General features: G+C 68.0%; 56 protein-coding genes and 1 pseudogene (1 of these 57 running past the window's edge). 30 read left to right on the forward strand and 27 right to left on the reverse strand.

Annotation, left to right across the window (positions count from 1 at the left end):
* The 6 genes from RHA1_RS08430 to RHA1_RS08455 all read left to right on the forward strand — a co-directional run.
* Window positions 1-92, forward strand: partial view of a DUF3592 domain-containing protein gene (locus RHA1_RS08430; protein WP_011594670.1) — the 3' end only. Its footprint begins 301 nt before the window's first position; the window shows 92 of its 393 coding nt (coding positions 302-393); the start codon falls outside the window, past its left edge; it ends in the stop codon at window positions 90-92.
* A gap of 43 nt (window positions 93-135) precedes the next feature.
* On the forward strand, window positions 136-1,062 hold the full coding sequence (locus tag RHA1_RS08435) for an LLM class flavin-dependent oxidoreductase (RefSeq protein WP_011594671.1): 927 nt from the start codon (window positions 136-138) through the stop codon (window positions 1,060-1,062).
* A 148-nt stretch (window positions 1,063-1,210) separates the two neighbouring features.
* Window positions 1,211-2,227 carry a methionine ABC transporter ATP-binding protein gene (locus RHA1_RS08440; protein WP_011594672.1) on the forward strand — a complete coding sequence of 339 codons (1,017 nt, stop codon included), beginning with the start codon at window positions 1,211-1,213 and terminating at the stop codon, window positions 2,225-2,227.
* Entirely contained in the window at window positions 2,224-2,916 is a 693-nt protein-coding gene (locus RHA1_RS08445) for a methionine ABC transporter permease (RefSeq protein WP_011594673.1), read from the forward strand. The genes RHA1_RS08440 and RHA1_RS08445 overlap by 4 nt, the downstream gene beginning before the upstream one ends.
* 39 nt (window positions 2,917-2,955) lie before the next feature.
* A complete protein-coding gene (locus tag RHA1_RS08450; RefSeq protein ID WP_011594674.1) occupies window positions 2,956-3,882 on the forward strand; it encodes a MetQ/NlpA family ABC transporter substrate-binding protein in 927 nt (308 codons plus the stop codon).
* Complete coding sequence (locus RHA1_RS08455; RefSeq protein ID WP_011594675.1) at window positions 3,882-5,156, forward strand: LLM class flavin-dependent oxidoreductase; 1,275 nt, start codon at window positions 3,882-3,884, stop codon at window positions 5,154-5,156. The genes RHA1_RS08450 and RHA1_RS08455 overlap by 1 nt, the downstream gene beginning before the upstream one ends.
* A gap of 10 nt (window positions 5,157-5,166) precedes the next feature.
* Here the strand turns inward: RHA1_RS08455 and RHA1_RS08460 are convergent, their stop codons facing one another.
* A complete protein-coding gene (locus tag RHA1_RS08460) occupies window positions 5,167-5,607 on the reverse strand; it encodes a winged helix-turn-helix transcriptional regulator (protein WP_009474439.1) in 441 nt (146 codons plus the stop codon).
* Window positions 5,608-5,720: 113 nt separating this feature from the next.
* Here RHA1_RS08460 and RHA1_RS08465 point away from each other — a divergent pair, with 113 nt between their 5' ends.
* Both RHA1_RS08465 and RHA1_RS08470 read left to right on the forward strand, forming a co-directional pair.
* Window positions 5,721-6,629 carry an NADP-dependent oxidoreductase gene (locus RHA1_RS08465; RefSeq protein WP_011594676.1) on the forward strand — a complete coding sequence of 303 codons (909 nt, stop codon included), beginning with the start codon at window positions 5,721-5,723 and terminating at the stop codon, window positions 6,627-6,629.
* 63 nt (window positions 6,630-6,692) lie between these two features.
* On the forward strand, window positions 6,693-7,319 hold the full coding sequence (locus tag RHA1_RS08470) for a class I SAM-dependent methyltransferase (RefSeq protein ID WP_193384928.1): 627 nt from the start codon (window positions 6,693-6,695) through the stop codon (window positions 7,317-7,319).
* 25 nt (window positions 7,320-7,344) lie between these two features.
* Here RHA1_RS08470 and RHA1_RS08475 read toward each other — a convergent pair whose 3' ends face one another.
* On the reverse strand, window positions 7,345-7,611 hold the full coding sequence (locus RHA1_RS08475; protein ID WP_009474442.1) for a helix-turn-helix domain-containing protein: 267 nt from the start codon (window positions 7,609-7,611) through the stop codon (window positions 7,345-7,347).
* Window positions 7,612-7,706: 95 nt separating this feature from the next.
* On the opposite strand from RHA1_RS08475, the gene map reads away from it, so the two are divergent.
* From map to RHA1_RS08485, 3 genes are all read left to right on the forward strand, one after another.
* Window positions 7,707-8,495 (forward strand): type I methionyl aminopeptidase, encoded by a 789-nt coding sequence (map, locus tag RHA1_RS08480; RefSeq protein ID WP_011594678.1) that lies wholly within the window; start codon window positions 7,707-7,709, stop codon window positions 8,493-8,495.
* Between the two features lie 116 nt (window positions 8,496-8,611).
* On the forward strand, window positions 8,612-9,022 hold the full coding sequence (locus RHA1_RS53525) for a DUF899 family protein (RefSeq protein WP_011594679.1): 411 nt from the start codon (window positions 8,612-8,614) through the stop codon (window positions 9,020-9,022).
* Window positions 8,938-9,159: a hypothetical protein gene (locus RHA1_RS08485; RefSeq protein ID WP_009474445.1), complete on the forward strand. Its 222-nt coding sequence runs from the start codon at window positions 8,938-8,940 to the stop codon at window positions 9,157-9,159. The genes RHA1_RS53525 and RHA1_RS08485 overlap by 85 nt, the downstream gene beginning before the upstream one ends.
* Before the next feature lie 41 nt (window positions 9,160-9,200).
* On the opposite strand, the pseudogene RHA1_RS08490 reads toward RHA1_RS08485, so the two are convergent.
* From RHA1_RS08490 to RHA1_RS08510, 5 genes and pseudogenes are all read right to left on the reverse strand, one after another.
* A pseudogene (locus RHA1_RS08490) lies at window positions 9,201-10,790 on the reverse strand (zinc ribbon domain-containing protein).
* Between the two features lie 3 nt (window positions 10,791-10,793).
* Window positions 10,794-11,225, reverse strand: coding sequence for a recombinase family protein (locus RHA1_RS51680; protein WP_237726864.1), 432 nt, complete (start codon window positions 11,223-11,225; stop codon window positions 10,794-10,796).
* A 370-nt stretch (window positions 11,226-11,595) separates the two neighbouring features.
* Window positions 11,596-12,306 (reverse strand): GNAT family N-acetyltransferase, encoded by a 711-nt coding sequence (locus RHA1_RS08500; RefSeq protein ID WP_011594685.1) that lies wholly within the window; start codon window positions 12,304-12,306, stop codon window positions 11,596-11,598.
* Between the two features lie 11 nt (window positions 12,307-12,317).
* Complete coding sequence (locus tag RHA1_RS08505) at window positions 12,318-12,818, reverse strand: flavin reductase family protein (RefSeq protein WP_011594686.1); 501 nt, start codon at window positions 12,816-12,818, stop codon at window positions 12,318-12,320.
* Window positions 12,815-13,324: an NADPH-dependent FMN reductase gene (locus RHA1_RS08510; protein WP_029539406.1), complete on the reverse strand. Its 510-nt coding sequence runs from the start codon at window positions 13,322-13,324 to the stop codon at window positions 12,815-12,817. Before RHA1_RS08510 ends, RHA1_RS08505 begins: the two co-directional genes overlap by 4 nt.
* Window positions 13,325-13,523: 199 nt before the next feature.
* Between RHA1_RS08510 and RHA1_RS08515 the strand changes: the two genes are divergently transcribed.
* Genes RHA1_RS08515 through RHA1_RS08525 form a run of 3 tightly spaced genes read left to right on the forward strand, consistent with a single transcriptional unit; the run spans window position 13,524 to window position 16,078 of the window.
* Entirely contained in the window at window positions 13,524-14,396 is an 873-nt protein-coding gene (locus tag RHA1_RS08515; protein WP_011594688.1) for a MetQ/NlpA family ABC transporter substrate-binding protein, read from the forward strand.
* Window positions 14,397-15,419 (forward strand): methionine ABC transporter ATP-binding protein, encoded by a 1,023-nt coding sequence (locus tag RHA1_RS08520; RefSeq protein ID WP_011594689.1) that lies wholly within the window; start codon window positions 14,397-14,399, stop codon window positions 15,417-15,419.
* The gene (locus tag RHA1_RS08525) at window positions 15,416-16,078 is read left to right on the forward strand and encodes a methionine ABC transporter permease (RefSeq protein ID WP_005252476.1); all 663 of its coding nucleotides are present in this window, start codon (window positions 15,416-15,418) and stop codon (window positions 16,076-16,078) included. Before RHA1_RS08520 ends, RHA1_RS08525 begins: the two co-directional genes overlap by 4 nt.
* 39 nt (window positions 16,079-16,117) lie before the next feature.
* Here the strand turns inward: RHA1_RS08525 and RHA1_RS08530 are convergent, their stop codons facing one another.
* From RHA1_RS08530 to RHA1_RS08565, 8 genes are all read right to left on the reverse strand, one after another.
* A complete protein-coding gene (locus RHA1_RS08530; protein WP_011594690.1) occupies window positions 16,118-16,945 on the reverse strand; it encodes an ABC transporter ATP-binding protein in 828 nt (275 codons plus the stop codon).
* Window positions 16,938-17,804 carry an ABC transporter ATP-binding protein gene (locus tag RHA1_RS08535; RefSeq protein WP_011594691.1) on the reverse strand — a complete coding sequence of 289 codons (867 nt, stop codon included), beginning with the start codon at window positions 17,802-17,804 and terminating at the stop codon, window positions 16,938-16,940. The genes RHA1_RS08530 and RHA1_RS08535 overlap by 8 nt, the downstream gene beginning before the upstream one ends.
* Entirely contained in the window at window positions 17,794-18,651 is an 858-nt protein-coding gene (locus RHA1_RS08540) for an ABC transporter permease (RefSeq protein WP_011594692.1), read from the reverse strand. Before RHA1_RS08540 ends, RHA1_RS08535 begins: the two co-directional genes overlap by 11 nt.
* A gap of 6 nt (window positions 18,652-18,657) precedes the next feature.
* On the reverse strand, window positions 18,658-19,683 hold the full coding sequence (locus RHA1_RS08545; protein ID WP_011594693.1) for an ABC transporter permease: 1,026 nt from the start codon (window positions 19,681-19,683) through the stop codon (window positions 18,658-18,660).
* Entirely contained in the window at window positions 19,680-21,203 is a 1,524-nt protein-coding gene (locus tag RHA1_RS08550) for an ABC transporter substrate-binding protein (RefSeq protein WP_011594694.1), read from the reverse strand. Before RHA1_RS08550 ends, RHA1_RS08545 begins: the two co-directional genes overlap by 4 nt.
* A gap of 34 nt (window positions 21,204-21,237) precedes the next feature.
* Complete coding sequence (locus tag RHA1_RS08555; protein ID WP_011594695.1) at window positions 21,238-22,629, reverse strand: LLM class flavin-dependent oxidoreductase; 1,392 nt, start codon at window positions 22,627-22,629, stop codon at window positions 21,238-21,240.
* 150 nt (window positions 22,630-22,779) lie between these two features.
* Complete coding sequence (locus tag RHA1_RS08560) at window positions 22,780-24,144, reverse strand: aminotransferase class I/II-fold pyridoxal phosphate-dependent enzyme (protein WP_011594696.1); 1,365 nt, start codon at window positions 24,142-24,144, stop codon at window positions 22,780-22,782.
* A 53-nt stretch (window positions 24,145-24,197) separates the two neighbouring features.
* On the reverse strand, window positions 24,198-24,896 hold the full coding sequence (locus RHA1_RS08565) for an alpha/beta hydrolase (RefSeq protein WP_011594697.1): 699 nt from the start codon (window positions 24,894-24,896) through the stop codon (window positions 24,198-24,200).
* A gap of 209 nt (window positions 24,897-25,105) precedes the next feature.
* On the opposite strand from RHA1_RS08565, the gene RHA1_RS08570 reads away from it, so the two are divergent.
* The 3 genes from RHA1_RS08570 to RHA1_RS08580 all read left to right on the forward strand — a co-directional run bounded on the left by RHA1_RS08570 (window position 25,106) and on the right by RHA1_RS08580 (window position 29,038).
* Entirely contained in the window at window positions 25,106-26,404 is a 1,299-nt protein-coding gene (locus tag RHA1_RS08570) for an O-acetylhomoserine aminocarboxypropyltransferase/cysteine synthase family protein (protein WP_011594698.1), read from the forward strand.
* Window position 26,405: 1 nt separating this feature from the next.
* On the forward strand, window positions 26,406-27,476 hold the full coding sequence (locus RHA1_RS08575) for an LLM class flavin-dependent oxidoreductase (protein ID WP_011594699.1): 1,071 nt from the start codon (window positions 26,406-26,408) through the stop codon (window positions 27,474-27,476).
* A 179-nt stretch (window positions 27,477-27,655) separates the two neighbouring features.
* Window positions 27,656-29,038 carry a flavin monoamine oxidase family protein gene (locus RHA1_RS08580; RefSeq protein ID WP_009474461.1) on the forward strand — a complete coding sequence of 461 codons (1,383 nt, stop codon included), beginning with the start codon at window positions 27,656-27,658 and terminating at the stop codon, window positions 29,036-29,038.
* Here the strand turns inward: RHA1_RS08580 and RHA1_RS08585 are convergent.
* Both RHA1_RS08585 and RHA1_RS08590 read right to left on the reverse strand, forming a co-directional pair.
* Window positions 29,032-29,829 carry an SDR family NAD(P)-dependent oxidoreductase gene (locus RHA1_RS08585; RefSeq protein ID WP_011594700.1) on the reverse strand — a complete coding sequence of 266 codons (798 nt, stop codon included), beginning with the start codon at window positions 29,827-29,829 and terminating at the stop codon, window positions 29,032-29,034. The genes RHA1_RS08580 and RHA1_RS08585 overlap by 7 nt on opposite strands.
* Window positions 29,830-29,990: 161 nt before the next feature.
* A complete protein-coding gene (locus RHA1_RS08590) occupies window positions 29,991-31,415 on the reverse strand; it encodes an aldehyde dehydrogenase family protein (RefSeq protein WP_011594701.1) in 1,425 nt (474 codons plus the stop codon).
* Between the two features lie 162 nt (window positions 31,416-31,577).
* Here RHA1_RS08590 and RHA1_RS08595 point away from each other — a divergent pair, with 162 nt between their 5' ends.
* Window positions 31,578-32,156, forward strand: a complete 579-nt coding sequence (locus RHA1_RS08595; RefSeq protein ID WP_011594702.1) for a DUF4232 domain-containing protein — start codon at window positions 31,578-31,580, stop codon at window positions 32,154-32,156.
* A 321-nt stretch (window positions 32,157-32,477) separates the two neighbouring features.
* Window positions 32,478-35,750 (forward strand): arabinosyltransferase domain-containing protein, encoded by a 3,273-nt coding sequence (locus RHA1_RS08600; RefSeq protein WP_041811262.1) that lies wholly within the window; start codon window positions 32,478-32,480, stop codon window positions 35,748-35,750.
* 42 nt (window positions 35,751-35,792) lie between these two features.
* Here the strand turns inward: RHA1_RS08600 and RHA1_RS08605 are convergent, their stop codons facing one another.
* Window positions 35,793-36,248, reverse strand: coding sequence for a tellurite resistance TerB family protein (locus tag RHA1_RS08605; RefSeq protein WP_005254018.1), 456 nt, complete (start codon window positions 36,246-36,248; stop codon window positions 35,793-35,795).
* Window positions 36,249-36,360: 112 nt separating this feature from the next.
* Window positions 36,361-37,104 carry a DUF429 domain-containing protein gene (locus RHA1_RS08610; protein WP_011594705.1) on the reverse strand — a complete coding sequence of 248 codons (744 nt, stop codon included), beginning with the start codon at window positions 37,102-37,104 and terminating at the stop codon, window positions 36,361-36,363.
* 145 nt (window positions 37,105-37,249) lie between these two features.
* Here RHA1_RS08610 and RHA1_RS08615 point away from each other — a divergent pair, with 145 nt between their 5' ends.
* Both RHA1_RS08615 and RHA1_RS08620 read left to right on the forward strand, forming a co-directional pair.
* A complete protein-coding gene (locus tag RHA1_RS08615; RefSeq protein WP_011594706.1) occupies window positions 37,250-37,606 on the forward strand; it encodes a cytosine permease in 357 nt (118 codons plus the stop codon).
* Between the two features lie 165 nt (window positions 37,607-37,771).
* Window positions 37,772-38,179, forward strand: coding sequence for a VOC family protein (locus RHA1_RS08620; RefSeq protein WP_009474469.1), 408 nt, complete (start codon window positions 37,772-37,774; stop codon window positions 38,177-38,179).
* Here RHA1_RS08620 and RHA1_RS08625 read toward each other — a convergent pair.
* The 5 genes from RHA1_RS08625 to RHA1_RS08645 are packed head-to-tail and all read right to left on the reverse strand — an operon-like array spanning window position 38,176 to window position 42,482.
* Entirely contained in the window at window positions 38,176-39,330 is a 1,155-nt protein-coding gene (locus tag RHA1_RS08625; protein WP_011594707.1) for a M20 family metallopeptidase, read from the reverse strand. The genes RHA1_RS08620 and RHA1_RS08625 overlap by 4 nt on opposite strands.
* The gene (locus RHA1_RS08630; protein WP_011594708.1) at window positions 39,327-39,998 is read right to left on the reverse strand and encodes a DUF1028 domain-containing protein; all 672 of its coding nucleotides are present in this window, start codon (window positions 39,996-39,998) and stop codon (window positions 39,327-39,329) included. The genes RHA1_RS08625 and RHA1_RS08630 overlap by 4 nt, the downstream gene beginning before the upstream one ends.
* Window positions 39,995-40,408: a RidA family protein gene (locus RHA1_RS08635; protein WP_009474472.1), complete on the reverse strand. Its 414-nt coding sequence runs from the start codon at window positions 40,406-40,408 to the stop codon at window positions 39,995-39,997. Before RHA1_RS08635 ends, RHA1_RS08630 begins: the two co-directional genes overlap by 4 nt.
* Window positions 40,405-41,865: a 4-hydroxyphenylacetate 3-hydroxylase family protein gene (locus tag RHA1_RS08640; RefSeq protein ID WP_011594709.1), complete on the reverse strand. Its 1,461-nt coding sequence runs from the start codon at window positions 41,863-41,865 to the stop codon at window positions 40,405-40,407. Before RHA1_RS08640 ends, RHA1_RS08635 begins: the two co-directional genes overlap by 4 nt.
* Window positions 41,862-42,482 (reverse strand): flavin reductase family protein, encoded by a 621-nt coding sequence (locus tag RHA1_RS08645; RefSeq protein ID WP_009474474.1) that lies wholly within the window; start codon window positions 42,480-42,482, stop codon window positions 41,862-41,864. The genes RHA1_RS08640 and RHA1_RS08645 overlap by 4 nt, the downstream gene beginning before the upstream one ends.
* Before the next feature lie 193 nt (window positions 42,483-42,675).
* On the opposite strand from RHA1_RS08645, the gene RHA1_RS08650 reads away from it, so the two are divergent.
* A complete protein-coding gene (locus RHA1_RS08650) occupies window positions 42,676-43,581 on the forward strand; it encodes a dienelactone hydrolase family protein (RefSeq protein ID WP_029539397.1) in 906 nt (301 codons plus the stop codon).
* Here RHA1_RS08650 and RHA1_RS08655 read toward each other — a convergent pair.
* Window positions 43,539-44,216, reverse strand: coding sequence for a YrhK family protein (locus RHA1_RS08655; RefSeq protein ID WP_011594711.1), 678 nt, complete (start codon window positions 44,214-44,216; stop codon window positions 43,539-43,541). The two genes, RHA1_RS08650 and RHA1_RS08655, sit on opposite strands and share 43 nt — an antisense overlap.
* Window positions 44,217-44,335: 119 nt before the next feature.
* Between RHA1_RS08655 and RHA1_RS08660 the strand changes: the two genes are divergently transcribed.
* Complete coding sequence (locus RHA1_RS08660) at window positions 44,336-45,544, forward strand: enhanced intracellular survival protein Eis (RefSeq protein ID WP_011594712.1); 1,209 nt, start codon at window positions 44,336-44,338, stop codon at window positions 45,542-45,544.
* Here RHA1_RS08660 and RHA1_RS08665 read toward each other — a convergent pair.
* Both RHA1_RS08665 and RHA1_RS08670 read right to left on the reverse strand, forming a co-directional pair.
* Window positions 45,541-46,467 (reverse strand): LysR family transcriptional regulator, encoded by a 927-nt coding sequence (locus RHA1_RS08665; protein ID WP_011594713.1) that lies wholly within the window; start codon window positions 46,465-46,467, stop codon window positions 45,541-45,543. The genes RHA1_RS08660 and RHA1_RS08665 overlap by 4 nt on opposite strands.
* Window positions 46,468-46,553: 86 nt before the next feature.
* Complete coding sequence (locus tag RHA1_RS08670; RefSeq protein ID WP_011594714.1) at window positions 46,554-48,095, reverse strand: APC family permease; 1,542 nt, start codon at window positions 48,093-48,095, stop codon at window positions 46,554-46,556.
* Between the two features lie 230 nt (window positions 48,096-48,325).
* Between RHA1_RS08670 and RHA1_RS08675 the strand changes: the two genes are divergently transcribed.
* The 7 genes from RHA1_RS08675 (at window position 48,326) to RHA1_RS08705 (ending at window position 55,775) form a co-directional block, all read left to right on the forward strand.
* On the forward strand, window positions 48,326-50,443 hold the full coding sequence (locus RHA1_RS08675) for an oxidoreductase (protein ID WP_011594715.1): 2,118 nt from the start codon (window positions 48,326-48,328) through the stop codon (window positions 50,441-50,443).
* An 11-nt stretch (window positions 50,444-50,454) separates the two neighbouring features.
* The gene (locus RHA1_RS08680; RefSeq protein WP_011594716.1) at window positions 50,455-50,820 is read left to right on the forward strand and encodes a cupin domain-containing protein; all 366 of its coding nucleotides are present in this window, start codon (window positions 50,455-50,457) and stop codon (window positions 50,818-50,820) included.
* Window positions 50,821-50,855: 35 nt separating this feature from the next.
* Window positions 50,856-52,352, forward strand: a complete 1,497-nt coding sequence (locus RHA1_RS08685) for an aldehyde dehydrogenase (RefSeq protein WP_011594717.1) — start codon at window positions 50,856-50,858, stop codon at window positions 52,350-52,352.
* A 137-nt stretch (window positions 52,353-52,489) separates the two neighbouring features.
* Window positions 52,490-52,747: a GNAT family N-acetyltransferase gene (locus RHA1_RS08690; RefSeq protein ID WP_050787269.1), complete on the forward strand. Its 258-nt coding sequence runs from the start codon at window positions 52,490-52,492 to the stop codon at window positions 52,745-52,747.
* A 31-nt stretch (window positions 52,748-52,778) separates the two neighbouring features.
* Window positions 52,779-53,765, forward strand: coding sequence for an isopenicillin N synthase family dioxygenase (locus tag RHA1_RS08695; protein ID WP_011594719.1), 987 nt, complete (start codon window positions 52,779-52,781; stop codon window positions 53,763-53,765).
* A 190-nt stretch (window positions 53,766-53,955) separates the two neighbouring features.
* Window positions 53,956-55,335, forward strand: coding sequence for a dicarboxylate/amino acid:cation symporter (locus tag RHA1_RS08700; protein ID WP_011594720.1), 1,380 nt, complete (start codon window positions 53,956-53,958; stop codon window positions 55,333-55,335).
* 44 nt (window positions 55,336-55,379) lie between these two features.
* Window positions 55,380-55,775, forward strand: a complete 396-nt coding sequence (locus RHA1_RS08705; RefSeq protein WP_009474488.1) for a nitroreductase/quinone reductase family protein — start codon at window positions 55,380-55,382, stop codon at window positions 55,773-55,775.
* Window positions 55,776-55,879 lie beyond the last annotated feature (104 nt).

Genomic DNA, 55,879 nt, shown 5'->3' on the forward strand with positions numbered 1-55,879 from the left:
GCAGTGCGTCCGTATCGATGTTGCTGGTGATCCTGGGACTGACGTCCCTGACCCTCGCGGCATCCACCCTCTTCTCAGGAGATACCCCTTGACATCACGACAGCAGACCCACGAATCGACAACGGGAGACCTCCGATGAGTGTGATCCAGCGCAGCAGGACCTTCCATGGGCTCGCACTCGGTGAGCGTCTGCTCGTCGACGCCATTCGCCGCGGCCGGATCGACGAACTCGGCGCATTCATCACCCGCACGGGCGCGGACTTCGTCCTGCTCGGCGTCGAGCGGGTGTCGCGGACCGCTCCCCGGCCCACCGCCGCCCTGTCGCCCAGCGTGTCCGCCGCAGCACTGATCGCCGCCACCGACGACGTCGGTGTGTTCGTCACCGCGGTTCCCCACCTCGACCACCCGTACAACCTGGCTCGCCGGCTCGCATCGCTCGATCACACCAGCCGCGGCCGGGTCGGCTGGCTCACCGGTGTGGAGGACCGATCGGCGCCGGGAAACCTGGCTTCGGCGGGGGTGTGGATCGATGCCGGACCGAGTCCCGCAGCCACGACCGATGCGATCCACGCCTCCCGCACGCTGTGGGAGAGCTGGCCGGCCGACACGATCCGTGGACGCCCGCACGACGTGCGTTTCGCGGATTCCGACCGGATCGTCTACGCCGACCACCGCGGGGTCTTCGACATCGCCGGCCCCCTCAACGTCCCCACCCCGCCGCAGCAGAAGATTCCCGTCGCGTGGTGGGCGCAGGACGGCGATGACATCGTCTCCGCCGCCGAGGTTTCCGACATGGTCGTGCTGGACGGCAGCCAGGTCGACCGTCACGGGCGGGCTGTGCGCGAACGCGCCTTGCTGTTCGTCGTCGACGATCCCGACGCCACCGAGGTGGACGGTCACATCGCGACCGTCACCGACCTCGACGCCGGGTTCGCCGCGTGGCCGAGGCCGGCGCGGCCCCGCGGGTACCGGCAGCGGTCGCTCCGGGCGACGCTGCGGCTGCCCGATCCGGCGCCGGCGCCGGCCCACCGCCGTCCCGTCTATCCGGGCGCGCAGAACTAGCCGCCCTTCCGATCAAGTCGATTCTTAGGCATGACTTTCCGTTTACTCACGCCTATCGTTTCGGGAATCCACCGGCCCGTCCGCGGGCCGGGATTTTCCGTCCCGACGGCCGACCCGAGGTGCCGTCATCCGACACAGGTGGTTCAGCATGATCGAAGTCCGTTCCGTCACGAAACGATTCGGGAAGGGATCCCGTTCCGTCGAAGTGCTCCACGACATCGACTTCTCCGTCGGCACCGGCCAGATCGCGGCGGTGATCGGCCAGAGCGGTGCGGGCAAGACCACGCTGTCGCGCATCATCAGCCTCCTGGAGCGCCCGTCCGAGGGTCGCATTCTGCTCGACGGCACCGACGTCTCGGGACTGTCCGAACGCCGGCTCCGGGATCAGCGTCGCGCGATCGGCACGATCTTCCAGGCGTCGAGCCTCCTCGCCCGTCGCACGGCGGCCGAGAATGTGGCCCTGCCTCTCGAATTCGCCGGTGTGGGCCGCTCCGAGCGGCGGGCACGGGTGGCGGAACTGCTCGGGCGGGTGGGATTGTCCGACAAGGCCGACCTCTACCCCCGGCAGCTGTCCGGCGGGCAGCGGCAACGGGTGGGGATTGCCCGCTCGCTGGCACTCGCTCCGAAGGTCCTGGTGTCGGACGAGGCGACGTCGGGGCTCGATCCCAATACCACGCGATCCATCCTCGCGTTGCTACGCGAACTGCGCGACGACCTCGGGCTGACGATCGTGCTGATCACCCACGAGATGGATGTCGTCCGGCAGGTCGCGGACGTCGTCACCGTCCTCGACGCGGGGCGGGTGGTGGAATCGGGCCCGGTGATCGAACTCCTCCGCGATCCGCACTCCGAACTCGGCGTCGGGCTCCTCCCCGATCGTTCCCACATCACCGCGGAGGACCGGGACGTGCTCTGGCACGTCACCTACGGCTCCGACACCGTCCCCACCAACTGGATCGAGCTTCTCGGCAAGGCCACAGGCCGGTCGATCGGCGTGCTGTCCGGGACCGTGGAATCGGTCGGCGGGCGACCGGCGGGGCGGGTCACCATCTCGGTGGCCGGTGAGCATCCGTCCGTCGGCGACCTGCTGTCGTCGTGGGGCCTGCACGGAACCCGGGTCGACGACGACGCATCCGCGCGCACCACCGAGGAGGCCGCGGCATGAGCGCCCCGGGCAGTGTCGTTCTCGCCATCTCGACTCCGGTCGAGGAACTTCCCGAGCTGTTCCTCCCCGCCCTGCAGCAGACCGTGCAGATGGTCGGGATCACGGTGATCCTGGCGATCCTGCTGGGCACTCCGCTGGCGGTCATCCTGCACAACACCGCTCCCAGCGGGCTCTTCCCCAACCCGGCGGTCAACGCGGTGGCGGGCTGGGTGGTCAACCTCGGTCGATCATTACCCTTCCTGGTGCTGATGGCCGCCATCATTCCGTTCACCCGGTTCGTCGTCGGCACCTCGCTCGGGGTGCAGGCGGCGGCGGTTCCGATGACGCTGGCCGCGACACCGTACGTCGCGCGGTTGATCGAGAATTCGCTGCGGGACGTTCCCCCCGAAGTGGTGGAAGTGGGCCGGGCCTCGGCCGGGTCGAATTTTCAGATCATCCGCAAAGTGCAACTCCACGAGGCGGTTCCGACCATCATCGGCGCTCTGACCATCGCGCTGATCGGCATCCTCGACATGTCGGCGATCGCGGGAGCAGTGGGCGCAGGCGGCATCGGCAACCTCGCCATCGCCTACGGCTACAACCGATTCGACAACACCGTGATGATCACGACGGTCATCGCTCTCGTGGTACTGGTCCAGGTCATCCAGCTCGTCGGCGATCTGGCCGCCCGCCTCACCAACCGGCGCTGAGCCTTCCTTCACATTCACTAAGATCAGAGGACAACACTCATGACGACTCGACCCCGCTCGGTGACGCGCGCCCGTGCTGTGGCGGCAGGCGGACTGACGGCCACCCTGCTTCTCCTCCTCACCGCGTGCGGCGCGGCCGGGGGCAACGACCGAACCGAGGGTGACGGCCCGCAGACCACGTTCAAGATCGGATACACCGCCGGATCGATCCTGGACGAGAAGCTCGCCAAGGAAGTCGCGAAACTCGCCCCCGACCACGGCATCACCGTCGAACCCGTGCAGATCGAGGATTCGAAGCTCAAGAATCTCGCGGTCTCCCAGGGCGACATCGACGCCAACCACAGCCAGCATCAGGAGTGGATGCGCGTGCAGAACGAGGACGGCAACCTCGGACTGTATGCGGCCGGAGACTGGTACGTCCTCAAGTTCTCGGGATATTCCGAGAAGTACGGCAAGCTCGAGGATCTCCCGAAGGGCGCGAAGGTCGCCATCCCCGACGACCCGTCGAATCAGGCGCAGGCACTGCAGACCCTGCAGGACCTCGGCCAGCTGACCCTGAAGGACGGTGTCGACCCGTCGCGCGTGACCATCCGCGACGTGAAGGACAACCCGAAGTCGTTCGAGTTCACCGAGGCCGCGCTTGCGCAGTTGCCGCGCACGCTGCCCGACGTCGACCTGGCACTGGGCTGGCGGTCCAACTTCGACCTCGCCGACGTCCCCGACGACAAGATCGTCTTCAACGCCCCCGCGTACGAGTTGTACTGGATCGAGGTCGTCATCAACGAGAAGAACAAGGACAACCCCGACTTCGCGCCGCTGCTCGACACCTACCACGACCCGCGGATCGGCCAGCTCATCGACAGCGACCCGTTCTTCTCCCGGGTGGCGCAGAGCATCGAATCGGCGCGAGCCACCGACCGCAGCCAGACCAACGTCGACGGCGCGGCCGCGAAGCCGGCCGGCTGATGCCCGCGCAACGAGAGGTCATCCTCAACGTCAACGTGCTGGACGTGGGTTTCCACCCGTCCGCGTGGCGGGCTCCAGACCTGCACCCGACGTCGTTCATCGACCCGGACTACTACACCGAGGTCGCGAAAATCGCCGAGCGCGGCACCCTCGACGCGCTGTTCCTCGCGGACGGTCCTGCGCTCCGCGAGGATCCCGCCGTCAAGCCGACGCGGGCCCTCGAACCCACCACCGTGCTCGGGGTGGTGGCGAGCGCGACGGAACACCTCGGGCTGATCGGCACGGCGTCGACGACGTTCAACGATCCGTTCGATCTGGCGGACCGATTCCTCTCCCTCGACGTCGTGTCCGGCGGACGGGTGGCGTGGAATGTGGTGACCACGTTCCACGCCGCGACCGCCCACAACTTCGGTCTCTCCCGGATTCCCGACCGCGAGTCGCGGTATCGCCGGGCCACGGAGTTCGTGGACGTCGTCACCGCGCTGTGGGAATCGGCGACGACCCGGGTCCCGGTGCACCACGACGGGGAGTACTTCCACGTTCACGGCGCACTGCCCGTGCCGCCGTCGCCGCAGGGCCACCCCCTGCTCGTGCAGGCCGGCGGCTCCCCGCAGGGCCGCGCGCTGGCAGGACGCAGCGCCGACGCGGTGTTCTCGGCGGAGCTCACGCTCGACTCCGGGCGTCAGCACTACCGGGACGTGAAGGATGTCGCCCGCGCAGCCGGTCGGGATCCCCAGGCGGTGAAGATCCTTCCCGGGCTCGTCACGGTGGTGGGTAGCACCGAGACCGAGGCGATCGCCCGGTACGAGGACTGGGAATCCAAGGCCGCCGACGGTTTCTCCGCTGAACGGCTCGGCGGCATGCTCGGCGTCGACCTGAGCTCGCTCGACCCGGACCGGCCGATCCCGGAGGAGTTGCTTCTCGCCCCGGTCGATCCGTCGTTCTCCGGCTCGCTCGGGTTCCGGGAGGCCGTCGTGCGGCTGGCACTCGAGAGCCGGTACTCGGTGACCGAACTGCTTCGCAAGGCGGGCGGCTTCGGCCACCGGCTGGTCGTCGGCTCACCCGAACAGATCGCCGACACCATCGAGGAATGGTTCCTGGCGCGCGCGGCGGACGGATTCAACCTGATGCCGGACGGATTTCCCTCCGGGCTCACCGATTTCGTCGATCACGTCGTGCCGATCCTCCGCGCGAAGGGGATCTTCCGGTACGAGTACGCCGAATCCACCCTCCGCGAACGCTTCGAGGGTGCTCCGCTCCCCGTGAGCGGTTAGGTTCAGCGCGCTAGCCGACGCGGGTGTCGTACGTGTTTCTGTTGGCGAGCACCTCGTCCATATGCGCCTCCGCCCACGCCTTGATCCCGCGGATGACGGAGTGGAGCGAGAGCCCGAGGTCGGTCAGCTCGTAGGTGACCGTGACAGGCACGGTCGGCGTCACCGTGCGGGTGAGCAGGCCGTCGCGTTCGAGGGAGCGCAGCGTCTGGGTGAGCATCTTCTGGCTGACTCCGGCCAGCCGGCGGGACAGCTCCGAGTAGCGCATCCGCCGCGGCTCGCCGGCGCAGTCTTCGCCCGGGTGTGGGCCGTCGCTGCCCAGCGCGGCCAGGACCAGCGTCACCCACTTGTCGGAAATCCGGTCGAGGAGCTGGCGGCTGGGACAGGTCGCCAGGAACGCCTCGTACTCCACCTTCGCGTGCGCCCGCTCCTGGGCCGCCGTCGTTGTCGGCATCGACCGCTCCTTCCCGTGCGGTGACATACGCACTCTGAAGTGCGTACTTCCCATTGGAGAGTAACCCCTCCATCGTGGAGATGCAGCACCAATCCGGGTCCACAGGAGGCAACATGTCCACCACCTTCCGCACCGCCATCGTCCGCACCCCCGGCGGTCCCGACTCCATCGAGATCATCGACGTACCCGTCGTCGAGCCCGGGCCGGGCCAGGTCCGGGTCGAGATCGCGGGGGCCGCGGTCAACCCCGTCGACCTGGCGCTGACCGCCGGGGTGTTCCACCGGCTCGGGCTGATCGACCAACCCGACCACACCGGCCTGGGCTGGGACTTCGCCGGAACCGTCACCGCGGCTGGTCCGGACGTGGACATCCCGGTCGGCGGCCGCGTCGCGGGGCTGGTCGCCGGGTTCGACCGCGACTTCGGCACGTACGCCGAGCAGCTGATCGTCGCGGCGAGCGACACCGCTCCCGTGCCGGACGGCCTCGACCTGGGCACCGCCGCAACGGTTCCGCTCAACGGCCTCGCTGCAGACCAGCTGGTCGATCTGCTCGGTGACGGTGGCGGCCGGAGCCTGCTGGTGACCGGGGCCGCGGGAGCGGTCGGGGCGTACGTCGTGACGCTCGCCCAGGACCGCGACTGGCGGGTCACCGGACTCGCCCGCGCCGAAGACGAGAAATTCGTGCGCGGCCTCGGTGCCGACTTCACCACGCAGACAGCGCGCGCCTGGGACGCGGTAGCCGACTGCGCCGCACTCCAGGAACAGGGCCTCACACTGGTTCGCGACGGCGGCCTCTTCGTCGGCGTGCAGCCGGGCGCGGCGCCGGCCGAGGAACGCGGCGTCACCGTCCGGGTGCTGGTGGCGCAGCCCGACGGTGCCCGGCTCGCCCAGCTCCTCGACTCCACCGCGAGCGGCCACCTGCCGGCGCGGGTGCACGCCGTCGTACCGCTCGATCGGGTGGCCGACGCCCACCACGCGGTCGCGCGGGGCGGCGTACGCGGGAAGTACGTCCTTCAGCCCTGATCGTCGCCATCCCGGCCGCAACGTTCCAGGGATGGCGCTCGACTTTCCGCAATGATTGACGGCATGGAGAACACGAGCGCCGCACCATGCGGCACCGTCCGCGAGTCCTACTCGGCCAGAGCCCAGGAGTACACGGACCTCTTCGGCTCCATGACTTCGACACACCCCTCCGATCGGGCCCTGGCGAGCAGCTGGGCCGCCACCCTGACAGGTCCCGTCCTCGACGCCGGGTGTGGTCCGGGGCAGTGGACGGACTTCTTGGCCGAGTGCGGACTGGCGGCGAGCGGGATCGATCTGGTTCCCGAGTTCGTCGAACGAGCTCGCCTGCAGTATCCCGACCTCTCCTTCGACATCGGCGGCTTCGAGACAGTGGACGCCGCGGACGAATCACTCGGTGGTGTGCTGTCGTGGTACTCGCTCATTCACCACAGTCCGCAGGACATCCGGACTCCGCTCGCCGAGTTCGCGCGCGTGATTCGGCCGGGCGGCGGGCTGTTGGTGGGCTTCTTCGAAGGAGTAACCGTAGAGGCTTTCGACCACGCCGTGACCACTGCCTATCGGTGGCCGGTGGCGGAACTCGGCCAGGAGTTGGTCACGGCCGGCTTCGAGGTGATCGAGACCCATACACGAACGGGGAGCGGCCACAGGCCGCACGGCGCAATCACCGCACTCCGGCAGCACACCCTGTGAGACCCCTTCTCGGACTGGAGAATTGCTACCCGGTTTGCCGGAGGCCGGTACGGGCAAGGCAGATGTCGGCAAGCTCGTCGAGCGACAGGGGAAGCACCCGGGCGAGGGCCGCGACGGTCGTGAATGCGGGTGTCGCCATCCGCCCGGTCTCGATCTTGCGCAGAGTCTCCGGGGAGATCCCCGCCTCCTGCGCAACCTCGGCGAGGGTGCGATCACCGCGCGCCTGCCGTAGCTGAAGACCGAGGCGCTTACCTGCGGCCAGCTGTTCCGGAGTCAGAGGAAGACGCACCATGCGAGCAGTCTAACTCCGCAGCGGTATGAAAATACCTACACACCGTCTAGAGTGGTATTTTAATACCGATTTTGGCCTATCAGGAGGAGTAGTTGGTGCTGGAACTGAAAACACCACGGGAGATCGCTGCGATGGACGTCACCGGCACGTTCATCGCCGAGTTGCTCGACGATCTCGAACACCGCGCGGTCCCGGGAGTGAATCTGCTCGAGCTCGAAGAACGCGCCCGCCAGTTGATCGCCCAGCGCGGCGCGACGTCGTGCTACTGGGACTACGCGCCGTCGTTCGGGCGCGGACCGTTCCGCAACGTCATCTGCCTGTCGGTCAACGACGCTGTACTCCACGGCCTGCCGCACGATTACGTGCTGCAGAACGGGGACCTGCTGAGCATGGATATCGCCGTGTCCATCGACGGGTGGGTCGCCGATTGTGCCCGCAGCATCATCGTCGGTGATCCACGACCCGAGGACGAACGCCTCATCGCAGCCACCGAGAAGGCCCTGACAGCCGGCATCGCCGCCGCGGTACCCGGCAACCGGTTGGGCGATATCTCTGCCGCGATCGGCGCGGTCGCCGCCGAGTACGGGTACCCGGTCAACACCGAGTTCGGTGGTCACGGGCTCGGGCGAACCATGCACGAGGATCCGCACGTGTCGAACACCGGACGGGCGGGCCGGGGACTCACACTGCGCCCGGGGCTGACGCTCGCCCTCGAACCGTGGTTCGCCGCCGGCACGGACAAGATCGTCTACGACCCCGACGGGTGGACCATCCGCTCGGCGGATGGATCGCGCACCTCGCACAGCGAACACACCATCGCGATCACCGACGGCCCGGCGCTCGTGCTGACGCGCCGCGAACACGTCGCGGCATCTGCACTGTGATCAGTGGCGTCAGCGCCCGGTGGCGCCGAGGTCGTCGGAGCGTCCGGATTCCAGCGGGACCATTGCGCTGTGGGCCGTCCGTCGGTGCGCATGATTTCCCTCGTGCCGGGCTCCCAATGCTGGGGCCAACCGCTCGGCGAGTCCTCCCACGTTTCCTGACGGCCGTACGCGGTCATGTCGAGCAACCCGTACGTCGGAGCCATCGGTTCCAGACCGACGCGGCGAGCACGGACTGGCCGCAGATCGCGATCCTGGACCCCGCCACCGGTCTGGTCGGCCCGCACGGGCCGGTCCCGCTGCTGGACGTGTTCGAGGGCCGCAGCCAGTTGATCGCGTACTTCCACGTGTGGCACGCCGGCCACCACGCGGCCGAACAATGTGAGGGCTGCACATTCTTCAACGGAACCCCTGAACCTGGGGATATCTGCGACAGGACAACAGGGTGTTCGAGACGTTCTGCAAGGAGAACGTGGACGATGACCGATCTGATGGAGTTGTTCCGGCACTGGCATGCCGGCCGGTCCTAGCTGCAGATCTCGACGGCCCTGGGAATCGACCGCAAGACCATCCGGAATACCTGGCACCCGCGTTGGCGGCCGGACTGACGCCCGGCAAGGGCGGCAAGTTCGACGAGGCGCTCTGGCGGGAGCTGATCGCCGGGTAATTCCCGGAGGTCGGCGACCGGCAGATCCTCCCACCAAGCGTCTACATAGATCTCATACTTCCTACCACTGACGTGGCTGGCGTGGGAGATGTATGTACTTCACGGCTACCCGTAACTCGCTGCGGTGTTGCGGGTTCTACCGTGTCCCACACCGACGCTTGTGGCGCAGGAACAATCTTTATCTGGTTCACCCCCACCGGCGGTGTCGCGGCGGGAGCACTACGACGGACACGGCGATGCCGCGGCCGGCTCGGAGTGGGACTCTTCTTGTCGCGGCATCGGCGCACCGGCGCATGCTCGATCACCCGGATCTGCGGATTCGCCCCGCGCTTCCGAATGACTTGTCCGCGCCCCAGCAATGCCCGTTTGGCCAGGTTCACGGCCGCCACATGGTCACGATTTCCGCCGACTGTGCACCGCACACACCAGGCCCGGTGGTAACCACCCGGCCGCGTGAGCGGTTCGTCGCAGCCCGGACACAACGCCGAGGATCCGCGTGCGGGCACGGACACCACCGTCACACCGACACCGGCGACGGTGTGGGTGAGAGCGTCGACGGCTTTGCGGCGGGCTGATTGCGCTGCCCGATTGTTGTTCACGCGCCCGTGCCCGCGGGTTTCGAGGGTGGTGAGGTCTTCCACCGCGATCACCGTCGCCCCCGCCGCGGCGGCGTAGTCGGTGACCTGGCGGCCGAAGTGAAACGCCAGTTCCCGGTTGATCTTTCCCCGTTTGACGCCGACAGCGGTTCGGTGCCCGTCGAGGACGGCGATCTTCGCGTCGAGTTGTGCTTGGACCTCGGGGGGGTGCGGTCGCGGCCAGCTGGGTCAAGCGAGCAGCTTTGCGGTGCAGCAGTTGACCTTCGGTCTGTAGGCGGGCCAGCTTGATCCCGAGGCCTCGGTCGTCGTAGGTCCAGCCCCGGTAATTCGACGACAACCCGGCCGGGTCCTCTGCCACGATGGCAGCGGCACCGAGTGTGGACGGGGACCAGTCCACGCCCACCGCCGTCGTTCCCGATCTCATATCCGCGGCGGGGACCGTGTCGGTGACGGTGAGGTGTGCGAGTTGTCGATCCGCTGCGGAAAGCCGAGCCATCGCCGAGGTCTGGGGTGGCGCTTGCACGTCGGTGATCCGCAGGCGCTCCTCTGCCGGGCCGGCGGTGCGGTGTGAGCGCGCGGTGAGCTGCCGCACCACACCTCGAGCGGATCCGGGCGGGACGTACTCCGCGGCCGTCGTGGGTGCGGCGATGCGGCCGGTGGCCGGGTCGAACCGGGCCGACAGTGCCGTGATCGCGGTGTCTCGGTATGACAGAGCCCGCAAAGTGCCTACCGCCTGCGCGGTCACCACCCGCGTGACATGCGGGTCCAGCCCAGACGCGCAGCAGCGACATGACCGTGCATCGGCAGTTTCCGGCCGTGGCTGTCACATCCGGCGGCGAGGACATCGAAGGTGGCCGGGTGCCACAGCCGCGACAGCAGGTGCGCTTCGGCGCCCCAGATCAGGCCGAGCATCCACCCGACACGAACGTCGACGTCGTCGAGCCCGATCGGCGCACCGGTCGCGTCATCGACAGCCAGGTAGGGGCGGGTGGTGAACGAGAACTGCCGCAGCGCAGTGAATCCGGCATCGGCCATCAGCTAGCACCTCTCCCACCGTGCCGGCGCATCGCCGAAGAAGCCGACGTTGACTCCGCTTCGACCACAATCGGTGAAGCGGCCGGAAAACGACGCGAGCACTGCCATGAAGTCATCCAACAGCTCCTCTACCAGCGACGTGTCCCCAAGTTCACGCCGGGCCTCGACCTTAACGCCGACCACCGACAGGTAACGCTCGATCCACGCCACCGGCAAACCGCGCCAACCGATCCCGCCACACCACTCGCAGCACCGTGAAATGACCCTGGCTGCGTCGTCGAGCATCCGATTCAGTCCCGGCCGGGTCTCCCGCAGACCTGAACCGCGATCGGTGTAGACCCGGTACACGGTGCCGGTGGCACTCTCACGCAGCATCTTCTCCTGATTGGCGAGCGAGGATTTTTGACCGGTCGAGCCGGACTCCCGGCAGTACAACGCTTCCGCCTGTCGGCCCGAACACTCTCCGGTGAAGGTCGACCCAGGTAGACGTCGAGATCCTCCCGATCGAAGACTCGCTGACCGAACCTGTACGCCGAGAAAGTAACCTGCCCTCCGACGCGGCCTTCCGGACCCCCACCACCGACATGTTCAGGTATGCCGCCGCCTCGCCGATGCGCACGATCCGATGGCAACAGGACGAATGAGGAAGTATGAGATATTCCGTCAACAGTTGGGAGCCTGATGCACCGGATCCGCCTCGAGCTCCTCGTTCGTCGGCGATACCGACTCGTCGTCGCAGATCAGTAGCACGTACTTCATACCTGCGATTTTGCCCGACCGGTGTCACGGCGGGCGCCGGATCGGCCTACGCCGGCGTCCGGACGACGGTGAGCGCGGACTGCCGGCGCAGGGTGAAGCCGAGGCTTTCGTACAGGCGGATCGCCGTCGTGTTCGCCTGCGCGGCGTGCAGGAACGGTCTTTCCCCGCGGGCGCGGATCCCTGCTCCGACGGCGCGCACCAGCCGGGCACCGAATCCGCGTCCCCGGAAACGCTCGTCGGTGCAGACCGCGCTGATCTCCGTCCACCCGGGTGGATGCAACCGCTCGCCCGCCATGGCCACCAGTTGGCCGTCGACACGAAAACCGAGATACGTCCCCATCTCGATGGTCCGCGGAAGATACGGTCCGGGCCGGGTGCGGCCGATCAGGTCCAGGATCTCGGGGACATCCGACGCGCCGAGAACGTCGGCATCCGGGTCCGGTGCGACGTCCAGTGCGGTGCCGTCCATCTGCACCAGGCCGAACGAGTCCACGACCTCCCAGCCCTGAGGCGGGGTGTGCCCGAATCCGCGTAGCGCGGCCGTCGCCGACGGCCCGAGCAGTGCCGCGAGATCCGCCCAGTCCTCGTCCACCAATGTCGCCGGATGACCGATGTGCGGCGCGACGTCCGGGTGGTACCGCGCCACCCTGCCGGACCATTTGGCGAAATGCGCGTGCTTACCGCGCAGGGATTCACGGATGGCGTCGTCCAGGGGATGAACGTCCGTATCGGCCGGCGCCGTCAGTTCAGTGGTCATCTCACCCCGTGTCAGGACGCGACGGTGCGCAACCAGCGGAACCGGCTGCGGTGGAACACGATCGGCTCGATCTCCGACTGCACCCTCAGTTCGTTGATCCGCAGGACCACGATCGCGTGATCTCCCGCGGGCACCTGCTGGGTGACGGTGGTGTCCAACCACACCGACGCTCCGCCGATGAACAGCGCTCCGCCGTCGGTGGTTTCGGTGTCGAGGCCCGCGAACCGGTCGCCGGTCTTCGCGGCCAGCACACGGGCGGCGGCGTCGTGCGCCTCACCGAGCACGCTGATCCCGACGTGGGCGAGGCGCTCGAGTTTCGGCCACGTGGTGGACATGTTCTGCACGCAGAACGCGACCAGCGGCGGCTCCAGCGACACGGGCACGAACGTGCTCGCCGCCATCCCGACGCGCTCACCGTCGACTTCGGCGCAGACGGCGACGACGCCGCTCGGGAAATGTCCGAACGCCTCCCGGAGCGAAGTCTTGTCCAGTGTGCCGTCTGCCTGCGTCATGAGAGTTCCGTCCGGGTCCGGGCCGCCGCGGTGAGGATCGAACCCCACCGCTCGGCGTAGTCGGCGATGCGCGTGTCGGTCGTGTAGGTGGTGTCGATGAGGTACAAACCGGGAGCGGGGGCCGTTGCGCCGAGTTCGACGAGCACCGGCTTGAGCAGCAGGTCCGGCGCCATGGCGTGCGCAGGCCCGGCCCCGAGCATCAGCGGCACCACCACGACGTCCTTCAGGCCGTCTCCGGTCGCGAACTGGTCGAGGAACAGCTTCAGCACGCCGGTGTACGACGCCTTGAACGTCGGGCTGGCGAACACGACGAGGTCCGACGACGCCACCGTCTCCACGGCCGCCGCGACCTTGTCGTCACCCCATCCGAGCAGACCCGCACCGAGTTCGATCACGTCGACCGTGGAATCCGCGGCGGCACCCGTGACCGCGGTCGCGACCAGACCGGCTGCGTCCAGCGTCCGTGAACCGGGCTTGGGATTGCCCGCCACTACCGTTACCTTCATTGCTTCATCACCTCTCGCGTGTCTACCCCGCCACCCTAGAGCACTCGGTGGTTCCGGTCGAATACTGCAGGGCAGGAACGGAAGTCGCGACACGACCCTTCGAATCACGGCGATCCAAACCATTCCGCGCAACTCCCGGAGGCGCTACATTGCCAGTGGCCACACTCCGTGGTCATCCGATCGATCGTGGGGATTTTCCGTGAAGTTCAGCCGTTCTCTCGCCCTTGCCGCCGTTCCACTCCTGGCGGCACTGACAGCGTGCTCCGGTGGATCCGGGAGCGCCGACGGCGACACGGTCCGGATCGGAACCACCGAGGCCAGTGACCGCTCGTGGGAGATCTTCGAGGACAAGGCGAAGGACGCGGGTATCACGCTCGACGTCGTGAACTTCTCCGACTACTCGCAGCCGAACATCGCCCTGTCGCAGGGGCAGATCGACGCCAATCTCTTCCAGCACCTGCAGTTCCTCGGCGAGTACAACACCGGCGCGGACGACGACCTCACCCCGATCGGCGCCACCCAGATCGTGCCGCTCGGCCTGTACTCGCAGAAGCACCAGAGCCTCGCCGACATTCCGCAGGGCGGCGAGATCGCGATCCCCAACGACCCCAGCAACCAGGCTCGTGCCCTGTTCGTGCTGAAGGGCGCCGGCCTGCTCGCGCTGACCGGCGACAACCCGTCCCCCACTCCCGCCGACATCGACACGGCTGCGTCCAAGGTGAAGGTGACCCCGGTCGACGCCGCCCAGACGGCGCTGTCGCTCGCATCCGTCGACGGCGCGATCGTCAACAACACGTTCCTCGAGCGTTCGGGCATCGACCCCCAATCGGCTCTCTACAAGGACGACCCGTCCAGCCCGGCCGCCGAGCCGTACATCAACACGTTCGTCACCCGCGCCGAGGACAAGGACAACGCGACGTACCTCGAACTCGTGAAGATCTGGCACGACCCCGAGATCCAGGCCGCCGTGCGCGAGGAGTCGAAGGGAACGTCCGTCGAGGTGGAACGCGACGGCGCCCAACTGCAGCAGATCCTGTCGCGGGTCGAAGAGGGAATCCGTTCGGCCAAGTAGATGACACCGATCGTCCGATTCGAATCCGTCACGAAAACCTTCTCTTCGGGAAAGAAGACGCTCACCGCTGTCGACGCCGTGGATCTCACCATCGAGAGGGGTGAGATCTTCGGGGTCATCGGCTACTCGGGGGCCGGGAAGAGCACGCTGGTTCGGCTGATCAACGGCCTGGAACGCCCGACGAGTGGGCGCGTCGTCGTCGACGACGTCGACATCACCGCGCTGTCGGAATCGAAACTCCGGCACGTGCGCGCGAAGATCGGAATGATCTTCCAGCAGTTCAACCTGTTCCGCTCGCGGACCGTCGCCGGGAACGTCGCCTACCCCCTCGTCGTGGCCGGCTGGCCACGACAGAAGCGCCGCGAGCGCGTCGCCGAACTCCTCGAGTTCGTGGGCCTCTCCGACAAGGCGCGGGCCTACCCCGACCAGCTGTCCGGCGGACAGAAGCAGCGTGTCGGGATCGCCCGCGCGCTCGCGACGTCGCCGGACCTGCTGCTCGCCGACGAGTCCACCAGCGCCCTGGACCCGGAGACCACACAGGACGTACTCCGCCTGCTCCGCAAGGTGAACCGGGAACTCGGGGTCACCATCGTGGTGATCACGCACGAGATGGACGTCGTCCGGGCCGTCGCGGATCGTGTCGCCGTGCTTGCGGAGGGTCGCGTCGTGGAACTGGGCACGGTGTTCGACGTCTTCTCCGAACCCCAGGCGCCGGCGTCGAAGAGCTTCGTGAGCACGATCCTGCGCAACCGCCCGGAGCCCGCCGACCTGGAACGGCTGCGGTCGCGTTTCGGTGGCCGGATCGTCACCGCCGACGTGCGGGACGGCAGCCGGATCGGCGACGTCCTCTCCGACGCGGGCGGGCACGGCGTCCGGTTCGAGATCGTCTACGGCGGCATCACCACCCTGCAGGACCGCTCGTTCGGCAGTCTCACACTCGAACTCGTCGGTCCGGACGACGGCGTCGACGACGTGATCCGCCGGTTGCGGACCGTCACCGACGTCGAGGAAGTACAGGCATGACCACGAACTGGGACAAGCTGCGCCCCGTACTGTTCGAATCCATCGGCACCACCATCTACATGGTGGTGATCACTCTGGTGGTCGGCGGGCTGATCGGGCTCGTGGTGGGCACGCTGCTGTACGCCACGCGGAAGGGCGGGATTCTCCAGAACACGGCCGCCTACACGGTGCTGAACATCCTGGTGAACATCGTCCGGCCGATTCCGTTCATCATCCTGCTCGCCGCACTGGGTCCCGTGACCCTCGCCGTGGTGGGCCGGACCATCGGAACCGAGGCCGCGATCTTCGTGATGATCATCGCGTCGTCGTTCGCCATCGCACGCATCGTGGAACAGAATCTGGTGACCGTCGACCCCGGCGTGATCGAGGCTGCCCGCGCGATGGGCGCGGGACCCCTGCGGATCATCGTCACCCTGCTGATCCCGGAAGCCCTGGGCCCGTTGATCCTCGGCTATACGTTCGTTCTCATCGGCATCGTCGACATGTCCGCGATGGCGGGGACGATCGGCGGCGGCGGGCTCGGCGACTTCGCCATCGTCTACGGTTATCAGCGATTCAACTGGCAGGTGACTCTCGTCGCCACCCTCGTCATCATCCTGCTCGTCCAGGCCTCCCAGTTCTTCGGCAACTGGCTGGCGCGAAAGGCGCTGCGCCGCTGACCCGTGAGTACTTGTCAACCGCGGGCGGTTAACAAGTACTCACGGGAGGCGGAGCCTCAGTTCGCGGCGACGTTCCCGCGTCACCGCGCCACCGCTCAACGTGGGAGCAGATCCGACGAGGAGCGCGGTGTAGGGGTGCTGGGGATCGGAGATCACCTGGTGCGTGGGGCCGTCCTCGACGATGTTGCCGCGGTACAGCACGACGATCCGGTCGACCAGCGCCGCGACCGCCCCGAGGTCGTGCGAGATGAACAGCTGAGCGAGTTGCCGCGAGTGCCCGAGTTCGGTGAGCAGCTTCAGGATCTGGATGCGGTTGACCGAGTCGAGGGCGCTGACCGGTTCGTCGAGCAGCAACAGCGCCGGATCGAGGACGAGGGCCCTCGCGATCGCGATCCGCTGGCGCTGCCCACCCGACAGGTCGGCGGGAATCCGCGCCGCGATGTCGGCGTCGAGTCCGACACTGCTCAGTACCGCTGCCACCCGCGATTGCACGACGCCGCGGTCGAGTCCGCCCCGCACGAGCAGTCCCTCGGCGATCGACTCGCCCACCGGAACGTCCGGATCGAGGCTCAGCAGCGGATCCTGGAACACGTATTGCACGGTCCCCGTGCGGCGGTGCGCCCTGCGGTGCGCCGTGGACAGGTCGTCGACGCGCTGCCCGCGGATCTCGATCGTTCCGGACGTGGGAGTGATCAGACCGAGAATCGTGCGGGCCAGTGTCGTTTTCCCGGAGCCGCTTTCACCGATGAGTCCCACCTTCTCACCGGCATCGATGGTCAGGTCGACGCCGTGCAGGATCTGCTTGCGGGCCCCGCGGGCCCCGCGCTCCACCCGGACGGCGGTCATGCGCAGCAACGACTCAGACACGAGCCGCCTCCTTTCCGGTGATCGACTCGAGCCCGGACTCCCGATGGTTCTCGACGAGTTGGCGGGTGTACTCGTGCCGCGGCGCCGTGAGCAGGTCCTCCGCACGCCCGGACTCGACGACGGCGCCGTTCCGCATCACGATCACGCTGTCGCAGACCTGAGCCACCACGGCGAGGTCGTGGGAGACGAGGACGAGGGCGAGGCCCAGTTCGTCACGCAGGTCCTCGAGGAGGTCGAGCACCTCGGCCTGAACGGTGACGTCCAGGGCAGTGGTCGCCTCGTCCGCTATCAGGAGTTCCGGTTCCGCGGACACCGCGATCGCGATGAGCACCCGCTGGAGCATTCCCCCGGACAGTTCGTGCGGGTATTGGCGGTACACGGTGTCGGCGTCGTTCAGCCCCATCTTCCGTAACAGTTCGACGCCGCGCCGCCGGGCGTCCGCGCGCGACAGCCCGAGGGTCGACCGGAGTGCCTCGGCCAGTTGTTCACCGACCCGGATGGACGGGTTCAGATAGGACGCCGGGTCTTGGAACACCGCCGAGATGCGGGTACCCCGCAGCGGCCGCCAGTGTTTGCGACCGAGGTCGGTGAGTTCGATGCCGTCGAAATCGATCGAGCCTGCGGTGACGCCGATTCCGCCGGGCAGGATTCCGAGGATGGCCCGGCAGGTCAGCGACTTACCGCTGCCCGATTCGCCGACGATCCCGAGGGCTTCGCCGCGCGCGAGGGAGAAGTCGACGCCGTGGACCAGTTCGGGTCCATCGTCGAGTGCGATGCGCAGATCACTCACGGTGAGCACCGGCGTGCCGGGACGCGTGGTTGCGGGTACCGACGTGGCATCCAGTGTGTCAGTGGACATCCGAGGTGACCTCCTGTTTCCTGCGGGCGCGTCGTTGGGGTCGGCCGGTCGCATCCCGCACCGCGTCGGCGATGGCGTTGAGTGCCCATACGGTGGCCACGATCAACAGGGCGGGCACGACCGGGCCGAACGGAACCTGGTAGAGGTACTGCAATCCGCTGGCGAGGAGTCCGCCCCAGGTCGGGTCCGGCGGAACGACGCCGATCCCGAGGAACGTCAGCGAAGACACGATGACGAGGCTGGCTCCGGTCATCGCCGCGAACGTCACCCCCACCGCCGGCAGCACCTTACGCACTGCGTGGCGACGGATGATCCAGGACGTGTCGGCCCCCATCAGTTCGGCGGCCTCGACGTACTGGGAGTTCGCCACCGTCAGCGCCGCGGCACGGGTGACCCGGTAGAACGCGGGGGCGATGAGGATGCCGACCGCGAACATCGCCTGCGCGAGCCCGTTTCCGAGCAGCGCGGTCATCGCGACGGCGAACACGAGGAACGGCAGCGTGATGAGCGCATCCATCAAGCGGAGGGTGAACCATTCCACGCCGCGCCCGAGGTACACCGACAGGAAGCCCGGGATGACGCCGAGCAGGAATCCGACCACGACGCACTGCACTGCGGACAGCACCGACACGGTCGAACCCGCCAGCAGCCGGCTGAACACGTCCCGTCCGACGTTGTCCGTCCCGAGCCAGTGAGTTCCGCTCGGGCCCTGCAGGATTGCCGACGTGTCCTGCTCGAGCGGGTCGAACGGCGCGAGGGCGGGCCCGAAGACCGCGAGCAACACGATCAGCCCGAGAACGACCACCGCGGCGCGAGCGGAGTGATAGCGCAGGATTGCTGTGAGCATGGGATTTCAGTCTCTCCGCTTGGTTGCCGGCTGCAACGCGCTCTGGGCGATGTTGACGACGATGTTGCAGAACAGCACGAACACGATCGCCACGACGAGCGTTCCCTGGACGATGGGAACGTCTCCGCGCAGCGCGGAGTCGGCGGCGAGGCGACCGAAGCCGGGCATGGAGAACATGGTCTCCATCACGACGGCGCCGCCGATGAGCGTGGGGATCTTCATACCCAGGATGGACAGCGCGGGACCGCTGCCGTTGCGCAGTGTGTGCACGAACAGGATCCGGGCCGGACCGATGCCCCGGACCACCGCGCCGGTGACGTAGTTCTGGTCCAGCTCCGCGACCAATCCGGTGCGGAGTTGTCGCGCGATGTCGGCGACGACGTCCATACTCAACGCGATCGCGGGCATGATGATCAGCGACAGCCAGCGGCCGAAGTCCTCGTCCGGCGGGACGTACCCGGCCGACGGCAGCCAGCGCAACCCGACGCTGAGGACGAGGATCAGTCCGATCGAGATGACGAACGGCGGCAGCGTCGAGGCCACCGACGTGTAGGCGGTGACCAGCCGGTCGAGCAGGCTGCCCTTGTAGACGGCGGCGAGCACCCCGAGTCCGACGCCGAGGACGAGTCCGATGACCAGAGCAACACCGGCGATCGACGCGCTGACGGCGAACCGCTCACCGATCAACTCGCTGACCGGGATCTTGCTGAACCACGAGACCCCGAGGTCTCCGCTCAGCATGCTCGACATCCAGTCGACGTACTGCTGCCAGACCGGCTTGTCCAGCCCGAACTCGGCGTTGATGCGGGCGATCGTCTCCGGGGTCGCGGCGTCGCCGGCGATCCCGGCGGCCGGATTCAGCCCGCTGGCCGCCCCGAGCAGGAAGGTGATCAGGGTGGAGAACAGGAAGACCGGGACCACGATCAGCACGGTGCTCAGCACGACCCGCAGCGCCGTGCCGAGCGCACCCTCCGGCACCGGGAGAGCGAATGTTCTCCCGGTGCCGGCGGCCTGGACGTCTGCGGTGGTCACGAGACCGTGACGCCTTCCCACCGCACCTGGGACGGCAGGATGTTCAGGTTCTTCAGGTCCGGGTTGGACACGATGATCCACGGATTGCTGAAGATGTAGTTCGTCGGCGACTGCTCGACACCGACCTTGACGGCCTGCCACAGCCGCGGCTTGTACTCCGGGTCCTCGAGGGGCGTGCGACGGACGGCGTCGAGCGCGGCGGTGAACTCCGGCGACGCGTGCGGGCCGCTGAGGTTCATGATGCCTTCCGGACCGTAGACGGCGAGCAGGTTCTGCACCGGGGATTCACGCCCGATGGTGCCGTCCGTCGCCAGCTGCGGGTTCTTCGCGATGTAGACCTCGCTCTGCCACGTCGACGATCCCGGCGGCACCACCTTGATGGTGGACTCGACGCCGATCTTCTTCAGCTGCGACTGCACCAGCTCTGCCCGGTTGGTGGCCGCCGACTGCGCGGTGATCTCGATCGACAACTGTCCGGGTCCGTATCCCGCCTCGGTGAGGAGACGAGATGCCTTGTCGGGGTCGTAGTTCCAGAGCTTTTCGATCTCGGGATTGAACGCGAGGTACCCGTCGGGGAACGGCTGGCTCGTCGTGCTGCCCAACCCGTTCGTGATGACGTCGACGAAGGCCTGGCGGTCGAATGCGTAACGGAACGCCTCGACGACCTTCGGATTGTCGAACGGGGCCTTGTTGAGGTTGATGGAGACGTCGTTCGCGGCCAGCGACGGCTTCACGGTGACATCGAGACCGGCGGCCTCGGCTTCCTTGGACTGCAGGGCCGGTAGCGTCGCGAAGTCGATGGAGCCGGACTGGACACCGGCGACGAGTGTGGCCGGGTCCGGGGCGACGCTGAGTTCGAAGTGGTCGATGTGGATGTTGTCGGCGTCCCAGTAGTTCGGGTTCTTCTCGAAGTACGCGTGGTCCTCGGCGACGAAGTCGGTGATCGTGAAGGGACCGGCACCGACGGGCCACACACTGAGCTTCTGCGGGTCGGCGGCCGCGGTCGGGCTGGCGATGGCCCCGGTACGCCCGGCGACCAGGTAGGGGATCTGGTAGTCGGCGTCGGCCAGGTGCAGTGTGACGTCGGTGGCGCTGTCGGCCGTGACCTCGGTGACGCCGGCGAGCTGATCGCGGAGGAACGAGTCGTCCTGGATCTTGCCGCGGTCGAAGAACGCCTTCACCGCCTGGGCGTCGAGGGTGGTCCCGTCGGAGAACGTCAGACCGTCACGCAGGGTGAAGGTCACGGCGGTGCCGTCGGCGTTGTACTTCCAGCTCTCGGCGAGCGACGGCTCCACGTTGCCCTCGGCGTCGAGCCGGGTCAGCGACGCGTACGCGAGGCTGATCGTGTTGATGTCGTTTCCTGTCCGGCTCGTCACCGGATCCCAGGAGGTGGGGAGGCTGAACGCCCACTTGACCTCGGCGCCGTCCGAGCTGCTGCCGCCGCCGCACGCGGTGGCGACGAGCCCGACGATCACTCCGAGTATTACGGCGCCGACGATCCGCCGGCTCTTCTTGCTCACTGGGTGCTCCTGACCATGCAAAGGGGGTAGTGATTCAGACGCTCGCGGACAGCGATGCGGTGGTGCCGGGCAGCGGGGCGGGGTCGATTCCCTCACGCCGCGCGCGGGTGTAGCGGTTCTCCGCGAAGGGCAGACCGAGGTTGCCGCGCAACGTGTTCTGCTCGTAGTCCTCCCGGACGACGCCACGCTCGCGCAGGATCGGCAGCACCTCGTCCACGAAGCGCTGGAACTGCGCCGGGTGGCCGATGTGGATGTTGATGCCGTCGAGGGCATGGCCGTCCAGCCAGCGTTGCAGTTCGTTCGCGACGGTCTCGGCGCTGCCCGTGAACGGCGACGTCTTCGGTGCGCTGAGCGCCTCGACCGTCTGCCGCAGTGTCAGCCCGCGGTCGGCGGCGAGGTCGGCGATCTTCTTCGCCTGCGTGTAGAAGCTGCGCTCGGCGTGCTGCAGTGCCTCGGCGGGGAACGGCGCGTCGAGGTCGTACTGCCGGAAGTCGTGCCAGCCGAAGGGCCGGCCCAGTTCCCGGAGCGACTTTCCGAAGTCGTTGTCCGCCAGCTGGGTTGCGCGTTCGATCTCGCGGGCATCGGCATCGGTGTCGCCCACGGTGACGGTGACTCCCGGCAGGATCACGATGTCCTCGGGAGCGCGCCCGTTGGCCGCGGCGCGGGTCTTGATGTCGGCGTAGAACGCCGCTCCCGCCTCGAAACTCGGCGCGTGCGTGAAGATCCCGTCGGCGATCCGCGCCCCGAGGTCGCGGCCCTGATCGGAGTCACCGGCTTGGAAGATCACCGGCTGCCCCTGCCGGGAGCGTTCGATGTTGAGCGGGCCCACCACCGAGAAGTGCTCACCCCGGTGGTCGAGGGTGTGCAGTTTGTCCGCGTCGAGGAAGCGGCGGGCCTCCCGGTCGCGCGGGAACGCGTCGTCCTCGTAGGAGTCCCACAGAGCCTTGACGACCTCGACGTGTTCGAGGGCCCGGCCGTAGCGGGTGGCGTAGTCGTAATGCTCCTCGAGGCCGTAGTTTCCGGCGGTACCCGAGTCGCCACTGGTGACCACGTTCCAGCCGGCACGGCCGCGGCTGATCAGATCGAGGGACGCGAACCGTCGCGCGAGGTTGAACGGCTGGTTGAACGACGTGGTCAGTGTGCCGACGAGCCCGATGTGTTCGGTGGCCACCGCGAGCGCCGACAGCAGCGTCAGCGGCTCGAGCCGGTTCAGGTAGTGCGGGGGCGAGTCGGGGGTGATGAACTGGCTGTCGACGATGAACACGAGATCGAACCGCGCCTGCTCGGCCAACCGCGCGTACCGGATGTACCAGTCGATGTCGACGCTCGCGTCGGCGGGAATCTCCGGGTCCAGCCAAGTGTACGGGTGCCCGGGCCCACCCGTGGGGGTGAGGACAGCTCCCAGTTTCAGTTGCCGTCTCGTCATGTTCTCGCTCCTTCGTCGTTCGCCGTCAGGCACCTGCCTCGGCACGCCGCGTTGAAGTGTATGGAGCAAACAGACGCGTGCAGAGTATTAAATTCTCGATGTTTCAAAACATATTTCGTATGTGCCGCAGGGCTGTCGAACAAAGTCCGATCAGTCGAAGAACTCACGCGACGACTCCGCGACGGCCACCGCGACGACGTCGGCGAGTTGCCCGATCAGGTCCGGGTCGTCCGGCAACTGGGTGGCCGACAGGCGCAGGAGTTGACGAGCGGGCGCCCGCACGAACGAGCGGGATCCGGCCCCCACCGAGATGCCCTGCCGCGCCAACGCGACGAGGGCCGCGGTCTCGTCCGACACTGCGACCCACACGACCAGACTGTGCGGGCCCGCGTAAGCCTCGATGCCACGGTCGGTCAGCGCCCCCAGCAGCGACGTGCGTCTGGCGGCGTAGCGCTCGTGCGCCGCCGTGACCGCCTGCTCGGCATCGGCGCTGCCGATCAGATGGGCGAGGGTGTTCTGCAGGATCCGGCTGTTCGAGCCGACTCCGTGGCTGCGCACCTTCATGGCCTTCTCGATCAGTTCGCGGGACCCGCCGAGAACGGAGGTCCGCACATCGATCCCATATGCCTTGCAGTAGCTGCGGATCCGGACGACACGCTGCGGCAGTACCGATCCCAGAGAGGGAGGCTGCTGTGGTTCGAGCGGTCCGATCGAGTCGTCCTCGACGACCCACACCGCCGGATGCCGCCGCAACACCTCGGCGAGTTCACTCGTGCGCCGCGCGCTGACCGCATGGTCGACGGCGAACGGCGCACCGGGCTGGAACACGAAGGCCACCGCACCGGCGGTGAGGGCCGCGTCGAGAGCGTCCGGCCGGGGGCCGTCGCGGTCGGCGCCGACCCCGACCGCATCCAGCCCCAGGTCGCGGAGCGTGTCGAGAACGCCCGGCCCCAGCGGCTCGTCGACGGCCACCATCGAACCGGGCGGTGCCGCCGCCTCCACGGCCAGCAACAGCGCCTCGGTGCCGCCGCCCGCCGTGGCCCAGGCCTCCGGTTCGAACGGCCAAGCCGGAGCCACTGCATTCCTCAACCGCTCGGTCATCAGTTCCCGGCCGAACACATTCAGCGTCTCGGCATCCAGACTGGACAACAAAGCGTCGGACAGGGACGGCTGCAGCGCCAGGTCCGGTGCATTCTGCGCCAGGTCGACGCCACGCCAGTCGGGGATGCCCCGCTCGGGCACGCTGTCGAGCGGCGGAAGAACGACGGTGCCGCCGCGGCGGCGGGTCTGCACGAAACCTTGTTCCTGCAGCCGGCCCCACGCGTTGACGATCGCACCGACACTGAGATCGGTCGATTTCGCGAGTGCGCGGACGGTCGGCAGTCGATCGCCGGGGCTGAGCTCACCCGACCTGATGAGGTCGGCGACGGCATCGGCCAGTTCCGCGGTGCGGCCGTCGATCCGTTCGAGCAACCACTCCGGAGCAATCGTCTCCGACTCCAGCACCGCTGACATCCACACCCCTTCGATTTACAACCACTACCGCCCCCGCGCCCCGCGAGTCCGGGTCACTGCGCGAGAGCGCCGGCCGGTTCGCGGAGGATGATGTCGGGCGTCCCCGGCAGGCGGAGACGCTCGAGGAACTGCACGATCTCGGCGGCGACCGACCGGTGGGACACGTCGTTGAGGATGTCGTGCAGCCCCTCGTGAACGACGACGACCCGGGCGTCGGGCAACGCGGACGTGACGGCCAGGACGTCCGCTGCCGGGCTCAGTACGTCGGCGCCTCCGTGCACGACGAGGACGGGAACCTGCACGTGGGTCAGCGAATCGGCCGTGGCAACCGGCGTTTCCGCACCGAGCGTTCCCCGCTCGAGAGCGTCGGCCGACGACAGGACCCCTCGATGCACGGGACACGCGGAACGGATCTCGAGTTCGCCGTCCCACTCTCCGGTGAAGGCGTCGGCGCCCGCCACGAGAAGACCGGCGGCCACCACACCGGACACGGCCGGATGCGTCGCGGCCAGGTCGAGGGCGGTCAGGGCGCCACTGTCCGACCCGACGACGGTGACAGGAAGACCGGTCTCGGCATCGGCGATCACCCGAGCAGTCGCCGCGGGATCGTTCTCCACCACCGCGACACGGTAACCATCGAAGGCGATCCGGCGGGCGAACCGGCGGTACACGTGAGCATGCTCACCGCGGCCGGCGACGACGATCACCGAGCCACGCGCAGTCGCTTCGGGTTCCAGCCAGTCGATGTCCACTGATTACCTCATTCGGGGGGTTGTTCGCAGGATTGACTGCGTCACCCTGACCCACACGCGCGAGGTCGAACAAGACTAATGCTCGAGCAGAACAAAACGCGTGCCTTCTCGCCGCGCTTCGTGTTTTGTTCCGAACATATTCGTTTTGCTCTGCCATTCACCCGCTCTGCCATTCATCCAGAAGTATCGACGAAGGGACAGGCACACCGATGCCCGAGACCACAGGGTTCGCGACCCGGCAGGTCCGCACCGGCTATCAACCCGGAACGCCGCAGAACACCGCGATCCCCCCGATCTACCAATCGGTTGCCTACGATTTCGGCAGCTTCGAACAGGCACGGGACATCTTCTCCCTCCGCCGGAAGGGAAACCTGTACAGCCGCACCGGCAATCCCACCCAGGCCGTGTTCGAGCAGCGCCTCGCCGATCTCGACGACGGAGTCGCCGCCCTGGCCACGGGATCCGGGCAGTCCGCTGTCGCGGTCGCCCTCCTCACGCTCGCCAAGTCCGGACAGCACATCGTCGCGGCGCGGCAGCTGTACGGGGGAACCGTCGATCTCCTCAGCGACACCTTCGCGGACTTCGGGATCGAGGTCACGCTCGTCGATCAGGACGACCTCGACGCCTGGCGTGCGGCCGCGCGTCCCGAGACCCGGGCCTTCTTCGCCGAGACGATCGGCAACCCCGTCGCCTCCGTGCTCGACGTCCGGGCCGTGGCCGACATCGCGCACCAGGCGGGGGTCCCGCTGATCGTCGACAACACGATCGCCACCCCGTATCTGCTCCGCCCGAAGGACTTCGGAGCCGACATCACCGTGTACTCGGCCACCAAGTTCATCGGTGGGCACGGCAGTTCGCTGGGTGGTGTGATCGTGGACCTCGGGACGTTCGACTTCGGCGCGGAACCGCAGCGGTGGACCCAGTTCACCGAGCCCTACCCGCGCATCGGTGACCTCGTGCTGTGGGAGGAGTTCGGCCGCGAACGGAGCGCCTACCTGGTCTACGCGAAGACGAAGATCGTCCACGATCTCGGTCCCGCACTGTCCCCGTTCAATTCGTTCCAGCTGCTTCAGGGGCTGGAGACGCTGGACCTGCGGCTGGAACGGCAGGTCGGTTCGGCGCTGGCTATCGCACGATTCCTCGACGGTCATCCCGCGGTCGCGAAGGTCAACTACCCCGGACTGCCGGACAACCGGTGGCACGCTGCAGCCCAGCGGTACCTGCCGCGCGGCGCCGGCTCGGTCTTCTCGTTCGATCTCGCCGTCGACGACTCGAAGGTGGCGAAGTTCATCGACTCGCTGCAACTGTTCGCCATCGTCGCCAACATCGGCGACGCCCGTTCGCTGGTAGTACACCCCGCCACCACCACGCACAGCCATCTCGGCGACACGCAACTCCGTGACGCCGGATTCGGGGACCGCACCGTCCGATTGTCGATCGGACTGGAAAACCTGGAAGACCTCGTCGACGATCTGCGTGCTTCGCTCGACGCCATCACGGAGGAATGACATGCACTTCGGCTACTGGACGCCCATCTACGGTGGCTTCCTGCGCAACCTCGGCGACGAAGGGATGCCCGCCACCTGGGACTACGTCAAGAAGCTCTCACAGCTCGCCGATCGTCTCGGGTACCACACCACCCTCGTGCCGGAGCTCTATCTCAACGACCGCAAGGGCGTCGACGCGCCCAGCCTCGAGGCGTGGTCGCTGTCGTCGGCGATCCTCGCAGTCACCGAACAACTCCGGGTGATGACGGCGGTGCGACCCGGATTCCACCTGCCGGCGGTCACCGCGAAGGAATCGGCGACGATCACCGACATCGCCGGAACAACCGAGGCCGGTGCGGCACGGTTCGCGCTCAACGTCGTCGCCGCGTGGTGGGAGGAGGAAGCCCGGCAGTACGGCGGCGCCTTCACCCGGCACGACGACCGGTACCGGCAGGCCACCGAATTCGTCGACGTTCTCCGTGGGCTCTGGGAACACACCCCGTTCACCTACGAGGGTGAGCACTTCAGCGTGCGCGACTCGATCCTGTCGCCGAAGCCCGGCGTCCATCCCCCGGTCTTCGCGGGCGGGGAGAGCGAGAGCGGCCGCGATTCGATCGCGACCTTCGCCGACTCGTACGTGCTGCACGGCGGCACCGTCGAGGAGGTGCGCACGAAGATCGCGGACATGAACGCACGGTCCCAGCGAATCCACCAGCGGGACATGGCCGAATTCGGCATGTCCACGTACATCATCGTGCGCGACACCGAAGCCGAGGCCCGCGCCGAACTCGCACGCATCACCACCGTCGATCCGCACTCGCCCGGGTACGCGTCGTTCGAGGAGTTCGTGAAGAACTCCGAACTCGACGTCGAGCTGTCCAAGCGCGAGTACTCCGTCGGCACCCGTGGACTGCGACCCGACCTCGTCGGCACACCGGAACAGGTCGCCGAGAAGATCCGCGCCTACCAGGACGCCGGTCTCACCCTGCTGCTCATCCAGTGCTCTCCCGCGCACGAGGAACTCGAGCGCATCGCCGAGCAGGTCTTCCCGCTCGTCCCCGCCCGTGAGTACTTGTCAACCACGGGCGGTTAACAAGTACTCACGGGCGGGACGCCCTTGACCGGACCACTCGCCGCGAGTAAGGATGAATATGTTCTGTGCGCGGCGATTTCATTCCCGGAGAGAGGAATTCACACCCCCAGGACCAATGGCGGCGCACCCGTTACATACGGCCGCACGAGGGCCGGGCGCGCAGCGCGAGGGGATTTGTCATGGCAGACATCGAGGTCGACTATTGCGTCGTAGGCGCTGGATTCGCCGGACTGACGGCGGCACTGCGTCTGAAACAGGCCGGACAATCGGTCGCGCTCGTGGAGGCGCGTGACCGGATCGGCGGGCGAACGTTCACCGAGGTCCGCGAAGATGGTTCGTGGATAGATCGGGGCGGTGCGTGGATCGGGCCGGGACAGGACCGGATCTACGCCATGATGGACGAATTCGGCGTCAAGAGTTACAAGCAGTACACCGACGGCGAGGCGATGATGGTCGTCGACGGCAAGCAGTACCGGTACAAGGGCACGATTCCCCTGACGATGAGTCCCTGGGCGGCCGCGAATCTCGGGGCCGTGTTCGTCGAACTCGGCGAGATGTGTAAGACGATCCCGCTCGAGGCGCCGTGGGAGGCGAAGAAGGCAGCGAAGTGGGACTCGATCAGCCTCGCCAAATGGCTCGGCGACAACACGCTGTCCACACCCGCCCACGACCTTCTCGAGACCGCCATCGCCGGCTGCTACACCTCCGCGGCGTCCGAAGTGTCGATGCTGTTCGTCCTGTACCAGATGGCATCCGGCGGCGGTCCGAGTTTCGTCCTCGGTGTGAAGGACGCCGCCGAGGACGCGCGGCCGGTCGGCGGAATGGGCGCCGTCTATCGTCCGATGGCAGTCGAGATCGGCGACGCGCTCCATCTGTCACAACCCGTCCGGGACATCGCACAGGACGGCGACGGCGTGACCGTCCGCTCCGCGGATCTGGCCGTGCGCGCCCGGAGGGCGATCGTCGCGGTACCCCTCGCGATCGCGAGCCAGATCGTCTACGAACCGCTGCTGCCGATGGATCGGTCCTTCCTGCACCAGCGAATGCCGAGCGGTGCGGTCATGAAAATCGCCGTCCTCTACGACGAACCCTTCTGGCGCGCCGCCGGACTGTCGGGGCAGTCGGCGGCACCCGACTCCCCCGCGACGATCACCATCGACGCCAGTACCGACACGGGACGTCCCGGCGTTCTGTGCGTCATCGTCGAGGGACCGATCGCCCGCAAGCTGGGGACGCTGCCGGAAGCGGAACGGAGGAAGGCCGTGCTCGCGGAGTTGACCGCGAGGTTCGGAAATAAGGCAGCCTCCCCCGTCGACTACATCGAGCAGAACTGGAGCGTCGAGCGGTACTCCGGCGGCGGCATGCTCAGTCATGCGCCGACGGGAGTGCTCACCCAATTCGGGCACGCCCTCCGCACCCCCTGCGGTCGCATTCACTGGGCCGGCACGGAGAGTTCGTCCGTGATGTGCGGCTGGGTCGACGGGGCCATCAGGTCCGGGGAGCGCGCCGCCCGCGAAGTCACCGAACACGACGGCGTGCTGTCACCCACCCGGTCTCAGTAGTAGACGGCGCCCGGAGCACCACCGCCGACGGCCACCGCGTCGCCGGTGATCCCGACACTGCGCGGTGACGCCAGGAACGTGACGACGTCCGCGACCTCGCTCGCGTCGATCAGCCGGTGGATCGAGTTGGTGGCCAGCCGCGACTCCAACTCGGCGACCGGTACACCTTCGTCCTCGGACTGCTTGGCCAACCGGTCGACGAGTCGTTCCGTCCGGGTCAGGCCCGGATGCACCACCGTCACGTTGATTCCGTGCGGTCCGAGTTCGTCGGCGAGGTTCTTCGTCAGCGCCGACACCCCGACGTTCCGCACGGTTTGCGCGATGGAATTGGCCTGGCGTGCACCGAGCCCGCTGATATTGATGATCCGCCCCCACCCCTGTTCCACGAGGTGCGGTGCCACCGCGCGGGCGGTCCGCAGATAGCCGAGCACCTTGATCTCGAGTTCGGCGCGCACCACGTCGTCGGTGGTGGACGCGAAGTCGCTCGGCTTGCCCACACTCCACGGTGTGGCCGCGGCGTTCACGAGAATGTCGACGCCACCGAGTTCGTCCACCGTCCGCTGCACGAGGGCGCGCACCGAATCGTCGTCGCCGGTGTCGGTGGGCACCCCGATCACACGCCGCCCGGTCTCCTGCGACAGCGTCTTCGCCGCCAATTCCAGCGCCTCGACGCCCCTGGCCGCGAGCACCACGTCGACGCCCTCCGCCGCGAGGCTACGCGCGATCGCGAGACCGATTCCGCGGCTGCCGCCGGTGACGACGGCCCGCTTGCCGCCCAGACCGAGATCCATGTTGTTCTCCTCATCTCCGCTGTCCACCCCTCGGTTCGAGGGTAGGACCGCGACGGTCGGGAGTCACGGATTCGGTTCAGCGTGAGGCCAATTGCGCTCCGCACCCGTGCGTGGTTAAAGAGTCCAGAGACTCGTCAACCACGCACGGGCGGCGAAGCCGCCTACCGCTGGATCGACTTGATCTCGAGGAACTCCTCGAAGCCGAGGACGCCGGCCTCGCGGCCGATGCCCGACTGCTTGTACCCGCCGAACGGGGCGTTGGTGTTGAACGCGCCGCCGTTCACCTCGACCTGGCCTGCGCGCAGCTGCCGCGCCACGCGGTCGGCGCGGTCCTGGTCACCGGACCAGACGCCGGCGGCGAGCCCGTATTCGGTTGCGTTGGCGATCCGCACGGCGTCGTCCTCGTCCTGGTACCCGATGATCGACAGGACGGGACCGAAGATCTCCTCCTTGGCGATGGTCATGTCCTCGGTGACACCGGAGAATACGGTGGGGCCGACGAAGTAGCCGGATTCCTGGCCGGTCTCCCGGCCGTCGAGAACGGCGTGCGCGCCTTCCGAGATGCCCTGTTCGATGTAGCCGCGCACTCGCTTCAGCTGGTTCGAGTTCACCAGCGGCCCCAGCACCGAGGTGGCGGCCGTCGGATCGCCGACGGAGTAGTTCTGCGCGACCTTCGCCGCGATGGCGGCAGCCTCGTCCACCTTGCCCGCGGGGACCAGCATCCGGGTCAGCGCCGAGCAGGTCTGACCGGAGTTGAGGAAACACTTGGCCACTCCGTCGGTGACAGCCTTCGTCAGGTCGGCGTCGTCGAGGATGACGTTGGCCGACTTGCCGCCGAGTTCGAGTGCCACCTTCTTCACCGTCTCGGCCGCGACCACGGCGACCCTCTTGCCCGCGCGGGTGGAACCGGTGAACGAGACCATGTCCACCTCGGGATGGCCGGCGATCGCCTCGCCCACGACGGGCCCGAATCCGCTGACGAGGTTGAACACGCCTGCCGGCAAACCGATTTCGTCGAAGATGTCGGCGAGTGCGTAGGTGGCGAGCGGCGCCACCTCGGTCGGCTTGAGCACCACGGTGCATCCCGCGGCCAGAGCACCGCCGACCTTGAGCACCACCTGGTGGAGCGGGAAGTTCCACGGAGTGATCGCACCGACGACACCGATCGGCTCGCGCACGATCAGGGAGTTGCCCACCTCGTGGGCGTCGAAGTCGTAGGTGGCGGCCAGTTCCGCGAAGGCGGCGAGGTTCGCGAGCGGCATGCCGATCTGGACGGGCTTCGCAAATCCGAGCGGCATGCCCATGTCGCGGGACACCAGGGCGGTGAAGTCGTCGAGGCGCTCCTGGATCAGGGCAGCCGCCTTCCGGAGGTACTCGCCACGTTCCTTGCCGCTGAGCGCGGACCATGCGGGGAAGGCTGCTCGCGCGGCCTTCGCGGCGCGATCGACGTCGTCGGCGGTGCCCTCGGCGACCACCGCGATGACATCTTCGGTGGCCGGATTCACCACGTCGATCCGGCCCGTTCCCTGCGAATCGATCCAGGATCCGTCGATGTAGATCTTGGTCCGGTCCAGAACTTCGCTCATCGGTCAGCCTCCAGTGAATGTGTCGCGGATCCCCTGCGCCCCGCAGCCTACGACCGGACTCCTCCGGCGAGGGGCGAATGCGATCTCCCCGAATCACATACCGGGATGCCACCGATCGCGGACCATCGACTACGGCAGCACATCAAGAGGAGGAGCGATCGGATGCGCACGCAGTCACCGGCACGCGCCCTTCTCGGCGTACTCGGAATCACCGCCGTGCTCACCGCCTCGGCGTGTGGCTCGACGGACGAGACGGGGACCGCCGAACCCTCGCGTGACATCACCGTCACGAGGTCCGCACCGACCGTGACGACCGCACCGCATCCCGACCGCTGCCTGATCGGCGAATTGCAGGTGACGCTCGGACGGGCGAGCGGGGCCGCGGGATCTCAGGAGATCCCGCTCGTCTTCACCAACACCGGCGCCCGCAGCTGTGTCCTCCACGGCTACCCCGGGGTCTCGTACGTCGCGTCCCCGGACGGTCCGCAGGTGGGTGCCGCGGCCGAGCGGGACGGCGGAACCGACACTCCGGTGACGGTCGCTCCGGGCTCGCGGGCCACCGCAGCGGTGCGTGCCACGGTGGTGCAGAACTATCCGGCCGAGACGTGTGAGCCCACTCCGGTCGCGGGATTCCGGGTGTACCCACCCGACGACACCGGTTCGGTGTTCGTCCCCTACGCCACCACCGGCTGTTCGCAGAACGGCGTGAAGCAGCTGTCGGTGCAGCCCGTGACCGGGTGACCTGGTTCACCCGCCCAGGGTGAATCGGCTCACCCTGTCGCCGACCTACCGTCGTGCTACCGGCTCGCGCAGAAGGAGGGCGGAGGCATGTTCGAGATCATTCGCGAAGTGCATTCCGAAGTTCGGCACCGCCGCGGTCCGCGGCACCACCACCATCTCCTCACCGAGCGGAGCGCCGGTCGCGGATCCTGAAGCGCTTCCACATGTGATCCGCCGGGGCGGCCGGCCCTCCGACCGGGCCTGTTCCTTGCCTTCGCTAACAATTGTCGCGGATGGGTACTATCCGACTTCGTGACTGAGAGCAGGCTGGAATCGGCGAATGTGTCCAGAGACGACTCGGACGAGACGCCGATCGAGACCCCGCCCCAGTCGTCGCCCCTCGGTCAGCCGGTCCGCTCGACCCGCCTTCTCGCGATCATCGCCTCCGTCTTCGGAGTGCTGCTCACCTTGTCGCTCCCGTTCCTTCCGGTCGAGCAGGACAACGCGACCCTCAGCTGGCCGCAGAACGGCAGCACCGGAAGCGTCGAAGCACCGCTCGTCACCTACGCGCCGCTGAGCCTCGACGTGCGGATCCCCTGTTCGGCGGTCGGCGAACTCGCCGACCGCGGCGGGATCCTGACCTCCACCGCCCCCGCAGGCGCCGCCGACGCCGGGAAGTACGGACTGGTCGCCAAGGTGAATCCCCCGACCCCGGACGGTCCCGCCGGCGTCGAGGTGCTGTTGCGGAACAAGGTGCTGCTGTCGTCGCCGCTGGACCAGCTACCCGCAGACTGCACGCTCGTGGTGTCGTCGGATTCCACGCGGACCACCGCCGGTGTCGTCGCGGCGGGCCAGGACGCACCGACCGTCGTCGACGGCGACCTCCGCCCGCAGATGGTGGGCATCTTCAGCGACCTCGACGGTGCGGCGCCCGACGGGCTGCAGGTGACGGCAGAGATAGACAGCCGCTTCTCGTCGACGCCGTCGACCCTCAAGTTCGCCGCCATGGTGGTGGGCGCGCTCGCGACGATTCTGGCGCTGGTGGCTCTGCACCGTCTCGACAACGTGGACGGACGCCGGGCACGAAGATTCCTGCCCACCCGCTGGTGGTCGTTCGGGGTCGTCGACGCCGTCGTCATCGGCACGCTGGTGCTGTGGCATTTCATCGGCGCCTCCACCTCCGACGACGGCTATCAGTTCAACATGGCCCGCACGTCCGAGTCCGCGGGCTACATGGCCAACTACTTCCGCTGGTACGGCGTCCCGGAGGCGCCGTTCGGGTCTCCGTACTACGACGTCCTCGCGGTGCTGGCGAACATCACCCCGGCGAGCCCGTTCGTGCGTCTGCCCGCGCTGCTCGCCGGCATCGTCGCGTGGCTGGTGATCAGCCGTGAAGTCGCGCCGCGACTCGGCGCCGCGGTCCGCGGCAACCGGCTCGCGCTGTGGACCGGCGGATTGGTGTTCCTCGCGTTCTGGCTCCCGTACAACAACGGTCTGCGGCCCGAACCGATCGTCGCGGTGGGCGTGCTGCTCACCTGGTGCTCAGTGGAACGCGCCGTCGCGACCCGGCGACTGCTGCCCGCCGCGGTGGCGATCCTGGTCGGTGCGGCCACGCTGACCGCGGGTCCGTCCGGGTTGATCTGTTTCGGCGCCCTCGTCGCGGGCGCCCGGCCGATCCTGCAGATCGTGATCGCGCGGGCCAAGACGGTGGGATACGTCGCCTTGCTGGCGCCGCTCGTCGCCTCGGGGACCGTGATCCTCGTGGCGGTGTTCGCCGACCAGACCCTCGCCGCCGTCATGGAGATGCAGCACGTTCATGCGATCGGTCCCAACGTTCCCTGGTTCGACGAGTACCTCCGCTACCAGTACCTGCTGAACATCTCCGTCGACGGTTCCCTGTCGCGCCGGTTCGGCGTGTTCGTGATGGTGCTGAGCCTGGCCGTGACGGTTCTCGTGATGCTCCGCAAGGGTGGCCGGATTCCCGGGACCGCGGCCGGACCGTCGCGGCGGCTCATCGGCATCACGCTCGCCGCGATGGGGCTGATGATGTTCACGCCCACCAAGTGGACGCACCACTTCGGCATCTACGCGGGCCTCGCGGGGTCGCTCGCCGTCCTGGCCTCTGTGGCGGTGAGCACCGCCGTGGTGCGCTCGCCACGCAACCGCGCCCTGTTCGCGGCCGCCCTGCTGTTCCTGCTGGCGATGTGTTTCACCAGCACCAATGGGTGGTGGTACGTGTCCAGTTACAGCGTCCCGTGGTGGGACAAGCCGGTGTCGATCGCCGGCCTGGGTGCCGGCACGATCCTGCTCGGCGCCACGCTGGTGATGCTGCTGGTCGCGGCGTGGTGCTACTTCCGCGAGCCCTACACCCGGACCGACTCCGTGCGGCGACGCCGGTTGTGGGCGATCCCGCCGCTGACGGTGGCGGCCGCCGCGATGGTGCTGTTCGAGGTGCTGTCGATGGCGAAGGGCGCGGTCGCGCAGTATCCCGCGTTCTCCCTCGCCCGTTCCAACGTCGACGCCGTCACCGGCGCACCATGTGGTCTCGCCAACGACGTCCTGCTCGAAACCGATCCGAACGCGTCGCTGCTGCAACCGCTGTCCGGCGACGCCGCCACCGCTCTGGCGGGTACCGGCACTGTCGGCTTCACACCGAACGGCGTCGCCGGCGACCTCAGTGCCGACGAGGAATCGTCGGATGCGGGGGTCGCTAACTCCGTCAAGACCGACAACACCGAGCAGACGGCGTCGAGCAACGCTGCGGGCACCGGCGGCGGCGCCGGCGTGGTGGGTGTCAACGGCAGCGCGGTGGCCCTGCCCTTCGGCCTCGATCCCGACCGCACGCCGGTCCTCGGCAGCGACGGCAGCGACGGCGACGCGTCACTGACCACCGGCTGGTTCCGGTTGCCGAATCCCGACTCGGACGCCGGGGCGGGCGACATCATCTCCATCGCCGCGGCGGGCCGCATCCACTCCGTCGACGCGGACGGCGTCGTCACCTACGGCCAGAACCTCGAGGTGGAATACGGCACGACGGGGCCGGACGGCGCGGTCGCGGTGTCGGGACGCGTGACGCCGATCGACATCGGCCCGGCACCGTCCTGGCGGAATCTGCGCGTCCCGCTCGATTCCCTGCCAGGCGATACGAATGTCATCCGACTCGTGGCGTCGGACTCGGACAGTGATCCGCAGCAGTGGCTGGCGGTGACACCGCCGCGTGTTCCGCGGACGCAGACACTGAACGACGTGATCGGATCCGACGCACCCGTGATGATCGACTGGGCTGTGGGACTTGCCTTTCCGTGCCAGCGACCGTTCGACCACCGCACCGGGGTCGCGGAGGCGCCCGAGTACCGGATCCTTCCCGACCGTCCCGGCGCGATCATGACGAGCCTGTGGCAGGACCGGTACGGCGGAGGCCCCCTGGGCTGGATCGAGATGACCCGGTCGAGCCGAACCATACCGTCGTATCTGCGCGACGACTGGGACCGTGACTGGGGCGGAGTGGAGCAGTACTCCCCGCTCGACCCCGGCGCGAAGACGGCGGAGATCGACACCACCCGGATTCAGCGTTCGGGCATGTGGAACCCGGCGCCGATCATCACGGCCTACTGAGCGTCGGGTGACGCGCCCGCCCCGGGCGCGTCACCGATCACCTCAGAGTTCGAATTCCGCCGGGGCGATGCCGACGGCGAAACAGGCGTCGCGCACCACGTTTCGCTCGTGCTGGTCGAAGTTGCCGTCGGCGCCACCGATGACGATGCCGATCTGGATGACGGCACGTGCCTGATCCTGCTTGGACTTCAGTTTCGCGATGGTCGCGGTGGCCTCGATCTTGCCGAACTCGAAATCGGACTGCAGTTTGCTGCAGTACCAGTCGAACTTCTGACTCAACTCGTCCGACGGGAACACACTCAGCGCCTCGTTGCTGGTGATCAGCGCCGCCGTCTTCTGACGCTCGGACGGGTCGATGGTCCCGTCCGCCGCGGCGATGAGGGCGCACATGGCCATGCTGGCGTTGGCGAACTCCTTGTTCTGGAACTGTGCCGTCTTGGTCTTGAGCTGGCCGTTCATCTCGAACGCCTTTGCCTTCAGCTGATCCCAGAAAGCCATTGGACTCCTTCTTCGTGTGCCCACGCACGGTGCGTGTGGTGTCCAATTTGCCAGGTTTCGCCCGGGGGCGTCGCCGCGGTCGGTCTACCAGCGCAGTCACAGGAATCCGCCGCTAGGGCTGCAGCGCCTGCAGGTCTCCCGTCGGCACGTGGATCCACCCCTCCCGCTCGGCGATGGCGCGGTCGTCGCCCCCGGGTAGTGCTGTGCGGCCGACGGCCGCGGCCCGCGCGATGACGGCGGCCAGCACCGCGTCGAGGGCGTCGTCCGATTCGCGGCAGATCGTCTGGAATGCACCGAGTTCCAACCAGTCCGCGGCCGCCAGGAGCGTGTCGACCAACTCCCCCAGCGTCACCCGGTTCTGCGCGCTCTTGTATCCCCGCGACACCAGCCCCCAGGTGCGCAGCGCGGCCGCCGGATACACCTCGACCACGCGGCCGTCGACGCGTCCGACGTCGACGCCGAGGTCGCCGAGTTCCGCGAGAATTCCGGCGCAGCGCAACGCGACGTGCGCAATGAGATCCGCCGACACACTGAGCGGGGATATCCCCGTCGCGGACTGCACCACGAGGTCGGTGCGCCGCTTCGTCAACGGTCGACGCCCCTCGCGGTTGGCGAGGCCGTTGGTTGCGGACAGCCGGCCGGCGTGATGCTCGGACACCATGCGGACGAATGCGTCGGGCCAGCCGAACGGTGCATCGATACCGGTCCTGTCGCAGGCCAGCACGGCCTCGGTGACGGCGTCGTTCCCGGCTCCCAGCCGGACGGACTCGACGCGGGCGACACCGTCGGACCAGTCGATGATCGCCAGGGCCGTCTTCTTCGGCTCGGCAGCCAGGTCGACTCCCACGGTGCGCATCGGCCCAGGCTAGCCCCGACCTGCTGAATCAGAACAAGTGATGCAACGCATCAGTTAGTTGTTCTGTACAGATACACGGCCTCCGGCCATTGTGGTCTGCACGACTCGACCTAGAAGTGGCGCACCTGCGCCGTTCGGAGCATTGATGCCCGACACCCACGTCGCCCCGATGCTGGAGAAGCACACCATCGGGTTCGTCCCGGAATCCGATCGCCACGGCAAGGTTCGTGATCTGTTCACGCTGTGGTTCGGCGGCAACCTCGCCCCGCTCCCGATCGTGACCGGCGCCCTCGGACCCAGTCTGTTCGGCATCATCGTCCAGATTCCGTTCTTGGCCACGTCCCTCTACACGGGCCCGGTGTCCGCGTTCCTCGGCGGCGCCGACCTGTCCTGGGTGGCCGGACTCGTGGTGACCGGACCCATCTACCTGCTCCTGGCCCGGCGCGGTTCGACCGGAGCGAAGAGCACGTCCGCCGCGACGCGTGAGCCTGCGCGCCTGTAGTCCTCGAACACCGCACCGCCCGAGCCCGTTACAGGCTCGGGCGGTGTGCGTAGTGCCCGCCCCTGCCCGCTCGGGCAGGGTTTCGCGTTTGTCCACCACCCGGCAGCGCCGGCTCGCTAGGGTCGAAAGAAGAGACCGATTCACCGGAGAAGGAAGTTGTCGCAGATGTCCAGTTTCCCGGGCCTCACCCACGTCGCGATCACCGTGTCCGACCTACCGGCCAGCACCGCCTGGTACACCGCACTGTTCGAATCAGCCCCCGTGCTCGACGAGGACGAGGAATCGGGAACCTTCCACCACACGGTGTTCGCGCTCGACGGCGGCATGCTCTTCGGCCTCCACACGCACCCCGACAGCGGCGCTCCCGCACGGTTCGACGAACGGCAGGTCGGACTCGACCACATCGCGTTCCAGTGTTCCCCCGACGCGCTGCCCCGGTGGGTGGAGCGGCTCGACGCCCTCGGCATCGAGCACGGGGGCATCAAGACGGCGCACTACGGGTCCGGCATCTCGTTCCGCGACCCGGACAACATCGCGCTCGAATTCTTTGCTCCACCCGTGAGTACTTCTTAACGTCGGGCGGTTGACAAGTACTCACGGGCGGCGGAGCCGCAGGCGTCGAGCAGGGTCAGGGCGAGGGCCAGCGCGCCGTCGACGGCCGCCCGGTCTGCGGCGGGCGCGGCGCTGGCCGCGGCGAACTCGGCCTGATGGTTGACGGCAGGCGCGGAGTCGATTCCGATGTAGGGGTGGATCGCGGGAATCACCTGCGAGACGTTGCCCATGTCGGTGGAGGCCCGGTTCATCAGCGAGTCCGCACCGGTGCGGAATCCGCGGCCCAGTCCCTCCGCGTGCCGGACGTACGACGCGAGCAGCGCCTCGTCGGTGCGGAACTCCGAGTACGGTTCGCTTTCGGGGGCGATGGTGAGTTCACAGCCGGTTGCGATGGCGCCGGCCTCGAAGCAGCGGGCCACGCGGGGTTCGATGCGGGCCAGTTCCTCCAGCGTCTCCGCGCGCACGTACCAGCGACCTTCGGTGCGCTCGGGGATGGCGTTGGGCGCCTCTCCCCCGCGGGTCATCATTCCGTGCACTCGCGTGCTCGACGGAAGCTGTTGCCGGAGAAGCCCGATGGCGACCTGCGCCACCGTGAACGCGTCGGCCGCGTTGACGCCCCGTTCCGGGTACGCGGCGGCGTGTGCTGCCTTGCCGTCGTACCGGATGTGACTGTGGGACACCGCGTACGGTTCGGCCCGGGCGACGTCGACCGGGCCGGGGTGGGCCATGACGGCGGCGTGGACGCCCTCGAACGCTCCGCGTTTCAGCATGTCGATCTTGCCGCCCCCGCCTTCCTCGGCGGGGGTGCCGAGTACCGACAGGGTGATCCCGAGGTCGTCGACCAGCGGGGCGAGGGCCAGCGCCGTCCCCACCGAGATGGCGGAGATGACGTTGTGCCCGCACGCGTGTCCGAGCCCGGGGAGCGCGTCGTATTCCGCGCAGACCGCGAGGTGCAGCGGTCCGGAACCGACGTGCGCGCGGAACGCGGTGGGCAGTCCGACGTACTGCTGCTCCACCGTGAAACCGGCGTCCGACAGCACCCCGGCCACCCGGACGCACGAACGTTCCTCCTCCCACGCGACCTCCGGGTGGGCGTGAAGGTCGTGCGACAGAGCCAGGATCCGGTCTTCCGCCCTCCTGGCTCCGTCACGTACCGCGGCGTCGGCGCTCACAGGTCCCCCGGCACGCCGTAGGACGCGGCGGCCGTCGGGTCGACACCCCGCGCCCGGTAGTCCCGCTTCTGCGGTTCCCACACCGTCCACAGCCGGTGCAGTTCGCCGACCGGGTCGTCGTGCCAGTCGACGCGCAGATCGGTGACGGGCCAGGGCACGTCCTCGACCACCTGGATTCCCGCCGAGTGCACAGGCCCCGCCTCCCCGCCGGCGATGACGGCCGCGGTGAGTCCGTCGAACAGTCTGCCCTCGAACGTCGGGGCGGTACTCGACACGTAGCCGAACAGCAGCGACCGGATGACGCCTTCGTCGCGGAGCATGTTGCCGGCGACGGCGGCGCCGCCGCCCTGCGCACTGCTGTGGATGCCCAACGTCTGCGCGCCCGAGTGCACCGCGGTGCCGCCGTCCGCATCGACGACGACGACCTGGCGGTACTCCGGGAACTTCTCTTGCGCGAGTGCGGTTTTCAGTGCGGTTTCCGCATTCGCACCCGAGGCGAGCGCGTCGAGGCCGATCGGCCCCAGCTGCGGATTGGTCACGTTCTGGGAGGCGACGACACCGACCCCGGACCGCACGTGCAGGCAGCGTGCGGCCACGGCGGGGCTGGAGGAGCAGACGACCATCCCGAACGCGCCCCCGGAATCGCGGGCGACGAGTGAGAACGTCATGAGCTGATCACTGCCGTCGCGTCGATCTCGACGAGCCATTCGGGCCGGGCGAGGGCGTCGACGACGATGCCGGTGGACACCGGATGCACACCTTTCAGCCAGCGTCCGACCACCCGGTAGACGGTCTCCCGGTACCGGATGTCCACCAGGTAGATGGTGACCTTGACGACGTCCTCGAGCCGGCTGCCCGATTCCTTCAGCAGCATCGCGATGTTCGCCATCGCCTTCTCGGCCTGGGCCTCGACGTCGCCGATTCCCACCGACTCCCGGGTGTCGAGGTCCTGTCCGATCTGCCCGCGGAGATACACGACTCCGCCGGCGACGACCGCTTGCGCGAGGTCGTTGTCGAGGTTCTGTTCCGGGTACGTGTCGCGGGTGTTGAACGGGCGGATGCGGGTGTGGGTGGTCATGCCGCACCTCCGTCGACGTTGTTCGACAGTCCCGCTGCGGCCTTGACCAGTCCGAGCGGACCGTCGAAGTCGAAGTTGCGGTAGACGGCGGCGAGTTGCGCGAACGGCGGTGACTGGGCGAAGAGCTGGAACGTCAGGCGATGTCCCGCGTAGTCGCTGTTGAGCAGGTCGCGGGCGAACGCGAGGAGCTTGCGACGGTCGTCGGCCACCCAGTTGTCGTTGATGGAGTAGAACTTCTCCAGCCACGGCGCGACGTCGGGGTCGGCGAACGTGGCGGCGTCCGGGGTGATGCAGATCTGGCCGCCGCACAGTTCGCGGGCGATGTGCATCATCGCGGGCAGCTGGCTGAGCGCCATCACCCGGCCGGTGTAGAGGAGGGACTGGTTGGGCATGAGCAGGCCGCCGGGGCTGGGCTCCGCGAGCGAGATGGCCGCGGTGAGGTGGGCGTTGATCGTCTCCCGGTAGCAGGCGAGCTGGGCGAGCTTCTCCTGCACCGCCTGCTGCTTCTCGAGGCCGCTCTGCTTGACGTTCCACAGTGCGGATCCGATCATCAGATCGGCGAGGTGCAGAGTGCGTTGCACGAACGGGAACGCGCTGTAGCGGTGCAGGGTGGAGCGGATGAACGTGGCTGCCCGGGTGTGCCGGTAGAACAGAACGTCTTCCCAGGGGATCTCGACGTTGTCGAACACGACGAGGGACTCGACCTCGTCGACCCGGTTGGCGAGCGGGTAGTCGGCGGACGGCGCGCGGCCGGCGAACCCGTTGCGGGAGATGTACTTCAGCCCCGGCGCGCCCATGTCGAGCACGAACCCGACAGCGTAGTCGGACAGTTCGCTGTTTCCCCAGTTGGCGATGGTGGGTTTGGTGAACGCCTGGTTGGAGTAGGCGGCGGCGGTCTCGTACTTCGCGCCGCGCACGACGATGCCGTTGTCGGTCTCCTTCACGACGTGCAGGAGCATGTCGGGGTCCTGATCCTGCGGCGCCTTGGACCGGTCGCCCTTGGGGTCGGTGTTCGCCGACACGTGGAACGGGTCCTCCCGGACCGACCGGTCCAGGTGGCGGCGGATGTTCTCCGAGAAGCGCGGGTCCACCTCGTTGAGGACGTCCTGGCCGTCGAACAGCGACCACATCTCGCCGATGGTCTCGTCACCGACTCGGGTGACCACGCCCCGGGTGTCCCCGAGGACCAGGTCGACGGCGGCGCGCTTGTCGAGCCAGTCCTGCTGCGTGCGGGGAAGCTTGTTGGCGATGGCGTTGCGTTCGCCGGATTCGGGATCGACGTAGGTCATCGCGTCCTGCGTGGCCTCCTCGTGCGCGAGGTCGTAGATGCGTGCCCGCACCTCGACGATCGGCTTGAACATGGGGTGGTCGGCCACGTCCTTGACGCGCTCCCCGTCGACCCAGACCTCACGGCCGTCTCTGATGGACTCCCTGTATTCGTCTCCGGTGCGGATCATTTCGTGCTCCTCGTCCTCGGCGCGGGGTGTGCGTCCGGGTAGTCGGGAAAGGTGGAAGGTTCGAACGCTGCAGGCTTGCTGTAGGTGTGGGAGGCGTACACGAGGGGTTCGCCGGGGTGTGCCTCCACGGCGGCGACGCGTCCGATGTAGACGCGGTGGGTACCGGCCTCGATGACGTCGTGGACGGTGCAGTCGAACGACGCGATCGCGTCGTGGACGCGGGGTGAGCCGGATTCGGCCACGGTCCAGTGCCCGCAGGTGAAGTCCCACCGCCGCTTGCCCGGCCAGGGGCGGCCGGCGAAGGTGTCGGCGACGTGATCGTGCTGGGTGGCAAGCACATTGACGCAGAAGACGCCGTTCTCGGAGATCGCGTCGTTGACCGGGCTTCGTCCGTGCAGGCAGACCAGCACCAGTGCCGGGTCGGCCGAGACGGAGCACATCGCACTCACGGTCTGGGCGGCGCGCCCGCCTGGACCGTCGGTCGCGACGACGGTGACTCCGGTCGCGACGGCGCTCATGGCCATGACGAAGTTCGCGGTCGAGTTGTCCGGCATCGGTGGGGCCACCGATGTTCGGGCCGTCGTTTCGACGGCTGGGTGACGGTCAGCGATCGGCATGACGGGCTCCTTTCTGTGTGCGGTGAGCGAGGAGTTCGTGCCGTTGCACCAATCTTGAGGTCCCCGGTGAAATCTGTACAACACAGATAAGTGGCGCACTGCATAAGGAAAAGTGATGAACTGGGAACCGATGCCGATCACGGGTTCGACCAGGGATAATTCCCTACATCAGCCGATGCGGACGGGGACGATCATGACGCCACTGCAACGCTATATCGCCGAGGAGATCGCGATCGACCATGCCGACGGGCTGCTGTCCCGCCGCGAGGCGTTGCGAAGACTCGGACTCATCGGCCTCGGCGTGGCGGCGGCGTCCTCGTTGCTCGCCGCCTGTTCCACCGACAGCGACGAGTCGCCGACGTCGGCGCCGGTGACGCCCGGCGGAGCGACGCCCCCACCGCCGGGAGCGGCCGAGGCCGTCGAGACCGAAGCGGTGACGTTCCCCGGGCCGGACGGCCGCGTCCTGCAGGGTGCGTGGGCCGACGCCGCCACACCTCGCGGAGCGGTCCTCGTCATACACGAGAACAAGGGCCTGACCGACCACATCCGTTCGGTGGCGGGACGATTCGCGGGTGCCGGCTACTCCGCGCTCGCCCTCGACCTGCTCTCGGAGGAGGGCGGGACCGCAACGTTCACCGATCAGGCGCAGGCGACCGCCGCGCTGGCCACCGTGCCGCCGGCGCGCTTCGTCGCCGACATGAAGGCCGGGGTGGACGAACTCGGGCGTCGGGTGCCGGACGAGAAGATCGCGGCGGTCGGGTTCTGTTTCGGCGGCGGGATGGTGTGGCAACTCCTCGCGTCCGGTGAGCCGAGGCTGGCTGCGGCGGTCCCCTTCTACGGGCCCCTGCCCGAGGGCGCCGATTTCTCCGGGTCGAAGGCCGCGGTCCTCGCCATCTACGCGGAACTGGACGCCCGGGTGAACGCGTCCCGGGACGCCGCTGCCGCCGCACTCGCGAAGGCGGGACTGCCGCATGAGATCGTCACGGTTCCGGGCGCCGATCACGCGTTCTTCAACGACACCGGGCCCCGCTACAACGCGACCGCGGCAGCCGAGGCCTACGAACGTGTCCTCGCCTGGTTCGGCGAATACCTGGGGTGAGGCGGGCGCATCAGCAGTGCGGCCACGAGGAAACAGACCGCGCCCACGAACGTGCCCAGATCGGCGATCGTCGGGTTCTTCAGCGAGTCCGTGCCGGGCACGATGAACGCGCCGACAGCGGACACTCCGAACGCCACCGACCCGATCATGTTCAACCAGGTGCTGCGCCAGTTGCGGGCATGCGGATCCCACAGCTTGTCGGTTTCGGTGGTGGCCACCACAGCCAGACCGCTGGCGACGAGGAATGCCGTCGACCCGAAGATGTCGGGACGCCACCCCCACACCCGGTCCTGTTCGACGGTGAGGCCCTGGATCAGCGCGACGCCGGTGCTCACGTTGAACAGCAAGGTGCCGACGAACTGGATCAGCGCCGCCCACCAGTCGTAGCGTTCGACCGTCGCGGAGTCCTCCCCGGGCACCGGCCTGCCGCTGAGCCGCAACTGGATGAACCCGGCGGTGGTGAAGAACAGCGACCCGACGAAGTAGGTGATGTTGTCGATCTCGGCGCCGACCGCGTGCCCGTACACCCGGGTGGCCGCCAGCCCGAACAGGAAGGAGCCGATCACGAATCCCCAGGATTCGCGGCGCAGCCGGAGCGTGCGGCGAGGCGCGGACGAGGGGTGGTCATTCGACACCGTGACGTCACCCCCTCACCGGTCGGCAAGGTTTCAGACTCTCCGAAAGCGCGCACCGGGTCAAGGTCGGACGCCGAAATTCGGCTGCGAGTCCACGTGGGGTGTGCCAGTGTCGGGGAATGACGACGACCACCGCCGGCATCACGATCAGAACGGCCACCGAACAGGACTGGCCGAAGATCACCCTGCTCAACGAGATCTGCTTCGTGACACCGCAGACCGAGGAGTTCACCGCCCACTGGAGGCAACTCGTCAGCGGCGCGCCGCCGATCATCGCGGTCGACGAGGACGCGGTGGTCGGCGCCACCATGGACATCCCTATGACCGTCACCGTTCCCGGTGGCGAGGGCGTTCCCGCGGCGGGCGTCACCGCGGTGACGGTCGCGCCCACCCATCGACGCCGCGGCCTCCTTCGCGCGCTCTACACCGAACATCACGACCGCATCCGGACGTCGGGGGTCCCGCTGTCGCTCCTCACGGCCAGTGAGGGCGGGATCTACGGACGCTTCGGGTACGGACCCGCGACCATCGAGACCACGTCGAGCATCGACCGCCGATTCGCGGTGCCGCACCCGAAGGCACCGGACCCGGGTGGTGTGCGGATGGTCCATCCGGCGGAGGCCCGGGCCGCGTTCACCGACGTCTACGACCGCTGGCAACGGGTGACCCCGGGGGCGCAGGTGCGGCCCGAGATCGTGTGGAATCGGATCTTCGCCGACCGTGAGAGCGAGCGCGGCGGCGGCACAAGCCTGTTCGGGCTCGTGCACGACGACGGTTACGTGCTCTACCGTCGCGTGTCCGGCGACAACGGAACCGTCGCCCGGGTGGAGGAGATCCGCACCGTCACGCGAGACGCGCACGCCGCGCTGTGGCGAGCACTGCTCGGCCTGGACCTCGTGCGGCGCATCGAAGCGCACCTCACCCCCGAGGACCCACTGCCGTATCTGCTGACCGACGGCCGGCTGGTACGCACCACCTCGCGCCACGACGAGCTGTGGGTCCGGATCATGGACGTGCCCGCCGCACTCGAGGCCCGCAGGTACCGAACAGACTTCGACGTCGTGATCCAGGTCGACGACGGATTTTTGGACGCCGGCGGGCGGTTCGCGCTGACCGTGCGGGACGGCACCGCGTTGTGCACCCCGACCGACTCCACCCCGCAGGTGGTGCTCGACCTGGACGTGCTGGGCAGCCTGTATCTCGGCGCCCACCGGGCACGCACCTTCGCCGCCGCGAACCGGCTGCAGGCCGCGGACCCCGACGTCCTCGACCGCTTCGATCACGCCTTCGGCGCCGACCGCGACGCCCAGATGGGGTGGCCGTTCTAGCGGGCCGAACCCGCCTGTTTCGCGAACACGGCCCGCGCCCGTTCGGCGACGGCCCGGGCCCGCGCCGTGCTCCGCACACCCTTCAGCCGGGCAAGCACCACCGGGAGGCCGGGAACGTCGTCGGCGATGGGCAGCGACGCGACGCGTCCGCCGTCGTAGGTCCGGCCCTCGGCGGGCCGCTGGTTGAGGATCGAGAAGCCGTGGCCGCGAGCGACGAGTCCGCGCACCGTTTCGTAGCTCGCCGACCGGTACCGGACCACCGGCGTGACCCCCGCCGCCGACAGCATCGCCAGGAAGTAGTCGCGGCTGCTCGGCAGGTCCAGCAACACCATGGGTTCGCCCTCGAGGTCGGCGAGGGTGATCGCGTCGTGGCCGGCCAGCCGGTGGTCCGGCGGAAGGATGACGTGCGGCCTGGCAACGCCGAGCGTCTCCGTCTCCATGTCGTCGCCCAGCGCGAGGTCGTAGGTCAGGGCCAGTTCCGCGGTGCCGTTGCGCAGCGCCGCCCGCACCGCCTCCGCCTGCGTCTCGACGACCTCGACCTCCAGGTCGGGGTGCTGATCGCGCAGGTCCGAGATCAGTGTCGGGAGGATGAACGGAGTGAGGGTGACGAAGCAGGCCAGGCGCACCGTTCCCCGCACGTTGTCCTCGTGGCCGCGCGCCGCGTCGAGAACCTCACCGAGGTGGGCGAGGACGCTGCGGGTGTCGCGGAGCATCTCCTCCCCCGCAGCGGTGAGGACCAGTCCGCGGGACCGTTGCCGGATGAAGAGCTGGGTGCCGATCTGATGCTCGAGTTGGGAGATCGCCGAGGAGACCGCCGACTGCGCGACCATCAGTTCGTCGGCGGCCTTCGTCATGCTGGAGAAGTTCGCGGCCTCGACGAAATACCTCAGTTGGGTGAACGTCACGTCGGGTCGTCGTTGCATGCACTCTCCTCGGGATCTGAGGCCACCAGGATTGCAGGTCTCCGACCGGGGAGCCACCCACGACACACGCGGCGGACGCGACACCGTCAGCGGATGTCGGCGTTCACGAGGTCGGGATCCGGCTGCGATCCGGGGCCGTCTTCCCGGGTGCGGCGCGGGCCGCTCGCCGACCGCACGGAATTGCCACGCACGTATCCGACGGCGCCGAGGAGCGCGAGCACGGCCAGCGTCCCGAGGGTGAACAGTTCGAACGTCCCCTGGTTCACTCCCCAGATCTCCTCGAAGTCGTAGTCCAGGCCGAACACCGATTCCAGGGTGCCGGGGAAGACCGCCACCCAGGAACCGAGCAACACCCACGCGAAGCACAGGATGCCGAGGACGCGGAAGCCCGCGTTTCCGGTGGGAACCCGGAAGGGCCGCACGACGTCCGGGAAACGCGTGCGCAGGCGGACCGCCGACGGGATGACGATCAGGTAGCTGAGCAGGAACGTCGAGATCGAGATGGTGAGCACGACCGCGAAGATGGAACCGCCGGAGCCGGTGATCTGCATGGCCGCGACCATGAAGACGGTGGCGACGAGTCCGGACAGGAAGTTGACGCGCACCGGCGTTCCCAGACGCGGATGGAAGCGGCCGAAGAATCCGCCGAAGAACGCACCGTCGGCCGCGGCCATCGCCTGCATGCGGTCGCTGATGATCATCCACGCCGCGCCCTGGGTCATCAGGATCACCGCGAAGATCACCCCGGTCACGGTCAGCATGGCGGGTGCGGCGGGACCGTACACGCTGTACACGGTCGCGACCGCCTCGAGGAGTCCGCCGACACCGGTGATGTCGTCCGCGGGGACGACGAGCAGGATGGCGAAGATCGGCAGCAGGTAGGACGCGGCGGCGATGGCGCAGGCGCGGGCGATCGAGATCGGGACGTCGCGGGCGGGGTTCTTCATCTCCCCGGCGGCGCTGTTCCCGGATTCGAACCCGAGGTAGGAGAACAGCAGCAGCGGCGTCACACCGAGGAGCCCGGTCAGGGTGGGGCTGAAGTCGCCGGCCGAGATGCCGGCGAATCCGTTCTTCGCGGCGTAGATGCCGGTGGTGACGAGGAAGAACAGCAGGAAGACGATCTTGAGGAACGCGCCGACCGTCGGAATCCATTTGCCGCGAGCCAGACTCACGACGGCCGCGAGCACAGTCAGCCAGATGAAGACCAGTTTGAACAGGTAGTCCGTCACCGATCCTTCCTCGAACGCGGTGACGTAGTGGTTCCAGGTCTCCGCGGCGATGAACGCCATCGACCCGCCGACCCACACGGGCTGGGTCACCCACGTCAGCAGCGATGCGAGGGCGGCCAGCGGCCGGCCGAACGCTCTCCGGACCCACACGTACACCCCGCCCTCGCCGGTGAACGTGCTGCCGATCTCGGCGAAGATGAGGCCGTAGGGCAGCAGGAAGAACACCGCGAGAACCAGTGCCCAGGTGAAGGTCTCCGCGCCGAAGGTGGAGACCTGACCGAGAACCTCGACCGACACCACCGCCGCGACGATGAGGAAGACGATGTCGAAACGGCCGAGTGACTTCTCGAGATGTTGCATCTGTTCGTCCGCCAGGGCGGTGGGGGTGTTGTCGCTCATCGATCGTGCCTCTCACGTTGCAGTGATGCCGGTCACTACTCTCGTCCGCACCCGGCAAATCTGTACAGCACAAAGATCCGGGGTACTGCATCAGTTATCCAGATGCTGAGGCCGCCGGGTTGGCATCTGAATAACTGATGCAGTGGCACGGAAAGATCCTGTTGACTGTTGTGGTCGCGCGGACCGACGATTCTGGCACTGCACGAACCGAACAGCGTGAGGAACCCACCGTGCGTGATCCGAGATACGACATCCTTTTCGAACCGGTCAAGATCGGACCGGTCACCGCCCGCAACCGATTCTTCCAAGTCCCGCACTGCAACGGCATGGGTTACCGCGATCCCTCCGGCGAGGCCTACATGCGGCGCGTCAAGGCCGAGGGCGGCTGGGCCGTCGTCTGCACCGAGCAGGTCGAGATCCACCCGACCTCGGACATCGGCCCGTTCATCGAGCTGCGCCTGTGGGACGACCAGGACCTGCCCGCCCTGACCCGGATCTCCGAGAAGATTCACGAGGGCGGCTCCCTCGCCGGCATCGAGCTCGCCCACAACGGCCTGAACAGTCCCAACCTGATCAGCCGCGAGACCCCGCTGGGCCCGCAGAATCTGCCCGTCGTCTCCTGGAACTACGACCCCGTCCAGGCCAGGGCGATGACCAAGTCGGACATCGCCGACCTCCGGCACTGGCACAAGGAGGCGGTGCGCCGGTCGCTGAAGGCCGAATACGACATCGTCTACGTGTACGCCGGGCACGCGATCGGCGGCCTGCACCACTTCCTGTCCCGCCGGTACAACAACCGGACGGACGAGTACGGCGGCAGCCTGACCAACCGGGTTCGCCTGCTCCGCGAGATCCTCGAGGATTCGCGTGAGGTCGCCGACGGGAAGGCCGCTGTGGCGTGCCGCATCTCGGTCGACGAACTCCTCGGCGACGAAGGGATCACCCGCAGCGAGATCGAGGACGTGATCGGCCTGCTCGGCGAGACCCCCGATCTGTGGGACTTCGTGCTGGGCAGTTGGGAGGACGACTCCGTCACGTCGCGGTTCGGTCCCGAGGCGGAGCAGGAGCCGTATGTCCGCGGGCTGAAGCAGCTCACCACGAAACCCGTCGTCGGTGTCGGCCGCTTCACCTCGCCCGACACGATGCTGCATCAGGTCAAGAGCGGCATCCTCGACTTCATCGGGGCGGCCCGACCCTCGATCGCCGACCCGTACCTTCCGCGCAAGATCGAGGAGGGGAACCTCGAGGACATCCGGGAGTGCATCGGCTGCAATATCTGCGTGTCCGGCGACTTCACCATGTCGCCGATCCGCTGCACCCAGAACCCGACGATGGGCGAGGAGTTCCGGCGCGGCTGGCACCCGGAGCGGATCAAGGTGCGCTCGACCGATTCGAACGTCCTCGTCGTCGGCGCCGGCCCCGCCGGACTCGAGGCGGCCCGCGCACTCGGGCAACGCGGCTACCACGTCAGCCTCGCCGAGGCGAGCAGGCAACTCGGCGGCCGCGTGACCCGCGAGTCCAAGTTGCCCGGCCTGTCCGCGTGGGTCCGTGTGGTCGACTACCGCGAACAGCAACTCCGCAGGCTCCCCGACGTGGACGTGTTCATGGAGAGCGAGATGACCGCGGACGACGTCATCGAGAACGACTTCCAGCACGTGGTCGTCGCGACGGGCTCGCACTGGCGCCGCGACGGCGTCGGCCGGTGGCACACCCACGCCGTTCCTGTCGACGAGCACGCCGACGTCCTGACCCCCGACGACGTGATGGCGGGGCTCCGGCCCCGGGGAAACAAGGTCGTCCTCTTCGACGACGACCACTACTACCTCGGTGCCGTCGTCGCCGAACTCCTCGCCAAGGAGGGATTCGACGTCACCCTGATCACGCCGGCCGCGCACGTGTCGCAGTGGACGACGAACACCATGGAGGTGGTCCGCATCCGCAAGCGAATCATCAAGGCCGGTGTGCACGTTCAGGTGAACCGCGCCGTCACCGCGGTCACCCCCCAGGGCGTCCGCACCGTGTGCGCGTTCACCGGCGACGAGCAGTTCGTCGACGCGGACAGCGTCGTCCTCGTCACCGCGCGGCTCCCGAAGGACGGGTTGTTCCACGAACTGCAGTCGCGCGAATCCGAATGGGGCGGCGCCGACCTGCGCAGTGTCCGCGGCATCGGCGACGCCTGGGCCCCGTCCACCATCGCGGCGGCGGTCTGGTCCGGGCACCGGTACGCCGAGGAACTGGACGAACCACCCGCCGCGGGCCCGGTCGCCTTCCGACGCGAAGTCACCGGACTGTCCATCGAACCCGTCGAGAGATTCTCCGTCCCCCCGCTCGCCAACGCACAGAACTGAGGAACACCACCATGACCGCAGTGCACCCGATCCCGACCGACGCCCGGAACATCGCGGCGATGACACCCAGCGCGTACGTCACCGCGGACACGCTCCGGGCGGGCGATCCGAAGGAACACGAAATGATCCACCTGAGCAGCGGCGACGAGAAGTTCACCGTCGGCTCCTGGCGCGCCGAGCCGTATCGCGAGTACATCGAGTCCTACCCGGGCGACGAATACACCCGGGTGCTGGAGGGTTCGGTGACGCTGACAGCGGACGACGGCGTCTCGCACACCTTCGGACCCGGCGACGCATTCACCCTGACCAAGGGGTGGCGCGGCGAGTACCGCGTCGACGAGCCCCTGCTCAAACAGTTCGCCATCTATGTTCCCTGATCCCACACCACCACTTTCGAGCACGAGGGATGACGATGCCTGACCCGACCACACTCGACGACTGGACCCGGCTCGCCGCGACGATCACGCCGCGCCGGGAGCTCTTCATCGACGGCGCGTTCCGTCCCGCCAAGTCCGATGAGACGTTCGACTCGATCAACCCGGCCACCGGTGAGCTGCTCGCACGGGTGGCGGCCGCGGACGCCCCGGACGTCGACGCCGCGGTGCGGTCTGCGCGCGAGGCGTTCGACTCGGGCGTCTGGTCGCGGAGCCCGGCGTCGCACCGCAAGCGGGTCCTGCTCCGGCTCGCCGAGCTGATCCTCGAACACCGGCACGAGCTCGCCCTGCTCGACTCCCTCGACATGGGCAAGCTCGTGGTGGAGGCACTGACCGTCGACGTCCCCTCGGCCGCTGATCTTTTCAGGTTCTACGCCGAAGCCCTCGACAAGATCGGCGGGGAGATCGCGCCCACCGATCCTGGGAGTCTCGCGCTCGTCTCCCGCGAACCCCTCGGGGTCGTCGGGGCGGTGGTCCCGTGGAACTTCCCACTCGACCTCGCGGTGTGGAAGCTGGCGCCGGCCCTCGCCGCGGGCAACAGCGTCGTCCTCAAACCCGCCGAGCAGGCTCCCCTGTCGGTGCTGCGGCTGGCCGAGCTCGCCGCCGAGGCGGGCCTGCCCGACGGCGTCCTGGGCGTCGTCCCGGGGTTCGGCGCCACCGCCGGGGCGGCGCTGGGCCTGCATCCCGACCTCGACGTCCTCGCCTTCACCGGCTCGACCGCGACCGGGAAGCGGTTCCTCCGGTATGCGGCGGACTCGAATCTGAAGCAGGTCTGGCTCGAATGCGGAGGCAAGAGCCCCAACCTGGTGTTTGCGGACGCCGATCTCGACGAGGCGGTGGAGAAGGCGGTCTTCGGCGCGTTCTACAACCAGGGCGCGGTGTGCTCGGCCAACTCCCGGTTGCTGGTCGAGGAGTCGGTGGCCGAACAGGTGACCGAGGCCCTCGTCCGCCGGGCGTCGTCGATCCGCCCCGGCAATCCGCTCGATCCCGCCTCCACACTGGGCGCGATCGTCGACGAGAACCACGCTCGCACCGTTACGGGGTTCATCGACCGCGCCCGGTCCGAGGGCCGGGTGTTGCTGGGCGGCAACAAGACCACCGTGGACGCCCGGGGATCCTTCGTCGAACCGACGATCTTCGCGGACGTCGCACCCACCGCCGAGGTGGTGACCCGGGAGGTGTTCGGACCCGTCCTCACCGTCCAGACGTTCACCGACGAGGCCGAGGCCGTCCGGATGGGCAACGACAGCATCTACGGCCTGGCCGCCTCGGTGTGGACCGAGAACCTGAACCGGGCGCACCGCGTCTCCGCGGCGCTGCGGGCGGGGACCGTCTCCGTCAACACCGTCGACGCCATCAGCGCGCAGACCCCGTTCGGCGGGTTCAAACAGTCCGGGTTCGGCCGCGACCTCTCCCTGCACGCGACGGACAAGTACACCGGGCTGAAGACGACGTGGATCCGGCTGCGGCAGTGAGCGTCACGACACCGTGCCGATCCCCGACCTCGGCGGGCGAATGTACCCGTCGGCGCTCCCGAAGCGCCCGCGGGTACATTCGCCCCGAAACGTGACACCCCACGTCCCCCGTGTCCTCGCGGCGCTGCTTCCGCGGGGTGGCCGAGAACTCCGTGTACACGGCCCGGGCGTTCCGCGGCGCGGGCGTCGGGACCGCGCTGATGCGGCGGCTCATCGACGAAGCGGACTTCTCGGGCATCTGGACGCTCCAGGCCTCGGTGCTGGCGGTGAACACCGGGTCCATCGCACTGCACCACGCGGTCGGCTACCGGACGGTCGGGGTGCGGCAACGACTCGCACAGATCGACGGCGTCTGGCACGACAGCGTGCTGCTCGAGCGCTGCCGGGAGACCTGACACCGCGACCAACCGGAGCTACCGTGGAGGGATGCTCCCCGTCATCGATTTCGCCGAACTGGACACTCCGGCCGGGCGGGAACGGCTGCGGGAGATCACCCACCACGTGGGGTTCTTCTACCTCGACGGGCACGGCGTGGACCGGGAACTGCTCGATCGGGTGTTCACCGTCGCGCGGGAATTCTTCGCCCTGCCCGACGACTCCAAGCAGTCGATCGCGATGCTGAACAGCCCCCATTTCCGTGGCTACAACCGGGTGGGCGACGAACTGACCAACGGCGAGACCGACTGGCGGGAACAGATCGACATCGGCCCCGAACGGCAACCGATCCCCGGCGCCGACGGCTACCTGAGACTGCAGGGTCCCAATCAATGGCCCGCGGATCTCCCCGACCTCGAGAAGACGATCGAGGCCCTGGACGCCGCGCTCGCCGACGTCGGGATGCGGCTCCTGCGGCACTGGGCCGCGTCACTCGACGCCGATCCGGCGATCTTCGACGACGCCTTCGCGCACGCCCCCGCCACGCTGATCAAGGTCGTCCGCTACCCGGAACGGCCGAGCGCCGACCACACCGGCGAGCAGGGCGTCGGCGCCCACAAGGATTCCGGCGTGCTGACGATGCTGCTCCTCGAACCCGGGTCGTCGGGACTCCAGGTGGAAACAGAGACCGGCGACTGGATCGACGCACCCGCCCGCGCCGGCTCGTTCGTGGTGAACATCGGCGAACTGCTCGAGGTCGCGACCGGCGGGTACCTGAGGGCCACCCGGCACCGGGTGCTCACCCCCGCCGGTGCGCCCGAACGACTGTCCGTGCCGTACTTCCTCAATCCCGCCCTCGACGCCACGGTCCCGACCATCGAGCTGCCGCCTCACCTGGCCGAACGCGCCCGCGGCATCGAACTCGATCCGGCGAATCCGCTCTATCGCACGTACGGCGAGAACGCGTGGAAGAGCCGCACCCGCGCGCACCCCGACGTCTACGCCCGCTGGTATCCGGACGAGGCCGAACCGGAGTAAACGCGCGCCGCCACCGGGAGTATTGTTCCCGCAGTGTTGTTCCTGACCTCTCGGCGCTACGTCGACCTCCGCCTGCAGGCGAGCGCAATCTGTCCGCGCTCGCGCTGACGCACCTCTCCACTCAGGACTCTCTCTCGCCGTATCCGCCCCACCGGGCGACGTTCCACGGCCCCACGCGAAAGGCACACCCATGCCCAGTCCCGCGCTGTCCACGCGCGCCGAGACCACCTCTCGACGCCGTCTACCCCAGTGGGCCACATCATTCGGCCCCCAGATCGTCACCGGTCTCGTCGTCGGCGTCATCCTCGGACTCGTCGCCCGCGCCATGCCCGTCGCCGCCGACGGCAACGAGAACTGGCTCGTCGGAACCGTCCACACCATCGGCTCCAGTTACGTGAAACTCCTTACCGTCGCGGTGATCCCGCTGGTGTTCACGGCCATCGTCAGTTCGATCGCCAACCTGCGCGAGGTGGCCAACGCCGCGCGCCTCGCCGTGCAGACACTGCTGTGGTTCGCGATCACCGCGTTCATCGCCGTCGTCATCGGGATCGTCATCGGACTCGTCATCCAGCCGGGATCCCACACGACCGTCACCGGCGCCGGCAAGGAACCGGCCACCACCGGCTCGTGGTGGGCGTTCGTCACCGGCCTCGTGCCCAGCAACTTCCTCGGCCTGAACGCGAAGACCACCCTCACCGAGGGCGCAGCCAGCACGTCGCTGAGTTTCAACGTGCTGCAGTTGCTCGTCGTCGCGGCCGCGATCGGCATCGCCGCACTGAAGGTCGGGGCCAAGGCCGAACCGTTCCTGCAGTTCAACGCGTCACTCCTCGCGATCGTGCAGAAGGTGCTGTGGTGGATCATCCGCCTCGCACCGATCGGGACCGCCGCGCTGATCGCGAACGCCGTCGCCACCTACGGCTGGGACGCCATCGGCTCGCTCGGCTGGTTCACCGCCGCCGTCTACATCGGCCTGGCCATCGTGTTCCTCGTCGTCTACCCCGTCCTGATCCGCGCGCACGGACTGTCGGTGCGTGCCTTCTACTCCGGTGTGTGGCCTGCCACGCAGCTCGGCTTCGTGTCCCGTTCGTCGATCGGTACCCTGCCCCTCACCGAGCGGGTCACCGAACGCAATCTCGGTGTCCCCCGCGAGTACGCGTCGTTCGCCGTGCCGCTCGGGTCGACCACCAAGATGGACGGCTGCGCTGCCATCTATCCCGCGATCGCCGCGATCTTCGTCGCCGAGTTCTACGGTGTGCCTTTGTCGTTCACCGACTACCTGCTGATCATCGTCGTCTCCGTGATCGGATCCGCTGCCACCGCGGGCACCACCGGCGCCACCGTCATGCTGACGCTCACGTTGTCGACGCTGGGGCTGCCCCTCGCCGGTGTGGGCCTGCTGCTCGCGGTCGAACCGATCGTCGACATGGGCCGCACCGCGGTCAACGTCACCGGGCAGGCTCTCGTCCCGACGATCGTCGCGAAGCGCGAAGGCATCCTCGACGAAGCCCGCTACAACGCCGAACGGACAGGCGACCCGTTCGAGGACGACGACGCGGTCGCCGCGAAGTAGCGAAACGGTCGACGAGAGCCTTCCCCACGTGGAAGGCTCTCGTCATGGCCGACCTCGACGCGATCAAACGACGGATCGTCATGCAATTCCAGCGGCACGTCGCCAACCCGCTCTCCACGCGACTGTCGAGCCAGACGCTCCTCGAGACCACCGGCCGCGTCAGCGGGCAGCCCCGCGTCACGCCCATCGGCGGCCGGCGCACGGGCACCGAGTTCTGGCTGGTGTCCGAGTTCGGTGAGCGGTCGAACTACATCCGCAACATCCGCGCGAACAATGCCGTTCGGCTGCGGATCCACGGCAGGTGGCACGCCGGCACCGCGACGCTGCTCCCCGACGACGACGCCCGCGCCCGGCTGGCGCAGCTTCCCCGGATGAACAGCGTCGCCGTCCGGGCCGTCGGCACCGACCTGCTGACCGTCCGCATCGACCTCGCCGACTGAGGTCAGCGGGACAAACGCCCACCGAATGGTCACCCGCACCCGCAATAGCGTCGGCATCTGACCAATGCGTTGCGTCTACGAGCGCGGCCCAGCGTCCTGGCCAG

The sequence above is a fragment of the Rhodococcus jostii RHA1 genome (assembly GCF_000014565.1).
GTDB classification, from domain to species: Bacteria; Actinomycetota; Actinomycetes; order Mycobacteriales; family Mycobacteriaceae; genus Rhodococcus_F; species Rhodococcus_F jostii_A.

Bases quoted from the DNA above. Each gene is read 5' to 3' on its own strand.
- RHA1_RS08435 (WP_011594671.1), top strand. From the start codon at position 136: ATGAGTGTGATCCAGCGCAGCAGGACCTTCCATGGGCTCGCACTCGGT.
- RHA1_RS08440 (WP_011594672.1), top strand. From the start codon at position 1,211: ATGATCGAAGTCCGTTCCGTCACGAAACGATTCGGGAAGGGATCCCGT.
- RHA1_RS08445 (WP_011594673.1), top strand. From the start codon at position 2,224: ATGAGCGCCCCGGGCAGTGTCGTTCTCGCCATCTCGACTCCGGTCGAG.
- RHA1_RS08450 (WP_011594674.1), top strand. From the start codon at position 2,956: ATGACGACTCGACCCCGCTCGGTGACGCGCGCCCGTGCTGTGGCGGCA.
- RHA1_RS08455 (WP_011594675.1), top strand. From the start codon at position 3,882: ATGCCCGCGCAACGAGAGGTCATCCTCAACGTCAACGTGCTGGACGTG.
- RHA1_RS08460 (WP_009474439.1), bottom strand. From the start codon at position 5,607: ATGCCGACAACGACGGCGGCCCAGGAGCGGGCGCACGCGAAGGTGGAG.
- RHA1_RS08465 (WP_011594676.1), top strand. From the start codon at position 5,721: ATGTCCACCACCTTCCGCACCGCCATCGTCCGCACCCCCGGCGGTCCC.
- RHA1_RS08470 (WP_193384928.1), top strand. From the start codon at position 6,693: ATGGAGAACACGAGCGCCGCACCATGCGGCACCGTCCGCGAGTCCTAC.
- RHA1_RS08475 (WP_009474442.1), bottom strand. From the start codon at position 7,611: ATGGTGCGTCTTCCTCTGACTCCGGAACAGCTGGCCGCAGGTAAGCGC.
- RHA1_RS53525 (WP_011594679.1), top strand. From the start codon at position 8,612: ATGCTGGGGCCAACCGCTCGGCGAGTCCTCCCACGTTTCCTGACGGCC.
- RHA1_RS08500 (WP_011594685.1), bottom strand. From the start codon at position 12,306: ATGACCACTGAACTGACGGCGCCGGCCGATACGGACGTTCATCCCCTG.
- RHA1_RS08505 (WP_011594686.1), bottom strand. From the start codon at position 12,818: ATGACGCAGGCAGACGGCACACTGGACAAGACTTCGCTCCGGGAGGCG.
- RHA1_RS08510 (WP_029539406.1), bottom strand. From the start codon at position 13,324: ATGAAGGTAACGGTAGTGGCGGGCAATCCCAAGCCCGGTTCACGGACG.
- RHA1_RS08520 (WP_011594689.1), top strand. From the start codon at position 14,397: ATGACACCGATCGTCCGATTCGAATCCGTCACGAAAACCTTCTCTTCG.
- RHA1_RS08525 (WP_005252476.1), top strand. From the start codon at position 15,416: ATGACCACGAACTGGGACAAGCTGCGCCCCGTACTGTTCGAATCCATC.
- RHA1_RS08535 (WP_011594691.1), bottom strand. From the start codon at position 17,804: ATGTCCACTGACACACTGGATGCCACGTCGGTACCCGCAACCACGCGT.
- RHA1_RS08540 (WP_011594692.1), bottom strand. From the start codon at position 18,651: ATGCTCACAGCAATCCTGCGCTATCACTCCGCTCGCGCCGCGGTGGTC.
- RHA1_RS08555 (WP_011594695.1), bottom strand. From the start codon at position 22,629: ATGACGAGACGGCAACTGAAACTGGGAGCTGTCCTCACCCCCACGGGT.
- RHA1_RS08560 (WP_011594696.1), bottom strand. From the start codon at position 24,144: ATGTCAGCGGTGCTGGAGTCGGAGACGATTGCTCCGGAGTGGTTGCTC.
- RHA1_RS08570 (WP_011594698.1), top strand. From the start codon at position 25,106: ATGCCCGAGACCACAGGGTTCGCGACCCGGCAGGTCCGCACCGGCTAT.
- RHA1_RS08575 (WP_011594699.1), top strand. From the start codon at position 26,406: ATGCACTTCGGCTACTGGACGCCCATCTACGGTGGCTTCCTGCGCAAC.
- RHA1_RS08580 (WP_009474461.1), top strand. From the start codon at position 27,656: ATGGCAGACATCGAGGTCGACTATTGCGTCGTAGGCGCTGGATTCGCC.
- RHA1_RS08585 (WP_011594700.1), bottom strand. From the start codon at position 29,829: ATGGATCTCGGTCTGGGCGGCAAGCGGGCCGTCGTCACCGGCGGCAGC.
- RHA1_RS08590 (WP_011594701.1), bottom strand. From the start codon at position 31,415: ATGAGCGAAGTTCTGGACCGGACCAAGATCTACATCGACGGATCCTGG.
- RHA1_RS08595 (WP_011594702.1), top strand. From the start codon at position 31,578: ATGCGCACGCAGTCACCGGCACGCGCCCTTCTCGGCGTACTCGGAATC.
- RHA1_RS08605 (WP_005254018.1), bottom strand. From the start codon at position 36,248: ATGGCTTTCTGGGATCAGCTGAAGGCAAAGGCGTTCGAGATGAACGGC.
- RHA1_RS08610 (WP_011594705.1), bottom strand. From the start codon at position 37,104: ATGCGCACCGTGGGAGTCGACCTGGCTGCCGAGCCGAAGAAGACGGCC.
- RHA1_RS08615 (WP_011594706.1), top strand. From the start codon at position 37,250: ATGCCCGACACCCACGTCGCCCCGATGCTGGAGAAGCACACCATCGGG.
- RHA1_RS08620 (WP_009474469.1), top strand. From the start codon at position 37,772: ATGTCCAGTTTCCCGGGCCTCACCCACGTCGCGATCACCGTGTCCGAC.
- RHA1_RS08630 (WP_011594708.1), bottom strand. From the start codon at position 39,998: ATGACGTTCTCACTCGTCGCCCGCGATTCCGGGGGCGCGTTCGGGATG.
- RHA1_RS08635 (WP_009474472.1), bottom strand. From the start codon at position 40,408: ATGACCACCCACACCCGCATCCGCCCGTTCAACACCCGCGACACGTAC.
- RHA1_RS08640 (WP_011594709.1), bottom strand. From the start codon at position 41,865: ATGATCCGCACCGGAGACGAATACAGGGAGTCCATCAGAGACGGCCGT.
- RHA1_RS08645 (WP_009474474.1), bottom strand. From the start codon at position 42,482: ATGCCGATCGCTGACCGTCACCCAGCCGTCGAAACGACGGCCCGAACA.
- RHA1_RS08650 (WP_029539397.1), top strand. From the start codon at position 42,676: ATGACGCCACTGCAACGCTATATCGCCGAGGAGATCGCGATCGACCAT.
- RHA1_RS08660 (WP_011594712.1), top strand. From the start codon at position 44,336: ATGACGACGACCACCGCCGGCATCACGATCAGAACGGCCACCGAACAG.
- RHA1_RS08665 (WP_011594713.1), bottom strand. From the start codon at position 46,467: ATGCAACGACGACCCGACGTGACGTTCACCCAACTGAGGTATTTCGTC.
- RHA1_RS08670 (WP_011594714.1), bottom strand. From the start codon at position 48,095: ATGAGCGACAACACCCCCACCGCCCTGGCGGACGAACAGATGCAACAT.
- RHA1_RS08680 (WP_011594716.1), top strand. From the start codon at position 50,455: ATGACCGCAGTGCACCCGATCCCGACCGACGCCCGGAACATCGCGGCG.
- RHA1_RS08685 (WP_011594717.1), top strand. From the start codon at position 50,856: ATGCCTGACCCGACCACACTCGACGACTGGACCCGGCTCGCCGCGACG.
- RHA1_RS08695 (WP_011594719.1), top strand. From the start codon at position 52,779: ATGCTCCCCGTCATCGATTTCGCCGAACTGGACACTCCGGCCGGGCGG.
- RHA1_RS08700 (WP_011594720.1), top strand. From the start codon at position 53,956: ATGCCCAGTCCCGCGCTGTCCACGCGCGCCGAGACCACCTCTCGACGC.
- RHA1_RS08705 (WP_009474488.1), top strand. From the start codon at position 55,380: ATGGCCGACCTCGACGCGATCAAACGACGGATCGTCATGCAATTCCAG.